At 62.3% G+C, this 56,233-nt stretch carries 55 protein-coding genes (1 of these 55 cut by a window edge); 18 read left to right on the forward strand and 37 right to left on the reverse strand.

Annotated features, from left to right (window positions below):
- Positions 1-127: 127 nt before the first annotated feature.
- The gene (gene dnaA / locus ELH03_RS00005; protein ID WP_027682010.1) at positions 128-1,678 is read left to right on the forward strand and encodes a chromosomal replication initiator protein DnaA; all 1,551 of its coding nucleotides are present in this window, start codon (positions 128-130) and stop codon (positions 1,676-1,678) included.
- 137 nt (positions 1,679-1,815) lie between these two features.
- A complete protein-coding gene (locus ELH03_RS00010; protein ID WP_003556030.1) occupies positions 1,816-2,898 on the forward strand; it encodes a saccharopine dehydrogenase family protein in 1,083 nt (360 codons plus the stop codon).
- Between the two features lie 67 nt (positions 2,899-2,965).
- On the opposite strand, the gene hemW is transcribed toward ELH03_RS00010, so the two are convergent.
- Genes hemW through rph form a run of 4 tightly spaced genes read right to left on the reverse strand, consistent with a single transcriptional unit; the run spans position 2,966 to position 5,964 of the window.
- The gene (gene hemW / locus ELH03_RS00015; protein ID WP_128400775.1) at positions 2,966-4,168 is read right to left on the reverse strand and encodes a radical SAM family heme chaperone HemW; all 1,203 of its coding nucleotides are present in this window, start codon (positions 4,166-4,168) and stop codon (positions 2,966-2,968) included.
- 9 nt (positions 4,169-4,177) lie between these two features.
- Positions 4,178-4,822 carry an RdgB/HAM1 family non-canonical purine NTP pyrophosphatase gene (gene rdgB, locus ELH03_RS00020; protein ID WP_128400776.1) on the reverse strand — a complete coding sequence of 215 codons (645 nt, stop codon included), beginning with the start codon at positions 4,820-4,822 and terminating at the stop codon, positions 4,178-4,180.
- On the reverse strand, positions 4,823-5,248 hold the full coding sequence (locus ELH03_RS00025; protein WP_128400777.1) for a VOC family protein: 426 nt from the start codon (positions 5,246-5,248) through the stop codon (positions 4,823-4,825).
- Positions 5,245-5,964 (reverse strand): ribonuclease PH, encoded by a 720-nt coding sequence (gene rph / locus ELH03_RS00030; RefSeq protein ID WP_011650181.1) that lies wholly within the window; start codon positions 5,962-5,964, stop codon positions 5,245-5,247. Before rph ends, ELH03_RS00025 begins: the two co-directional genes overlap by 4 nt.
- A 128-nt stretch (positions 5,965-6,092) precedes the next feature.
- Between rph and hrcA the strand changes: the two genes are divergently transcribed.
- Positions 6,093-7,181 carry a heat-inducible transcriptional repressor HrcA gene (hrcA, locus tag ELH03_RS00035; protein ID WP_018244487.1) on the forward strand — a complete coding sequence of 363 codons (1,089 nt, stop codon included), beginning with the start codon at positions 6,093-6,095 and terminating at the stop codon, positions 7,179-7,181.
- A gap of 110 nt (positions 7,182-7,291) precedes the next feature.
- Positions 7,292-7,924 (forward strand): nucleotide exchange factor GrpE, encoded by a 633-nt coding sequence (grpE, locus tag ELH03_RS00040; RefSeq protein WP_128400778.1) that lies wholly within the window; start codon positions 7,292-7,294, stop codon positions 7,922-7,924.
- Between the two features lie 41 nt (positions 7,925-7,965).
- Here grpE and ELH03_RS00045 read toward each other — a convergent pair whose 3' ends face one another.
- Positions 7,966-8,910, reverse strand: a complete 945-nt coding sequence (locus tag ELH03_RS00045; RefSeq protein ID WP_128400779.1) for a nucleoside hydrolase — start codon at positions 8,908-8,910, stop codon at positions 7,966-7,968.
- Between the two features lie 278 nt (positions 8,911-9,188).
- Here ELH03_RS00045 and ELH03_RS00050 point away from each other — a divergent pair, with 278 nt between their 5' ends.
- Together ELH03_RS00050 and ELH03_RS00055 are read left to right on the forward strand one after the other, a co-directional pair.
- Positions 9,189-9,614, forward strand: a complete 426-nt coding sequence (locus ELH03_RS00050; protein WP_003583826.1) for an Hsp20 family protein — start codon at positions 9,189-9,191, stop codon at positions 9,612-9,614.
- A gap of 47 nt (positions 9,615-9,661) precedes the next feature.
- Positions 9,662-9,919, forward strand: coding sequence for a BQ00720 family protein (locus ELH03_RS00055; RefSeq protein WP_003556039.1), 258 nt, complete (start codon positions 9,662-9,664; stop codon positions 9,917-9,919).
- 160 nt (positions 9,920-10,079) lie between these two features.
- Here ELH03_RS00055 and trmB read toward each other — a convergent pair whose 3' ends face one another.
- From trmB to ELH03_RS00135, 16 genes are all read right to left on the reverse strand, one after another.
- Complete coding sequence (gene trmB, locus ELH03_RS00060; protein WP_128400780.1) at positions 10,080-10,781, reverse strand: tRNA (guanine(46)-N(7))-methyltransferase TrmB; 702 nt, start codon at positions 10,779-10,781, stop codon at positions 10,080-10,082.
- 8 nt (positions 10,782-10,789) lie between these two features.
- Complete coding sequence (metK, locus tag ELH03_RS00065; RefSeq protein WP_018070053.1) at positions 10,790-12,028, reverse strand: methionine adenosyltransferase; 1,239 nt, start codon at positions 12,026-12,028, stop codon at positions 10,790-10,792.
- Between the two features lie 178 nt (positions 12,029-12,206).
- Entirely contained in the window at positions 12,207-12,623 is a 417-nt protein-coding gene (locus tag ELH03_RS00070; RefSeq protein WP_018244494.1) for a helix-turn-helix domain-containing protein, read from the reverse strand.
- A 152-nt stretch (positions 12,624-12,775) separates the two neighbouring features.
- Entirely contained in the window at positions 12,776-14,380 is a 1,605-nt protein-coding gene (gene lnt / locus ELH03_RS00075) for an apolipoprotein N-acyltransferase (RefSeq protein ID WP_128400781.1), read from the reverse strand.
- A 128-nt stretch (positions 14,381-14,508) separates the two neighbouring features.
- The gene (locus tag ELH03_RS00080) at positions 14,509-15,654 is read right to left on the reverse strand and encodes a hemolysin family protein (RefSeq protein ID WP_128400782.1); all 1,146 of its coding nucleotides are present in this window, start codon (positions 15,652-15,654) and stop codon (positions 14,509-14,511) included.
- Positions 15,651-16,166, reverse strand: coding sequence for an rRNA maturation RNase YbeY (ybeY, locus tag ELH03_RS00085; RefSeq protein WP_128400783.1), 516 nt, complete (start codon positions 16,164-16,166; stop codon positions 15,651-15,653). The genes ELH03_RS00080 and ybeY overlap by 4 nt, the downstream gene beginning before the upstream one ends.
- Positions 16,166-17,215: a PhoH family protein gene (locus ELH03_RS00090; RefSeq protein ID WP_003544862.1), complete on the reverse strand. Its 1,050-nt coding sequence runs from the start codon at positions 17,213-17,215 to the stop codon at positions 16,166-16,168. The genes ybeY and ELH03_RS00090 overlap by 1 nt, the downstream gene beginning before the upstream one ends.
- Positions 17,216-17,233: 18 nt before the next feature.
- Positions 17,234-18,679 (reverse strand): tRNA (N6-isopentenyl adenosine(37)-C2)-methylthiotransferase MiaB, encoded by a 1,446-nt coding sequence (gene miaB / locus ELH03_RS00095; protein ID WP_130765845.1) that lies wholly within the window; start codon positions 18,677-18,679, stop codon positions 17,234-17,236.
- 190 nt (positions 18,680-18,869) lie between these two features.
- Entirely contained in the window at positions 18,870-19,667 is a 798-nt protein-coding gene (olsA, locus tag ELH03_RS00100; protein WP_128400785.1) for a lyso-ornithine lipid O-acyltransferase, read from the reverse strand.
- A 27-nt stretch (positions 19,668-19,694) separates the two neighbouring features.
- The gene (locus ELH03_RS00105; RefSeq protein ID WP_003544875.1) at positions 19,695-20,123 is read right to left on the reverse strand and encodes a Fur family transcriptional regulator; all 429 of its coding nucleotides are present in this window, start codon (positions 20,121-20,123) and stop codon (positions 19,695-19,697) included.
- A gap of 82 nt (positions 20,124-20,205) precedes the next feature.
- On the reverse strand, positions 20,206-20,706 hold the full coding sequence (locus ELH03_RS00110) for a GNAT family N-acetyltransferase (protein WP_018244501.1): 501 nt from the start codon (positions 20,704-20,706) through the stop codon (positions 20,206-20,208).
- The gene (gene tsaB / locus ELH03_RS00115) at positions 20,703-21,365 is read right to left on the reverse strand and encodes a tRNA (adenosine(37)-N6)-threonylcarbamoyltransferase complex dimerization subunit type 1 TsaB (protein ID WP_128400787.1); all 663 of its coding nucleotides are present in this window, start codon (positions 21,363-21,365) and stop codon (positions 20,703-20,705) included. The genes ELH03_RS00110 and tsaB overlap by 4 nt, the downstream gene beginning before the upstream one ends.
- A gap of 88 nt (positions 21,366-21,453) precedes the next feature.
- Positions 21,454-22,020 carry a NifU family protein gene (locus ELH03_RS00120; protein WP_128400788.1) on the reverse strand — a complete coding sequence of 189 codons (567 nt, stop codon included), beginning with the start codon at positions 22,018-22,020 and terminating at the stop codon, positions 21,454-21,456.
- Between the two features lie 106 nt (positions 22,021-22,126).
- Positions 22,127-22,618: a universal stress protein gene (locus tag ELH03_RS00125; protein WP_003544884.1), complete on the reverse strand. Its 492-nt coding sequence runs from the start codon at positions 22,616-22,618 to the stop codon at positions 22,127-22,129.
- Between the two features lie 129 nt (positions 22,619-22,747).
- The gene (gene trpS, locus ELH03_RS00130) at positions 22,748-23,812 is read right to left on the reverse strand and encodes a tryptophan--tRNA ligase (RefSeq protein ID WP_130765846.1); all 1,065 of its coding nucleotides are present in this window, start codon (positions 23,810-23,812) and stop codon (positions 22,748-22,750) included.
- A 96-nt stretch (positions 23,813-23,908) separates the two neighbouring features.
- Positions 23,909-24,307 (reverse strand): VOC family protein, encoded by a 399-nt coding sequence (locus tag ELH03_RS00135; protein ID WP_128400790.1) that lies wholly within the window; start codon positions 24,305-24,307, stop codon positions 23,909-23,911.
- Between the two features lie 188 nt (positions 24,308-24,495).
- Here ELH03_RS00135 and ELH03_RS00140 point away from each other — a divergent pair, with 188 nt between their 5' ends.
- On the forward strand, positions 24,496-24,924 hold the full coding sequence (locus tag ELH03_RS00140; RefSeq protein WP_128400791.1) for a YcbK family protein: 429 nt from the start codon (positions 24,496-24,498) through the stop codon (positions 24,922-24,924).
- 25 nt (positions 24,925-24,949) lie between these two features.
- Here the strand turns inward: ELH03_RS00140 and murJ are convergent, their stop codons facing one another.
- The 4 genes from murJ to mutS all read right to left on the reverse strand — a co-directional run bounded on the left by murJ (position 24,950) and on the right by mutS (position 32,610).
- Positions 24,950-26,530: a murein biosynthesis integral membrane protein MurJ gene (gene murJ, locus ELH03_RS00145; RefSeq protein ID WP_105004735.1), complete on the reverse strand. Its 1,581-nt coding sequence runs from the start codon at positions 26,528-26,530 to the stop codon at positions 24,950-24,952.
- Positions 26,531-26,554: 24 nt separating this feature from the next.
- Positions 26,555-29,461: a [protein-PII] uridylyltransferase gene (locus tag ELH03_RS00150; RefSeq protein ID WP_130765847.1), complete on the reverse strand. Its 2,907-nt coding sequence runs from the start codon at positions 29,459-29,461 to the stop codon at positions 26,555-26,557.
- 134 nt (positions 29,462-29,595) lie between these two features.
- Positions 29,596-29,871 (reverse strand): hypothetical protein, encoded by a 276-nt coding sequence (locus ELH03_RS00155; protein WP_018244509.1) that lies wholly within the window; start codon positions 29,869-29,871, stop codon positions 29,596-29,598.
- Positions 29,872-29,883: 12 nt separating this feature from the next.
- A complete protein-coding gene (mutS, locus tag ELH03_RS00160; protein WP_128400794.1) occupies positions 29,884-32,610 on the reverse strand; it encodes a DNA mismatch repair protein MutS in 2,727 nt (908 codons plus the stop codon).
- A gap of 113 nt (positions 32,611-32,723) precedes the next feature.
- On the opposite strand from mutS, the gene ELH03_RS00165 reads away from it, so the two are divergent.
- Together ELH03_RS00165 and ELH03_RS00170 are read left to right on the forward strand one after the other, a co-directional pair.
- A complete protein-coding gene (locus ELH03_RS00165) occupies positions 32,724-35,009 on the forward strand; it encodes an NADP-dependent malic enzyme (RefSeq protein WP_130651594.1) in 2,286 nt (761 codons plus the stop codon).
- A 179-nt stretch (positions 35,010-35,188) separates the two neighbouring features.
- A complete protein-coding gene (locus ELH03_RS00170; protein WP_130766693.1) occupies positions 35,189-35,728 on the forward strand; it encodes a L,D-transpeptidase family protein in 540 nt (179 codons plus the stop codon).
- Between the two features lie 20 nt (positions 35,729-35,748).
- Here the strand turns inward: ELH03_RS00170 and olsB are convergent, their stop codons facing one another.
- The 6 genes from olsB to ELH03_RS00200 form a co-directional block, all read right to left on the reverse strand.
- Entirely contained in the window at positions 35,749-36,627 is an 879-nt protein-coding gene (olsB, locus tag ELH03_RS00175) for a l-ornithine N(alpha)-acyltransferase (protein ID WP_128400797.1), read from the reverse strand.
- A 108-nt stretch (positions 36,628-36,735) separates the two neighbouring features.
- Entirely contained in the window at positions 36,736-39,018 is a 2,283-nt protein-coding gene (locus tag ELH03_RS00180; RefSeq protein WP_130658288.1) for a hybrid sensor histidine kinase/response regulator, read from the reverse strand.
- Between the two features lie 55 nt (positions 39,019-39,073).
- On the reverse strand, positions 39,074-39,577 hold the full coding sequence (lspA, locus tag ELH03_RS00185; RefSeq protein WP_018244515.1) for a signal peptidase II: 504 nt from the start codon (positions 39,575-39,577) through the stop codon (positions 39,074-39,076).
- A complete protein-coding gene (locus ELH03_RS00190; RefSeq protein ID WP_130765848.1) occupies positions 39,574-40,434 on the reverse strand; it encodes a TrmH family RNA methyltransferase in 861 nt (286 codons plus the stop codon). The genes lspA and ELH03_RS00190 overlap by 4 nt, the downstream gene beginning before the upstream one ends.
- Positions 40,431-41,528: a class I SAM-dependent methyltransferase gene (locus ELH03_RS00195; RefSeq protein ID WP_130765849.1), complete on the reverse strand. Its 1,098-nt coding sequence runs from the start codon at positions 41,526-41,528 to the stop codon at positions 40,431-40,433. Before ELH03_RS00195 ends, ELH03_RS00190 begins: the two co-directional genes overlap by 4 nt.
- Positions 41,529-41,716: 188 nt before the next feature.
- Entirely contained in the window at positions 41,717-42,307 is a 591-nt protein-coding gene (locus ELH03_RS00200; RefSeq protein WP_128400801.1) for an NUDIX hydrolase, read from the reverse strand.
- A 121-nt stretch (positions 42,308-42,428) separates the two neighbouring features.
- Here ELH03_RS00200 and ELH03_RS00205 point away from each other — a divergent pair, with 121 nt between their 5' ends.
- Together ELH03_RS00205 and ELH03_RS00210 are read left to right on the forward strand one after the other, a co-directional pair.
- A complete protein-coding gene (locus tag ELH03_RS00205; protein WP_128400802.1) occupies positions 42,429-42,884 on the forward strand; it encodes an SRPBCC family protein in 456 nt (151 codons plus the stop codon).
- Positions 42,885-42,921: 37 nt separating this feature from the next.
- The gene (locus ELH03_RS00210; protein WP_128400803.1) at positions 42,922-43,356 is read left to right on the forward strand and encodes a GNAT family N-acetyltransferase; all 435 of its coding nucleotides are present in this window, start codon (positions 42,922-42,924) and stop codon (positions 43,354-43,356) included.
- Between the two features lie 52 nt (positions 43,357-43,408).
- Here the strand turns inward: ELH03_RS00210 and ELH03_RS00215 are convergent, their stop codons facing one another.
- The 3 genes from ELH03_RS00215 to sppA all read right to left on the reverse strand — a co-directional run bounded on the left by ELH03_RS00215 (position 43,409) and on the right by sppA (position 45,181).
- Positions 43,409-43,741 (reverse strand): LapA family protein, encoded by a 333-nt coding sequence (locus tag ELH03_RS00215; RefSeq protein ID WP_128400804.1) that lies wholly within the window; start codon positions 43,739-43,741, stop codon positions 43,409-43,411.
- A gap of 160 nt (positions 43,742-43,901) precedes the next feature.
- Entirely contained in the window at positions 43,902-44,201 is a 300-nt protein-coding gene (locus tag ELH03_RS00220; protein WP_003544934.1) for an integration host factor subunit beta, read from the reverse strand.
- 29 nt (positions 44,202-44,230) lie between these two features.
- Entirely contained in the window at positions 44,231-45,181 is a 951-nt protein-coding gene (gene sppA / locus ELH03_RS00225; protein ID WP_105008048.1) for a signal peptide peptidase SppA, read from the reverse strand.
- 224 nt (positions 45,182-45,405) lie between these two features.
- Between sppA and lptC the strand changes: the two genes are divergently transcribed.
- From lptC to ptsN, 7 genes are all read left to right on the forward strand, one after another.
- On the forward strand, positions 45,406-46,071 hold the full coding sequence (lptC, locus tag ELH03_RS00230) for an LPS export ABC transporter periplasmic protein LptC (RefSeq protein ID WP_027681978.1): 666 nt from the start codon (positions 45,406-45,408) through the stop codon (positions 46,069-46,071).
- A gap of 15 nt (positions 46,072-46,086) precedes the next feature.
- Positions 46,087-46,722 carry an LptA/OstA family protein gene (locus tag ELH03_RS00235; protein ID WP_128400805.1) on the forward strand — a complete coding sequence of 212 codons (636 nt, stop codon included), beginning with the start codon at positions 46,087-46,089 and terminating at the stop codon, positions 46,720-46,722.
- A gap of 40 nt (positions 46,723-46,762) precedes the next feature.
- Positions 46,763-47,539 carry an LPS export ABC transporter ATP-binding protein gene (gene lptB, locus ELH03_RS00240; RefSeq protein WP_130766694.1) on the forward strand — a complete coding sequence of 259 codons (777 nt, stop codon included), beginning with the start codon at positions 46,763-46,765 and terminating at the stop codon, positions 47,537-47,539.
- A 174-nt stretch (positions 47,540-47,713) separates the two neighbouring features.
- A complete protein-coding gene (rpoN, locus tag ELH03_RS00245) occupies positions 47,714-49,273 on the forward strand; it encodes an RNA polymerase factor sigma-54 (protein WP_128400806.1) in 1,560 nt (519 codons plus the stop codon).
- 128 nt (positions 49,274-49,401) lie between these two features.
- Positions 49,402-50,325 (forward strand): DMT family transporter, encoded by a 924-nt coding sequence (locus tag ELH03_RS00250; protein ID WP_128400807.1) that lies wholly within the window; start codon positions 49,402-49,404, stop codon positions 50,323-50,325.
- Positions 50,326-50,616: 291 nt separating this feature from the next.
- On the forward strand, positions 50,617-51,192 hold the full coding sequence (gene hpf / locus ELH03_RS00255) for a ribosome hibernation-promoting factor, HPF/YfiA family (protein ID WP_017958734.1): 576 nt from the start codon (positions 50,617-50,619) through the stop codon (positions 51,190-51,192).
- Between the two features lie 73 nt (positions 51,193-51,265).
- Complete coding sequence (ptsN, locus tag ELH03_RS00260) at positions 51,266-51,730, forward strand: PTS IIA-like nitrogen regulatory protein PtsN (RefSeq protein ID WP_018244527.1); 465 nt, start codon at positions 51,266-51,268, stop codon at positions 51,728-51,730.
- Positions 51,731-51,818: 88 nt separating this feature from the next.
- Here the strand turns inward: ptsN and ELH03_RS00265 are convergent, their stop codons facing one another.
- From ELH03_RS00265 to ELH03_RS00275, 3 genes are all read right to left on the reverse strand, one after another.
- On the reverse strand, positions 51,819-54,158 hold the full coding sequence (locus ELH03_RS00265) for a methyl-accepting chemotaxis protein (RefSeq protein WP_130765850.1): 2,340 nt from the start codon (positions 54,156-54,158) through the stop codon (positions 51,819-51,821).
- Between the two features lie 342 nt (positions 54,159-54,500).
- Entirely contained in the window at positions 54,501-55,400 is a 900-nt protein-coding gene (locus ELH03_RS00270) for a ribokinase (RefSeq protein ID WP_128400808.1), read from the reverse strand.
- An 80-nt stretch (positions 55,401-55,480) separates the two neighbouring features.
- Positions 55,481-56,233 carry the 3' portion of a DNA recombination protein RmuC gene (locus tag ELH03_RS00275; RefSeq protein ID WP_128400809.1) on the reverse strand. 471 nt of this gene lie beyond the right edge of the window, so only the last 753 of its 1,224 coding nucleotides appear in the window; its start codon lies off the right edge, out of view — the gene reads right to left on this strand; it ends in the stop codon at positions 55,481-55,483.

Consider the following 56,233-nt stretch of genomic DNA (forward strand, 5'->3'; position numbering starts at 1 on the left):
TTCGGGAGCAGTGTTTGAGTGAACCGGCAGGCGAGCGGCTCATGAGGATCCGTCAGCCCGCCAAAGCGGGGAATGATCGGGCGGCCGTTTTAGCGGATGCCGCCCGGTGGAATTGAAAGGCGGCATTATGCAGATGAATACGATGACGACGAGCGGGCTCGACAATGGGGATGCGGCACCGCAGGCGTTCGGCTCAATTCGCCTGGAAGCGGCGGAAGTAAAGGCGGATATGAAGCAGAACGTATTGTTTGAGCGCGTCAGTGCGCGCTTGAAGGCTCAGGTCGGTCAGGATGTCTACGCCAGCTGGTTCGCCCGGCTGAAGCTGCATTCGGTATCGAAGAGCGTCGTTCGCCTTTCGGTCCCCACGACCTTTCTGAAGTCGTGGATCAACAATCGTTATCTCGATCTCATCACCGGTCTGTTCCAGGCCGAAGATCCGGAAATTCTGAAGATCGAAGTCCTGGTGCGTACGGCGACGCGCCATGGCATGAAGCCAATCGACGAAGCGGCGGTGCCGGAACCGGCCGCCCCCGCGCAGATGCGCCGCCCGACAAGCGCCCAGCCGGCCGGTCAGGCCGTCCAGCAGGCGGTTTCGGCCGTTGCCGCTGCAAGGCCTGCAAGCTTTGGCTCGCCGCTCTTCGGTTCGCCACTCGATAGCCGCTTTACCTTCGACACCTTCGTCGAAGGCAGCTCGAACCGTGTCGCGCTTGCGGCTGCGAAGACGATCGCGGAAGCTGGTCAGGGCGCGGTGCGCTTCAACCCGCTCTTCATCCATTCGACCGTCGGTCTCGGCAAGACCCACCTGCTGCAGGCGGTCGCCAATGCGGCGGTGCAGAACCCGCGGGCGCTGCGCGTCGTCTATCTGACGGCCGAATATTTCATGTGGCGCTTCGCCACCGCGATCCGCGACAATGATGCGCTGACGCTGAAGGATTCGCTGCGCAACATCGATCTCTTGATCATCGACGACATGCAGTTCCTGCAGGGCAAGATGATCCAGCATGAATTCTGCCATCTCCTGAACATGCTGCTCGACAGCGCCAAGCAGGTCGTCGTTGCCGCCGACCGTGCGCCTTGGGAGCTGGAGTCGCTCGATCCCCGCGTTCGCTCGCGTCTGCAGGGTGGTGTCGCGATCGAACTCGACGCGCCGGATTACGAGATGCGTCTCGAAATCCTCAAGCGTCGCCTTGCTGTAGCCCGGCTCGAAGATCCGTCGCTCGAAATTCCCGCCGAACTGCTCCAGCACGTTGCTCGCAACGTCACGGCCAGCGGCCGCGAACTCGAAGGCGCCTTCAACCAGCTGGTCTTCCGCCGCTCCTTCGAGCCGAACCTGTCGATCGAACGCGTGGACGAACTGCTCGCCCATCTGGTCGGCTCCGGCGAGCCTCGCCGTGTGCGCATCGAGGATATCCAGCGCATCGTCGCAAGGCACTACAACGTCTCGCGTCAGGAACTGGTCTCGAACCGCCGCACCCGCGTCATCGTCAAGCCGCGCCAGATCGCCATGTATCTGTCGAAGACGCTGACGCCGCGCTCCTTCCCGGAGATCGGCCGCCGTTTCGGCGGGCGCGATCACACGACCGTGCTGCATGCCGTGCGCAAGATCGAGGAGCTGATTTCGGGAGACACCAAACTTTCGCACGAAGTCGAGCTTCTGAAGCGCTTGATCAACGAATAATCGACGGGTTTTCCTAAGGATTCAACGGCTGGAAGCGATTCCGGCCGTTTTCCTTTATAAGTTTTTTATTCTATACCTCCCGCGCATCAAGTGCATGTCAAAGACTGAAGCGCCAAAACGGCGCGTGGGAGGAATGAATGAGTTTTGAAAAGATCGCCGTTCTCGGCCTGGGCAAGGTCGGACGGCTGGCGGCGACGCTTTTGCATGAAGGCGGCTTCGAGGTCATCGGCGTCGACGCGCAATTGCCGCTGAGCGACGTCCCCTTCAAGTGCCGCACCGGCGATATCTCCGATCCCCAAGTGATCGGCGAACTGCTCTCGAATGTCGAGGCTGTGCTCTCCTGCCTGCCCTATCATTTGAACATCGAGCTGGCGCGCGCCGCCCATCTTGCCGGCATCCATTATTTCGATCTGACCGAAGACGTTCCCACAACCAATTTCATCATCGAGCTGTCGAAGACCGCCCGTGGCCTGATGGCGCCGCAATGCGGCCTGGCGCCGGGTTTCGTCGGCATCGTCGGCGCAAGCCTGGCCGACGGCTTCGATCGCTGCCGTTCGATCCGCATGCGCGTCGGCGCCCTGCCGCAGCATCCGACCGGACTGCTCGGCTACGCCTTCAACTGGTCGCCCGAGGGCGTCGTCAATGAATATCTGAACGACTGCGAGGTCATCGAGGGCGGTGTGCGTAAGCTCGTCTCGCCGATGGAATGGCACGAGACCGTCTATGTCGGCGGCGTCAAGCTCGAAGCCTTCACGACGTCGGGTGGCCTTGGCACCATGTGCGATACCATGCTCGGCAAGATCGATAATCTCGACTACAAGACCATGCGTTATCCCGGCCATATGGAACTGATGAACTTCTTCTTCCACGAGCTTTTGATGCGCGACAAGCGCAAGCTCGCCGGCGAGATCCTGACCAATGCCAAGCCGCCTGTTGAAGACGATGTCGTCTATGTCCACGTCGCCGCCGAAGGCACTGAGAATGGCAGCCTGCGCCGCAAGGAGTTCGTGCGCGCCTATTACCCGATCGAGATTGCCGGCGCGCGCCGCACGGCGATCGCCTGGACGACGTCAGCCTCCGTCGTCGCCGTCATCGAGATGGTCCGCGACGGCCTGCTGCCGGCGACCGGTTTCCTGCACCAGGAGCATATTCCGCTGGAGATGTTTTTGAAGACGCCGACCGGCAGCCTCTTCAAGGCCGGTGCGACCAGCCATGGCTGAGACATGCTTTTCGGCGCGGCGGCAACATCGATGCCGCCGCGCTGCAATTCCGCTCGTCGTATTGACGTCAGCAGGCGAGATCGGCGACGACGGAATCGAGGATCAGCATGCCGGACGGCGTGCAGCGCAGGCGTGAATTGCCGATCCGCTCGATGAATTTGTGTTCGAGCAGGAATTCCTCGCGTTTCGGATCGAGGTCGCGACCCGAAAGCTGCTGCCAGCGGGCAAGATCGACACCTTCCCTGAGCCGCAGCCCCATCAGCAGCAGCTCGTCGGACTGTTCCTCGAAGCCGAGCCGCTCCTCGTCGAGAATGCCGTGCCCGTCACGCTCGACCATGTCGAGCCAGGCTTCCGGCTTGCGCTCGGTCGCCGTCGCGAGCTTCTCCGGGCCACGCGTCAGCCGGCCATGGGCGCCTGGACCGATGCCGGCATAATCGCCGTAGCGCCAGTAGGTCAGGTTATGCCGGCTTTCAGCCCCCGGCCGGGCATGATTGGAAACCTCATAGGCCGGCATGCCCTCGCGCGCGGTGATCTCCTGCGTCGCCTCGTAGAGCAGCGCCGATTGCTCGCCGTCCGGTACGATCAGCTTGCCGGCCTTGTGCAGGCCGTAGAAGGGCGTGCCTTCCTCGATGGTCAGCTGATAGAGCGAAAGGTGGTCGACCGCGTAGGAGATCGCCTCTTTCAGTTCCTTTTCCCATTCCTCGACCGTCTGGTCGGGCCGGGCATAGATCAGGTCGAAGGACATGCGCGGAAAGATGTCGCGCGCCAGCCTTATCGCCTTCAGCGCGTCGGCGACATCATGCAGCCGGCCGAGAAATTTCAGATCCCGGTCATTCAGCGCCTGCACGCCGAGCGAGACGCGATTGACGCCGGCCGCGCGGTAGCCGCGGAAGCGTTCGGCCTCGACGCTCGAAGGGTTGGCCTCCATGGTGATCTCGATGCCGGCAGGCACATGCCAGTGCCGCGCAATGCCGTCGAGAATGGCCGAGACCGTTTCCGGCTTCATCAGCGAAGGGGTGCCACCGCCGAGGAAGATGCTCGTCACCGTCTTCGGCCCGCTCATGGATCGGACCGTCGCCATCTCCGTCAGGAAGGCTGATGTAAAGCGCTCCTGATCCACCGGCTGGTGGCGCACATGGCTGTTGAAGTCGCAATAGGGACACTTCGCCGCGCAGAAGGGCCAATGCACATAGACGCCGAAGCCCGGCTCGCCGGTATCGGGCAGCAGGGCCGCGTCGCGTGAGATGCTTGGCGTGTCGAAATTGACCACGGACCGACCTTATGCCTCCAGGCAGGTTTCGACAAAGAGTTTGAAGGCGCGGGCCCGGTGCGACAGTGCTTGCGGCTTGCCGACGTTCCAGCCGTGTTTTTCCTCGCCGCTCATTTCGCCGAAGGTGATGTCGTAGCCCTCGGGTTGGAAGACCGGATCGTAGCCGAAGCCCTGGGTGCCGCGCGGCGGCCAGACGACGCTGCCTTCCACCTCGCCGCGGAACAACTCCGTGTGCCCGTCCGGCCAGGCGAGGCAGAGCACGCTGATGAAACGCGCCGTGCGCTGTTCCGGCTGTGTCGCGCCCGCATGCTGCAGCGCCTTTTCCACCTTGGCCATCGCCATGTCGAAATCGCGCGTGCCGTCGGCCTTCTCCGCCCAATTGGCGGTGTAGACACCGGGATCGCCACCGAGCGCGTCGACCACCAGCCCGGAATCGTCCGAAAGCGCCGGCATGCCGGCGGCATTGGCCGAGGCGACCGCCTTGATCGTCGCATTCTCCTCGAAGCTCGTGCCGGTCTCATCCGGTTCGACGAAGTTCAGCTCGGCAGCCGATTTGGCGGTGAAGCCGAGCGGCCCGATCAATTCCTGGATCTCGCGGATCTTGCCGGCATTGTGGCTGGCGACGACGATGGTCTTCGTTTCAAGCTTGCGCATTCAGATATCCTGTTGGATGCCCCAGATTTTAGCCTCCGCGCATTCCAGGCTGTTGCCATCAGGATCGCGGAAATAGATCGAGCGGCCGCCGTTCGGCCAGCGCACCTCGGATTCGATCGTAACGCCAGCCGCCGTCAGCCGTTCGGCCATGGCATCGATATTACGGCCGGACACCCGGAAACAGGCATGGCCCTGGCCGGTCGTGCCGTGCGGCGGCACCTGCAGTGCTTCGGGCGCCGGCGGCTTCACCGTTTCCTCAGGGTTGAAGATCAAGAGAACGCCCGGCCCGCAGCGGAAGAAGACATGCCGGTTGGCGGCGCGGGCGATCTTTTCAAGTCCGAGAACGTCTTCGTAGAACGTTTCGGCCTGGTCGAGATCCCGCGCATAGAGCGCCGTTTCCAACATGCCTTCCAGCATGGGGTTCATCCTTCGACGGCTTGCTTCTGCAGCGCCACGAGTTCGCCGATGCCGTTTCTGGCAAGCTGCATCAGCGAGGTAAACTCGCCTTCGCTGAACGGCGTGCCTTCGGCCGTGCCCTGGATCTCGACGATCCCGCCGGTGCCCGTCATGACGAAGTTCGCATCGGTCTCGGCCGAGGAGTCTTCCAGGTAATCGAGATCGATCACCGGCTGGCTGGCGAAGATGCCGCAGGAGATGGCGGCGACGTGATCCTTCAGGACCCGGTCGACCTTGATCATGTTGCGGCTTTCCATCCATTTCAGGCAGTCGTAAAGCGCGATCCAGCCGCCGGTGATCGAGGCTGTCCGCGTGCCGCCATCGGCCTGGATGACGTCGCAATCGAGCGTGATCTGCCGTTCGCCGAGCGCCTGCAGGTCGACGACGGCGCGCAGCGACCGACCGATCAGCCGCTGGATTTCCTGGGTGCGGCCGCCCTGCTTGCCGGCGGCGGCCTCGCGCTTCATGCGTTCGCCGGTCGCCCGCGGCAGCATGCCGTATTCGGCCGTGACCCAGCCCTTGCCGGTATTGCGCAGCCATGGCGGCGTCTTTTCTTCGAGGCTCGCCGTGCAGAGCACATGCGTATCGCCGAACTTCACCAGGCAGGAGCCTTCCGCATGCTTGGAAAAATTGCGCTCGAACGAGACCTTGCGCATCTGGTCGATTTTTCTGCCTGAAGGCCGCATTCTTATCTCCTGGGGTTTATTTGACCGCTTCTACGATTGGCGGCGCTCATTTGCAAATTCCCTTTTGCCACGGGTGCGAGTTTGACTTACTTTTCGGGAAGTATCATCAGCGCGGGTTCGAAAGCTTCATGGGCATCAGGTCGACGTCGGTTTCGGATGCCGTAGCTGCGCTGGACGAGCGCTCCAGGGAAATTTTTCGTCGCATCGTCGAAGGTTATCTGGAAAGCGGCGAGCCGCTCGGTTCGCGCAACCTGTCCCGTCTTCTGCCGATGTCGCTGTCGCCGGCCTCGGTGCGCAACGTCATGAGCGATCTCGAAGAGCTCGGCCTGATCTATTCGCCGCATGTCAGCGCCGGCCGGCTGCCGACTCAGATCGGCCTGCGCTTCTTCGTCGATGCCTTCATGCAGGTCGGCGACCTCTCCGCCGAGGAGCGCGCCAACATCGACCGCCAGGTGCGGGCCGAAAGCGGCGGCAACCCTGTCGAATCGATGATGAACGAGGCAAGCCGCATGCTCTCCGGCATTTCGCGCGGCGCCGGCCTCGTCATCACCTCGAAAAGCGATCCGGTGCTGAAACATGTCGAGTTCATCCGGCTCGAACCGACAAAGGCGCTGGCCGTGCTCGTCGGCGATCACGATCAGGTGGAAAACCGCATCATCGAGCTGCCGGCGGGTGTCACCTCCTCGCAGCTGACGGAGGCGGCGAATTTTCTCAACGCACACATGTCCGGCCAGACCCTGCCGGAGCTTCGCAAGCAATTAAGCCGGCTGAAGGACGATGTCCGCCACGAGCTCGATGCCCTGTCGCGCGATCTCGTCGAGCGCGGCATCGCTGTCTGGTCCGGCAGCCCGGACGAGGGAAAGCCCGCTCAGTTGATCATCCGCGGCCGCGCCAACCTGCTCGAGGGCCTGGCCGGCGCCGAGGATCTCGACCGGCTGCGCCTGCTGTTCGACGATCTCGAGAAGAAGGACAGCCTGATCGAGATCCTCAATCTCGCCGAAAGCGGTTCGGGGGTGCGCATCTTCATCGGTTCGGAAAACAAGCTCTTCTCGCTGTCCGGCTCGTCGCTGATCGTCGCGCCCTATCGTGACGATGACGATCGCATCGTCGGCGCCGTCGGCGTCATCGGCCCGACACGGCTCAATTATTCCCGCATCGTGCCAATGGTGGACTATACAGCCCAGCTCGTCTCCCGCCTTTCGCGCAATCAGCTTTGATGCGCAGCTCTCAAGTGCGCGGAATTTTCGCTTCTTTGTCACGCAGACTTGATTTTTTTCGGTCAAACCTCGATATCGGGCGCATCTGAAGACACCAACCGGAGACCGTCATGACCGATGACACGACGAAAAACGGACCTGACGCAACTGCGGCCGATGCCGCAGCCGACGCTGCCGCCTACGTCGAGAACGATTCTGCGCAGGAAGAGGCCACCCAGCCGGACCCGATCGAGCTTCTGAAAGCCGAAAACGGCGAACTGCGCGACCGCTATCTGCGCCTTGCTGCCGAGATGGACAATCTGCGCCGGCGCACCGAGCGCGAGGTGAAGGATGCCAAGTCCTATTCCGTCGCGGGTTTCGCGCGCGACATGCTCGCCGTGTCCGACAATCTGCGCCGCGCGCTTGATGCCATCCCTCCGGAGACCAAGGCTGCGGCCGATGCCGGCCTTAGCACGCTGATCGAGGGTGTCGAGATGACCGAGCGCGCCATGCTGTCGGCTCTCGAGCGCCACGGCGTTCGCAAGCTGGAGCCGGTTGGCCAGAAGTTCGATCCGAATTTCCATCAGGCGATGTTCGAGGTGCCGAACCCCGACGTGCCGAACAACACGGTCGTTCAGGTCGTGCAGGCAGGCTTTACCATCGGCGAGCGCGTGCTGCGCCCGGCCATGGTCGGCGTCGCCAAGGGCGGCCCGAAGCCGGCCGAAGCCGAAACCAACTCCGTCTTCGACGAGAAGGACGCCTGATATCCTTTCCTTCTGCCTCGTGCAGAAGGAAAACCAAAGGATCAGATGCGGGCGAAGCGTTCGATCAGCAGATCGAAGAAGCCGTCCGCATCGACATAGCGCATGACCCTGGCATTGCGCTTGCGCTCGGTCACGTGCCACCAGTCGACGACCGTCATGCCGACGGTGAGTTCGGACTGGACTTCGATCTCGACATTGCAGTCCCGGCCCTGGAAGAGCTCCGGCTTCAGCAGGTAGGCGACAACGGTCGGGTCGTGCAGCGGCCCGCCGTCGGAACCGTATTTCTCGATATCGAACCGCTCGAAGAATTCCAGCATCTCGACCATGGCCTTTGCCGGTGCCGTGCCGATCTCTGCCATGCGCTTCACCCGGTCCTTGCGGGTCAGCAACTGGTGCGTCACGTCAAGCGGCATCATCACGATCGGAACGCCTGAGCGGAAGACGATGTCGGCGGCCTCGGGGTCGACATAGATGTTGAATTCGGCCGCCGGCGTGATGTTGCCGCCCTCGAAGAAGCCGCCACCCATCATCACGAGTTCGCGGATGCGGGGGACGATGTCGGGCGCCTTCTGAAAGGCCATGCCGATATTGGTGAGCGGCCCGAGCGTACACAGCGTCACCGTACCTTGCGGCTCATGGCGCAGCGTCTCGATGATGAAGTCGACGGAATGGCCGGGCTGCAGCGCCATCGTCGGCTCGCTGAGCTCAGGACCGTCGAGGCCGGTCTTGCCGTGCACATGTTCGGCGGTCACCAGCTTGCGGGCGATCGGCGCATCGGCGCCGGCAAAAACCTTCGTCTCCGTCCGGCCGCAGAGCTCGCAGACGATGCGCGCATTGCGGCTGGTGAGCGAAAGCGGCACGTTGCCGGCGACCGTGGTGATTCCCAAAACCTCCAGCTCATCGGGACTGCCGAAGGCAAGCATGATGGCGGCCGCGTCGTCCTGGCCGGGATCCGTGTCGATGATGATCTTTCTTGCGCTTGCCATTCCGATCGTTCCATCCTCGCACTGCGTGTTATCGGCATGCACCGATTTCTTCATCTCCCGTCACAAATCAGCACATTCCGCGCGGGCACGTTTTGATGCGAGGCAGCGGAGGCTTTGTCAAGGAAAGAGCCGGGCCGCCACCACCTCAAAATTGAGAGGGGGCGCCGACACGTCGCGCCCACGCCTTGCAGCGCCGGGCTCCTGTCCCCATATTAGCGGCATCCGGATGCTGCCGTTAAGGTCCGGGATGGTCGCTTGCATCAAGGACTTGAAAAGAGATGAGCCGCATTACCCCTTTCGCCAGCCCGCTGCTTCTGGGCTTCGATGCCATGGAAAAGACGCTAGAGCGCATTTCCAAGGCGAGCGACGGATATCCACCTTATAATATCGAACGCATCGGCGCCGACAGCGGCGCGCCGGAACGTCTGCGTATCACCCTTGCGGTGGCTGGCTTCAGCGAGGAGGAACTCGACGTCTCCATTGAGGAGAACCAGCTTCTGATCCGCGGCCGCCAGGTCGAACAGGGCGAGCGGGACTATCTCTATCGCGGTATCGCCGCCCGTCAGTTCCAGCGCACCTTCGTTCTTGCCGACGGCATGCAGGTGCTCGGCGCCGGCCTGAAGAACGGTCTGCTCTCCGTCGATCTAATTCGTCCGGAACCTGCGAGAATGGTCAAGAAAATTAACATTTCGGTCTCACAGTAGCACAACGGTTTGTCGAACCGTTGGTCCCTTCTCCCGGAGGAACAGGAATGTTGATGAAAGAAGCCACGTCTCACTTGACCAAATCCGAGCTTGCCCACATCGGCAACGGCGAGGTCGCCTATATCAGAAAAATGCGGACCGATGAGGTCGCCAAGTGCTTTCCCGAGGCGCCGGATATCGATCCGACCGTCGATCTCTGGGCACTCTTCGGCGCCGACGGCACGCCGATCCTGCTGACGGACAACCGCTCCAGCACCTTTTTCAAGGCTGCCGAGGACGAATTGAAGACGGTCAGCCTGCACTGACCGTCAAATAGCGTCTGTCGCGTTTCACCGCTCTTCCGGTGCGGGATCCCTTATTCGATTTCGCTGCAGTCGGGGCTGTTGCCCTGACATTGCGTCGACAGCGCTGCGCGTCTTTTCAGACGCGCAAGGACGCTGCAGCACTTTGAATGGTGCGGTAGGCTCAGATCTTCCTGAATGTCAGATAGGCCGAAGACCTGCCTTCGCGCCGCGCCTTGGCCTCGTAACGCGTGCTCGGCCAGCCCTCATAGGGGGTCAGCCAATCCGCTGCATTGTCGGCCATCCAGTCGAAACCGGCATGGTCGCGGCATTTGATCAGCGTCCAGTTCACATAGGTGTCGATGTCGGAGGCGAAGCAGAACAGGCCGCCGGGCTTCAGCACGCGATGAAAGCGGTCGAGATTGGTTTTCGAGACGAAGCGCCGTTTCCAGTGCTTCCGCTTCGGCCAGGGATCGGGATAGAGCAGATCGATCTGATCGAGTGAGCCGTCCGGCAGCCAGTCGAGCAGCTGCGTCGCATCGTCATTATAGACGCGGATATTGCGCGCGCCGGTCTCGCCGATGCGCGACAGCAGCTTCTGCATGGAATTGACGAAGGGTTCGACGCCGATGAAGCCGGTCGAAGGCGCCTCCAGCGCGCGGTGGATCAGGTGCTCGCCGCCGCCGAAACCGATTTCCAGCCGCAATCTCTCGACCGGAACCGGGAAGAGGGATGTCAGCGGCTCCGGGGGAGCCGCCGTAAGATCGATGAGGAATGCCGGCAACAGACTGTTCAGCGTCTCGGCCTGCTGTTCGCGCAGAGCCTTGCCCTTGCGGCGACCGAAGAAGGCTTCGGTCGCCCGGCCGCGGCGTTCCATATCCGTCATGCTTTATCTCAGGCCTTCACGCTTTCCTTGAGCGCCTTCACGAGGTCGGTGCGCTCCCAGGAGAACGAGCCGTCGCGGCCGGCCTTGCGGCCGAAATGGCCATAAGCAGAGGTCTTGGCATAGATCGGCTTGTTGAGGTCGAGATGGCGGCGGATACCGGTCGGCGAAAGGTCCATGTTCTTGCGGATCGCTGCCTCGATCTGATCCTCGGTGACCTTGCCGGTGCCGTGCAGGTCGACATAGATCGACAGCGGCTGGGCGACGCCGATAGCGTAGGAGATCTGGATCGTGCAACGGTCGGCAAGGCCGGCGGCAACGACGTTCTTGGCAAGATAGCGGGCGGCATAGGCGGCCGAACGGTCGACCTTCGTCGTGTCCTTGCCGGAGAATGCGCCGCCGCCATGCGGAGCGGCACCGCCGTAGGTGTCGACGATGATCTTGCGGCCGGTGAGGCCCGCATCGCCGTCCGGTCCGCCGATGACGAACTTGCCGGTCGGGTTGATGTACCACTTGCAATCATCGGCAATCTTCAGCTCGCCGAGCGCTTCGCGGATATAGGGCTCAACGACGGCGCGGACCTTATTCGAATCCCAGCTCTCGTCGAGATGCTGGGTCGAAAGCACGATCGAGGTTGCTTCCGACGGCTTGCCGTCGACGTAACGCACGGTCACCTGGCTCTTGGCATCGGGGCCGAGCTTGGCAACTTCGCCGTCGCCCTTCTTGCGGGCAATCGCGAGCAGCTGCAGGATCTTGTGGGAATAATAGATCGGGGCCGGCATCAGGTCCGGCGTTTCTCGGCAGGCGTAACCGAACATGATGCCCTGGTCGCCGGCGCCTTCGTCGCCCTGCTGGTCAGAAGCGCTGTCGACGCCCTGCGCGATGTCGGCCGACTGCGAGTGCAGCAGCACGTCGATCTTGGCCTTCTTCCAGTGGAAGCCGTCCTGCTCGTAGCCGATATCCTTGATGGCGCGGCGAGCGGCGGCCTTGAACTTCGACGGGTTGATGACGTCCTTGCCGTCCTTGTCCTTCTTCATCAGGCTCGGCGGCAGGCGAACTTCGCCGGCGATGACGACGCGGTTGGTCGTCGCCAGCGTTTCGCAGGCAATGCGCACGCCCCATGGATTGACGCCGGTCTTGGCCGCTTCGCGGTAGACCAGATCGACGATCTCGTCGGAGATGCGGTCACAGACTTTGTCCGGATGACCTTCGGCAACAGACTCGCTGGTAAAGAGATAATTCGCGCGCATTTCGGGATTCCCCTCAAAGAATAAAAGCCAGCTAGTAGGTACTCAGTTCGAGGGCCGATGACAAGCGCAGAAGGACATAAATATATCTTTATATCTGCGGCAAAGTGACAAATTTTGCCCTAAAAACGCAAAAAAGGCGGCCTTTCGACCGCCTTTCGAATTCTGCGATGGTCGTGGTTCAGTCGGCGTCGGCTTCAGCTGCCAAGGCTTTCACCAGCTCCACGACCTTGCGGCGAACCTTGGGATCGGAAATCTTGACGAAGGCGCGGTTGAGCTGCAGGCCTTCCGAGGAAGACAGGAAATCGACGACGTAATTCGAGCTGGAGGCTTCGGCCATGCCGCCGCCGGCAGAATGTTCGCCGGGCGCGTCCTCGAAGAAAAAGGACACCGGAACATTGAGGATGTTCGAGATGTTCTGCAGACGGCTTGCGCCGACGCGGTTGGTGCCCTTTTCGTATTTCTGGATCTGCTGGAAGGTGATGCCAAGGCTTTCGCCAAGCTTTTCCTGGCTCATGCCTAGCATCGTACGACGGAGGCGAATACGGCTGCCAACATGGATGTCGATCGGATTCGGCTTCTTTTTGTTTTCAATCATGGTCGTGCCCTAGCTAAGAATTTCAACCTGTTTCTAACCGGCATGCCCCTGATCCATCCCAAAACGCCACGTTGCAAGCGGTGAGGAACCCACCTTCAAACATACGTTAAGAACGCCGATTGCCATCACTATGCAATTTTAGGGGTTTTTGGTCAATTCAACCCGGAAATAAAACCTCTGCGAGAAATTAGCGCAATCAGAATCAGCAGCGCCTCGGTCAACCAGAAGTAAGTTTGCCGGGGGTATGTTGTTCCGCGTCCGTCGCCGATACTATCAAGCGTTGCATCGATAAAGCCGGTTTCTCCAAGATCGAGGCCTGCAATAATTTCCCCATGGGCGTTCACCAGCGCTGAAATGCCGCTATTGGCGTCACGAATCAGCGGCAGGCCGGTTTCCACGGCCCGTACCCGCGCCTGCTGGAAATGCTGGTAAGGGCCGGGCGTCGCGCCGAACCAGGCATCATTGGTGATATTGAGGATCGCGTTGGCGTCTTTTATGTCGCCGGTCATTTCATCGGGGAAAATGATCTCGTAACAGATCAGCGGATAGAGATTGAGCCCGCCGGGCAGCGCCAGCAGGTGCCGGCTTGCCGCGGCCGAAAACCCTCCCGGCATCTCGACGACGTTCTGGAGACCGAATCCGGTGAGCACGTCCTCGAAGGGCAGGTATTCGCCGAAAGGCACCAGATGCACCTTGTCGGAGGCGGCGATGATCTGGCCGCGGCCATCGATCACGTAGATGGAATTATAGTAGCGCACCGGGGTGCCGGGTCCCATCTCCTCGGCGCGCACGGCGCCGGCGATCAGGATCTGATTGTCGTCGAGCGTATCGGCGATCCGCGTCAGCGCATCCTGGTTGTCGGTCAGGATGAAGGGGATCGAGGTTTCCGGCCAGACGATGATATCGGGCTTGCGTCCCCCATTCTTCGGCGCTTCAGCCGAAAGTTTCAGATGCGTCTCGAAGATCGCGGCGCGGTCGACGTCGTTATCCATTTTCGCCGCCTGGTCGATGGCCGGCTGCACCAGCCGCACCACCGGCCGCTTGTCCTCAGGCAAGGCGTCCGGACGCGGCGCGAGATGGAGAGCATAAGCGCCATAACCGAGATGGGCGGCAAACAGCAGGACGGCGAGTGCGATGCCCGGTCGCGCCCCCTGCCGTGTCCCGGCAAGGGCAGGCGCGGAAAAGACGAAGACGGCAAGGGCCGTCACCCCCATCGCCCCGATCACATGTGCCGACTGCATCATCAGCGGAACCGGCATCATGCCGTAGCCGATGGCGTTCCAGGGAAAGCCGGTGAGGATCACGCTTCGAAGCCATTCCATCAGCCCGAAGCCTGCCGCAAGCGCGGCGATCCGCCCCATGCCGTCAGACCAGAAGATGCGGGCAAGGGCGGCTGCCAGCCCGTAGAAGATCGCAAGACAGGCCGGCAGCCCGAGGATTGCCAGCGGCAGCGCCCAGGCGAATTCTTCCTGATCGACCAGCAGCGCATGGCCGAGCCACCAGAGGCCGGCGACGAAATAGCCGAAGCCGAACAGCCAGCCGGTGGTGAATGCCGGCCATAACCTGCCGATCAGGCCGCTTTCAGGCGAAGCCGCCGCTCCGTCGATCAGCCAGACGAGCAGCGTGAAGGAGACGAACATCGCCGCGAAAAAGCCGATGGGCGGCAGCGCCAGAACCGCGAATGCCCCGGCGGCGATGGCCAGCAGCGACCGTTTGAAACCCCAGACGAGGATAACCCTGTCCGCAAGCCGCTCCATGCGCACTCCCATCAAACCGCGAATCAACCCATTCGCAGTCTTTCAAAAAAGTGGCTCTTTGTCCTGTTAATGCATGTCGCTCGGAAGTGTGCAGCGGTTCCGGGATAACGACATGCATGCGACGCGCTTTAGTTGGCGGTCGATTCCGCCGGCCGGTCGTCGCCCGCCTCGGAGCCGGGCGCGATGTCGCCATCCGACTTGGCGCGGCGGCGGATAGCATGGCGCTTGCGGGTGATGCGCAGCCGCTTGATGCGGCGGGGATCGGCGTCGAGAATATGGAATTCGAAGCCCGGCAGCGCCTGGACGACTTCGCCGCGCACCGGGATGCGGCCGAGTGCGGAGAAGATCAGGCCGCCCAGCGTATCGACCTCGTCGACCTGCTCGCTGATGTCGAAATCCGGCCCGATCGCTGCGGCGATCTCTTCCAGTTCGACGCGGGCGTCGGCGATGAACATGTCCTCGGCGACGCGCTTGAACATCACCTCTTCGTCGTCATGTTCGTCGTCGATGTCGCCGACCACCATCTCGACGATGTCCTCATGCGAGGCAAGCCCATCGGTGCCGCCATATTCGTCGATGACGAGCGCCATCTGCGTGCGGTTCACCTGCATGCGGCGCAACAGGTCGGACGCCAGCATCGACGGCGGCACGAACAGGATCTTGCGGATGATGCCGGCCTCGGCCAGCGTCTTTTGCAGGTCGACGCGGGCGAGATCGAAATTCGGCTTGGCCGAACGCGTGGTCTTCTGGATGTTTTCGGGCGCAACCTCGATCGCCGGCACGGCTGCGGCCGGTTTCGTCGGGCCGCGGCGCTTGTTGCGCGCCTGTTTGGCGACATAGGAGAGCAGGTCGCGGATATGGACCATGCCACGCGGATCGTCGAGCGTATCGGCATAGACAGGCATGCGCGAGCGGCCGGATTCCTCGAAGAGGATCATCAGCTCGCCGATGGTGATATTCTGGTCGACCGCCTCGATATCGGCGCGCGGCACCATCACGTCGGCGACGCGCACCTCGCGAAAGCGCAGGATGTTGTTGAGCATCGCCCGTTCGTCGGGCGAAAAGGCGTCGTCGCCAGCCGCATCGGTCATCAGCGCGTCGGCGAGATCCTCGCGCAGTCGCGAGCCCTGCTGCGGGCGAAGGATGCGCGCGGCGCGCGACCAGAAGGATTGCGATCGGCCGGATGGCCGACTACTACTGCCTGCCTCGTCCGAAGAGGAGGATGGCTCGGAGTCCTTGGCGTCTGCCGCCGGCTTCGTCGTAAAGTCGCTCATGGTTCCATTTTAAGGTCTTGACCCTCGTAGGGATCAGATAGGCCGAGCTGGGCCAAAATGCGAGTCTCCAGCCCCTCCATAATCTCGGCTTCGGCACTATTCATATGGTCGTAGCCGAGAAGATGCAAGAAACCGTGCACCAGAAGATGGGTCAGGTGGTCGTCGAAACTCTTTTCGAGCTCGGTCGCTTCCCGCTCCAGCGTCTCCCGGGCGATGATGATGTCGCCGAGCATCGGGCCGGGCATCTTGCCGGGCTGCACCGGAAAGGCCGGAAAGGAGAGCACGTTGGTTGCCTTGTCCTTGCCGCGCCATTCGGCGTTGATGTCCTGGATCGAGGCGTCGTCGGTGAAGACGAGCGAAACCTCGGGCGGCATCGTGGGGAAGGGCTGCTTCTCGCTGTCGCGGAGATAGATTGCCGCGGCACTGAGCACGCGTTCGCAAAACGACAGCAGCGTCTCCTCGCCGGGCCAGCCGATGTCCTCGACGCTGATCTGGATGTCGAGTTCGGCCATTAGCCCTGCCGGCTGACGTCTTCGGCGACGGCATAGGTGGAATCATAGGCCCTGACGATGCGCCCGACGAGCGGATGGCGGACGACGTCGGTATCCGTGAAGCGCACGATCGAGATGCCTTCGACGCCGTTCAGAAGCTGCAGGGCCTCGACGAGGCCGGATTTGACGCCGCGCGGCAGGTCGATCTGGCTCGGGTCGCCGGTGACGATCATCCGCGCATTCTCGCCGAGACGCGTCAGGAACATCTTCATCTGCATCGACGTCGTGTTCTGCGCTTCGTCGAGGATGATGGCGGCATTGGCGAGCGTGCGGCCGCGCATGAAGGCGAGCGGCGCGATTTCGATGACGCCGGCGGTGATCGCCCGGTCGACCTTGTCGGCAGGGATCATGTCGTAGAGCGCATCATAGAGCGGGCGAAGATAGGGATCGACCTTTTCCTTCATGTCCCCGGGCAGGAAGCCGAGGCGCTCGCCGGCCTCGACGGCCGGGCGCGACAGGATGATCTTTTCGACAGCGCCGCGCTCCAGCAGCTGGGCGGCATGGGCGACGGCGAGATAGGTCTTGCCGGTGCCGGCCGGGCCGACGCCGAAGACAAGCTCGGCGCGCTCCAGCGCCCTGATATAGGCGTCCTGGGTTGGCGTGCGGGCGATGATCGTCTTCTTGCGGGTGGAAACCTGCGCCATCGTCAGCTTGGCCTTGCGCTCCATGGTCGGCAGGCTGAGCTGATCGTCGGCGGCGACCGCCATGCGGATTGCACCCTCGACGTCGGATCGTTCCACGCTGCCGCCTTTCTGAAGTTTTTCATAGAGATAGTCGAGCGTGCGCCGCGCCTGATTGGTGGTCACGATATCGCCGGTGATGACGACCGAATTGCCGCGTGCCCGCGCATCGATGTTCAGCCGTTGCTCGAGCAGCTTGAGGTTTTGGTCGAATTGACCAAAGAGCTCGCTGGCGAACCGGTTGTTCTCGAACGTCAGGACGAAGTGATTGGTATCGCTCGGCGTGCGGGGGTGGCGCGGTGAAGAAGAAACCAATTCTTGTCCGTTCAAGCGGTCGGGCTCCTTGGGTTAGACCGCAGCCTCTGCGCGTTCGGCAAACAGGCTGTTTGTTCCGGTCCCTGTGATTCGCACTTTAATAATGTCACCGATTTGCGATGCTTTTGCATCAACATTCACTGATTGAAGCCAGGGAGAACGTCCGATTAGTTGTTCCGGCATGCGACCGGGCTTTTCGAGCAACAGGTCGATCTCTTTGCCGATGCAGGATTCGGCAAATTCCTGCTGCTGCTTCAGGAGAAGCATTTGCAGGCGTTCCAGCCGTTCTGCCTTGATCTCTTCCGGCACCTGGTCCTTCAGCTCCGCGCCGGGCGTACCCGGCCGTGTCGAGTATTTGAACGAGAAGGCCTGTGCATAACGGACCTCCTCCACAAGTCTCAATGTATCCTTAAAATCCTCATCTGTCTCCCCCGGAAAGCCGGTGATGAAATCGCCCGACAGTGCGATGTCCGGCCGCACCGTGCGGATGCGCTCGATCAGCGCCAGATATTCGGCCGCCGTGTGACGCCGGTTCATCGCTTTCAGGATGCGGTCCGAGCCCGATTGCACCGGCAGGTGCAGATAGGGCATGAGCGCCCTGAGGTCGCGATGGGCATTGATCAGCCGGTCGTCCATGTCGCGCGGATGGCTTGTGGTATAGCGCAGCCGCGCAAGGCCGGGGATCTCGGCCAGCCGGTAGAGCAGGTCGCCGAGGCTCCATGCCTCGCCCCGCGGCCCGGCGCCGTGCCAGGCGTTGACGTTCTGTCCGAGCAGGGTGATCTCGCGCACCCCGCCTTCGGCGAGCTTTTCGGCTTCGTCGACGATCTGGGAAACCGGTCGCGACACTTCCGAGCCGCGTGTATAGGGCACGACACAGAAGGTGCAGAACTTGTCGCAGCCCTCCTGAACCGTCAGGAAAGCGGTGACGCCGCGGGCGCGGATCTTTCGGCTTTCGGCGATCGGCAGATGCTCGAACTTGTCCTCGATCGCATATTCGGTGTCGACGACGCGCTGGCCTTGTTTGGCCCGGCGCAGCGCCTCCGGCAGGCGGTGATAGGTCTGCGGGCCGATGACGACGTCGACGGCCGGTGCGCGGCGCAGGATCTCCTCGCCTTCGGCCTGGGCGACGCAGCCGGCAACGCCGATCATCATCTCCCGGCCGTCCGCCGCCTTCTTCTTTTTCATCTCGCGCAGCCGCCCAAGCGCCGAATAGACCTTCTCGGCCGCCTTCTCGCGGATATGGCAGGTGTTGAGGAGAACGAGGTCAGCCTCTTCCATATCTTCCGTCGGCTCATAGCCGTCGCGGGCGAGGGCATCGCTCATGCGCATGGAATCGTAGACGTTCATCTGGCAGCCATAGGTCTTGATGAAGACCTTGCGGCTGTTGCTGCCGTCGCGGAGGGCCTCGTTGGGGGCATCGTGAGGGCCTTCGTGGAGGATTGCCTCCGGGGCCTGGAGAAGGGCGCTGTCCTGTGTCATGGCGCGCTATTTAGTGGTTTTTGACGCCGGAGAAAATCGAAATCTTGTCTTAGGGCCTTTCCTGGTCAGATTGCAGCATTCTGCTGGCTCAAACGGAGTCGGATGCTCGCTGTAGTCCAGCTCTAGGGCCAAGCCGGCCGGTCGAATAGGCGGCCCGTTTCAGCCAACTGCAAGCTGACCAGGAAAGGCTCTAGGAGATTTCCCGCCCACGCAGGCGGCTGTTCAGGAGGTTGCGGATGCGCAAGGCGATCGTCGCGCTCACCTCCTTGCGACTGGTCTCGGCGCGGTAATCCACCGCCTCGCCGAAAGAAACTTCGGCGTCGATGGCGCCGCAGCGCACGATATCGAGGAGGTGCGGCAGCAGCTCGATATCACCCGGCCAGGCGGCGAGCGGCCGGTGATAACGTCCCATGGCGATGCCGTGCACCCTGGTATAGGCAACCGCCACCGGCTGCACCACGACGGTTCCCGTCGGCGAATAAGGCACCGCCATCGCCGCGGCGCCGAACAGCGAGGACTTGACCTCGAGCAGCCGGTTGCCGTCCGAGGTCGTCCCTTCCGGGAAGAGCACGACGATCTCACCGTCGGCCATGCGCCCGGCAATCTCGTTTGCCTGATGGCCGGTCTTGCGCCGCTCCTCACGCACGACGAAGACACTCTTCTGCAGCTTGGCGAGCGTGCCGAAGATCGGCCAGTCGCGCACCTCGATCTTGGCAATGAAGACGACGTCGGCAACGGCCGACATCACCATGATATCCAGCCAGGAAGAATGGTTGGAACAGAGCATTAGCGGCCGGCGATCTTCCAGCTTGCCGCTCACGCGGACGCGGATGCCGAGGCAATAGCAGACGATCCGGTGCCAGACGCGCGGAAGGCTGCGGCGCAGCCGCCAGTCGAAACTGAGCGCCAGCACCTGCAGCGGCATGAGCACGATGCTGACGGCAAGGATGACGACCGCGGCGAAGGCGATGCGCAACCAGGCGATCAAATGCTGGTCTCCCGGGCTGCCATTGCTTCAGAGGTCTTCCTTCTTCAGCGGAACGCCGTAGAGCTCCAGCCGGTGGTCGACCAGCCGGAAGCCGTGCTCGCGGGCGATGCGCTCCTGCAGCGCCTCGATCTCCGGCGAGCGGAATTCGATGACCGTGCCGGTCTTCAGGTCGATGAGGTGGTCGTGATGTTCTTCCGGAACCGTTTCGTAGCGCGAGCGCCCGTCGCGGAAGTCGTGCCGGGCGATGATGCCGGCATCCTCGAACAGTTTCACCGTGCGATAGACGGTCGAGATCGAGATCTTCGCATCGACCTTCACCGAGCGGCGGTAGAGTTCTTCGACGTCGGGATGGTCTTCCGAGTCTTCCAGGATGCGCGCGATCACGCGGCGCTGCTCGGTCATGCGCATGCCGCGTTCGGTGCAAAGCTCCTCAAGGGTCTTGGCTACATCAGTCATCGCCGGCCTATAGAGATATTCGTGTTTCGACAACGCCGCACGGCATTTGCGCCAGCTTGCATGTCATCTTGCTGCCAGGGAACTACCGAAGAACGCGCTTCATGACAAGCGCCGTGGAGAGGGCGCCGTTTTCCTGTCTGTAGTAACCCTGACGTTCGCCGACCTTTTCGAAGCCGAGCTTGCGGTAGAGGCCAAGCGCTGCAGTATTGCCGTTGTCGACCTCGAGAAACATGCTCTCGCCGCCGCGCGACCGCGCTTCCCGCATCGCCGCCTGCATCAGCCGCCAGCCAAGTCCGGCACGGGCGACCTTCGCCTGCACGGCAATGGTCAAGATCTCCGCTTCGCCGGCGACATGGCGGGCGAGGATGAACCCCGGAAGCGGCTTTTTCAGGATGGCATTGGTCTGGCGCGCGACGAAGCCGAACACGGTGTCCTGCATCAGCAGGCCGTGAAATTCACCGTCGCCCCAGGGCCGGGCGAAGCGTTCGCCGTGCAGGACAGCGACATCGCGGCAATCCTCGCGCTCCATGGCGATGATCTCGAATTCCGGTTTCAGTGTCAGATAGGCTTCCAGCATCGTCATACTCGTCGCGCAATCGCGTATCCGGCCTGCGGTTTGGCATCGGGTCCGCGCAGATAAAGGGGCTTCGGCTTTCCGGCATCGGGAGAGGCGGCAGCGCCCAGGCGCGCCACGACGGAGATCGGGAACCTGTTGGTGTGATCGCCGTCGGCGTCGGCCTTCAACAGGGCCGTCGCCGAACCGGTGATCTCGCCGTCGAAGCCGGCGGCGAAAGCCTGCGCTTCTGCAATGCTGACCGCCCGTGGCGTGTCGAGCGGAGAACCGTCGGCTGCGAAGGACTGGAGATAGATCTCGTCGCGCTTGGCATCCATCGCCGCCAGCACGGCGCGATGAGGCGTCTTCTCGCGCTGGGCTGATGCCATGACTTCGAGCGTCGTGATGCCGACGGCCGGCACATTGAGGGAAAGCGCGAAACCGCGGGCTGCAGCAACGCCGACGCGGATACCGGTAAAGGAGCCAGGACCGATGGTGACGGCAAGACGGTCGACATCCGAAAGCGCCAGTCCCGCCTGATCCAGTGCGCGATCGACGATACCAATCAGATGTTCAGCATGCCCCTTGCCGATCATGTCCGATGCCTCCCCCAGCACCGTATTCCTGCCGCTGTCATAGACGGCGGCAGCGCAGTCCACACCCGCCGTGTCGAGCGCCAGAATGATCATGCCATCAATTTCCGAATAAACTAGTGTCGCCTATCGATAAATCCGTTCGGCCGAACCTGAGATGAACGGCCGGACGAACTCAAGATTTTTAGGCGGCAATCACTTCCTGCACTTCCGGAACGAAATGGCGCAGCAGGTTCTGCACGCCGTGCTTCAGCGTTGCCGTCGAAGACGGGCAGCCGGCGCAGGAACCCTTCATGTTCAGATAGACCTTGCCGTCCTTGAAGCCGCGGAAGGTGATGTCGCCGCCGTCTTGGGCAACGGCCGGGCGTACGCGGGTTTCCAGAAGCTCCTTGATGGTCAGCACGATCGATTCATCGCCTTCGTCGAAGAATTCGTCGCCGGCATCGGCGTCTTCGGAAAGGATGGAGGCATCGCCCATGACCGGCTTGCCGGACATGAAGTGCTCCATGATCGAGCCTAATATAGCCGGCTTAAGATGTTGCCAGTCGGCATTATCCTTGGAGACGGAAATGAAATCATAGCCGAAATAGACGCCGGTGACGCCTGATATTTCGAACAGCCGGGCGGCGAGCGGCGAGGCTGCGGCCTCTTCGGCGCTGCGGAACTCGGCCGTGCCGTTTTCCATCACCACCTTGCCCGGCAGGAACTTCTGCGTGGCGGGGTTCGGCGTGGCTTCGGTCTGAATGAACATCTGGTTCTCCATGCGGCCGGCCCATGGTCTCGGCCGTCTTTAGAATTCTTCAAAAGAAGATAAGCCGATTGACGGCTCTAATCAAGAGACTTGTACTCAAGAAAAGCTAGCAGAGGGCGTCAATTTCCTCGTTGGTCAGCGTATCCGGCAGCACGGTGACCGGGATCGGAAACGCCGCCGCGCGGCCGGCGACCGAGGAGACCAGCGGCCCTGGACCTTCCTTCGCAGAACCGGCGGCCAGAACCAGAATCGCCACATCGCGGTCTTCCTCGATCACGGCATTGATCTGTTCGGCAGCACCGCCCTCGCGGATGACGACCTCAGGCTCGATGCCGATGGTCTCGCGCACGATCTGGGCGATCTTGGCAACGACCGCCTCGGCCTCTTCACGCGCTTCGGCCCGCATGATTTCTTCGACGCCGAGCCATTGCTGGAAATCCCCATCCGGGATCACATAGAGCAGCACCAGCCCGCCATTGGAATTCTTCGCGCGCCGGCCGGCATAATGAACGGCGCGTTGGCATTCGGGTGTGCCGTCGATTACCGCCATGAATTTGCGGCGGTGACCTTCAAGCCGTGAGAGTCGCTTTGATACCATGGCGCGGACTCTGACACCCGAAGCGGAAAATTTGCAAGTCCAGTTTTTGCCCTGATGCCCGAGAAGAAATCCTCTTCTCCCCCGGGGAAGGTCCCCTTCTCCCACGGCGGAGAGAAGAGGAGATTTATCTCAATAGAGGAAGCCGATGACGTCGCGCACTTGGCTCATCGTCACCTCGGCACGCGCCCTTGCGCGCTCGCCGCCCTTGCGCAGGATCGCGTCGATATGGCTGGTATCGTCCATCAGCCGGCGCATCTCGCCGGTGATCGGCGCCAGCACGTTGATCGCCAAATCGACCAGCGCCGGCTTGAAGACGGAGAATTGCTGGCCGCCGAATTCGGCAAGCACGTCCGCCTTCGACTTGTCGGCGAGTGCGGCATAGATCGCCACCAGATTGTCGGCTTCCGGACGGCCCTGCAGCCCGTCGATCTCGCTCGGCAAGCCGTCCGGATCGGTCTTGGCCTTCCGGATCTTCTTCGAGATCGCGTCCTCGTCATCCATCAGGTTGATGCGCGAGAGATCGGAGGGGTCCGATTTCGACATTTTCTTGGTGCCGTCGCGCAGCGACATGACGCGCGGCGCCGGCCCGTCGATCAGCGGCTCGACCATCGGGAAATAGGCATGCACCGGCTCGTTGCCGACGGTGATGTCGACGCCGTAGCCGGTCCTGCTGATATGCTCGGCATAGTCAAGGTTGAACTTCATCGCGATGTCGCGGGCAAGCTCCAGATGCTGCTTCTGGTCCTCGCCAACCGGCACATGGGTGCCGCGATAGACGAGAATGTCGGCGGCCATCAGGCTCGGATAGGCGTAAAGGCCGAGCGAGGCCTGCTCGCGGTCCTTGCCGGCCTTGTCCTTGAACTGCGTCATCCGGTTCATCCAACCGATGCGGGCAACGCAGTTGAAGATCCAGGCGAGTTCGGCATGCTGCGGCACGGCCGACTGATTGAAGACGATATGCTTTTCCGGATCGATGCCGGCGGCGATGAAGGCAGCGGCGATCGAGCGCGTCTGGCTCGGCATGTCCTCGTGCACGAGCTGGGCGGTGAGCGCATGCATGTCGACGACGCAGTAGATGCAGTCATTGCCTTCCTGCAGTGCCACGAACCGGCGGATCGCACCGAGATAATTGCCGAGATGCAGATTGCCGGTCGGCTGCACGCCGGAGAATACGAGTTTCTTGAATTCGCTCATGTCGTCCTCAATAGGCTGGTGGAGGGCCCCAGGGCTCTGCGCCCATGTTGCTAACGCGGCGGCTTATGCACGGCCGACCGGTCGCAATCAAGGGGTTCAGGCAGCCGCGTGTTGGATCAGATCGAAAGTGTTGCCGTAGGGATCCGCAAAGACCGCCACCGTGCCGTAAACCTCATGACGTGGCTCTTCCAGAAAGCGCACACCGACTGCCAGCATCGCGGCATGGTCGCGGGCGAAATCGTCGGTCTTCAGAAAGAAGCCGACACGGCCACCCGTCTGATTGCCGATGGCCGCGCGCTGCGTCTCGTCTGCCGCTTGCGCCAGCAGAAACGCGGCTCCATCCCCACCCCTTGGCTTCACCACCACCCAGCGCTTGCCCTCCGGCTGCGGCTCGTCCTGAAGGCAAGCGAAACCGAGGCCATCGCAATAGAAGACCTTGGCGCGGTCGTAGTCGTCGACGACGAGGGTAACGAGGAAAAGAGACTGGGTCATCATGTGCTGCCTCGTGTTTGAGATGTTTATTCCAGGTTTGAGCGGCAATATCCCGGTTTTTAAGCCGAATTGATCAACCGTCTTACTCATAATTGAGTATAAAATTTCACAAAAAAGCTTTTTTTGAACTGAAAATCCACCGCCTGGCACCAGCGCCGATGGGGCTGCCACGGTCGCCGATCGGAGGGTCTATGCAGAACGCAACTTTGCTCGCCATAGCAGGCCTTTTCGCCTTACAATCAGCAACGGGTGCCATCGGTCAAGACATGAAAAGGCATGCCGTTCATCTTCCAAAACATCAGGCACGTCTCGCCTACACGGTCCAGACCGTCAGCGTTCGTGCCGGCTGCTTTCCAGGGCGCCTGCGAGCGGTCCTGTCGTATATTGCTGCAAAGACCGGCCGCCGCCCTGTGATAACCTCGGGCCACAGGCCGCATCCCCGCCGCCATGGGTCCCTGCACGGAAAATGTCTGGCGGCCGATATCAGGATGCCCGGCCTGTCGGAACGCACGATCATATCAGCCGCACGAAGCGCGCCGGGCATCGGCGGCATCGGCAGCTATTGCAACGGCATCATCCATGTCGACGTCGGACCGCAACGGCGATGGGTCGATTGCTGAAGCAATTTCCGGGAAAACTGCGACCTCACCCGTCCTTTGCCGGTGCCGGTTTGCGGTTCAGATTGCGTCGGATCATGCCGAGATTTGCCCCGCCGACCAGGAAAGCGGCGGCGAAATAGATCAGCATCGCGATCGCAATCAGCAGCCCGAGGGTGCCGATCTTGGTGATAAGCGGCGCGCCGGAGGCAAGCCAGGGCGCCCAGTGCTGCTTGAGGAAGACGATCGCAGCACCCATGACGGCCGCGGCGACGATCAGCAGGGCAGTGCGCTTTGCCAGCGCCCATTCCCATGTCAGATGGCCGCGGCGCAAAAGCGTGGTGAACAGCAGCACGGTGCTGATCCAGCCGGCCGTAGCTTCGGCAACCGCGATGCCGGGCGCGCCCATATAGGGGAAGAGCGTCAGCGCCGTGGCGCAGTTGGTCGCAACCGCGATGGCCGAAAAGCGCATCGGCGTCTTGGTGTCTTCGCGGGCATAGAAGCCGGGCTGCAACGCCTTGATCAGCACGAAGGCCGGCAGGCCGATGCCGTAAATCGCCAGGATCGACCCGACGACCGCGGTGTTTTCCTGATGGAAGGCACCGCGCTCATAGAGCACGCGGATGATCTCGTCGGACAGGATCCAGAGCGCGAAGGCGGCAGGGATCGTCAGGAACAGCACGAATTCGATCGAGCGGTTCTGCAGGTTTCCGGCCTCGCGCAGGTTGCCGCCCTTCAGCGCCCGGGCAAGTTCCGGCAGAAGCACCACGCCGACGGCGACGCCGACGACGCCGAGCGGCAGCTGATAGATGCGGTCGGCATATTGCAGCGCTGCGATCGCGCCGTCGCGGGAGGAGGCGATCGCCTGGCCGATCAGCTGGTTGATCTGGGTGATGCCGCCCGTCACCGCAGCCGGCACTGCCAGGATCAGCAGTCGCTTGACGTTCGGCGTCATCTTCGGGAAGCGGAAGCCGATGCTCATGCCGGCCGCGAGCACGCCGACATAGACGACGGCGAGCTGCAGAACGCCGGCGGCAAGAACGCCCCAGGAGAGGTACCAGGCCGTCGCTAGCGGATCGGCGCCGGTATAGAGCGCATAAAACAGCGCCCCGATCATCACCACGTTGAGGAAGACGGGCGCGATGGCGGCGGCGAAGAAATGATGCAGCGAATTCAGCATGCCGCTCATCATCGCCGTCAGCGACATGCACATCAGATAGGGAAACATCACCGCGGCCATGCGGATGGTGATCGAGAACTTGTCGGGATCATCGGCAAAGCCCGGCGCGATGACGAAGCGCACCAGCAACGGCATGGCAAGCTCCATCACGATGGTGATGAGCAGTAGCACCGAAAACAAGACGCCGAAGACTTCTTCCGAAAAACGCTTGGCGCCGTCCGTGCCGTTCGCCTCGATCTCCTTGGCAAAGAGCGGCACGAAGGCGGCGTTGAAGGCGCCCTCGGCAAACAGCCGGCGGAACAGGTTCGGAAAGCGGAAGGCGGCGTAGAAGACGTCGGCCATCGGTCCGGTGCCGAGGGCCGCAGCCATCAGCGTTTCACGGGCGAAGCCGAAGATGCGGCTGCCGAGGGTGGCACCGCCGACGGTCGCGAATTTCTTGACGAGGCTCATGCGTTTGGGCTCATGCGTGGTGGCTCATATGGGGGAACCGGCCTTCTTTTCGGCGGCAGGCGGGGTCCGGGCGGTGGCGGCGGGTGCGATGATGCCGGAAGGCATACGCTCGCGCAGCTCGTCTTCTTCCTCGGCCATGACGGCCTTCATCCGGGCGGTGATGTTGGCGCGCTTACTGTCGCCGGATATTTTCTGGCCGACCAGATCGGTGACGTAGAAGGTGTCGATCACCTTCTCGCCGAAGGTGGTGATGCGGGCCGACTGGATGTCGAGCGACAGATCGGAGAGCACGGCAGTGATCTCCGACAGCAATCCCGGCCGGTCGAGGCATTCGACCTCAATGACCGTGAACTTGTTCGACAGGCTGTTGGTGATGTTGACCGACGGCGGAATGACGAAAGCCTTGCTTTTCTTGCGGTTGCGCGAGCGCGTGGCGATGACCTCGGGCAACCGCTTGCGGCCGGACAGCACGTCCTCGATCATCCGTCCGATCGTCGCCGCCCGCCGCAGCTCGTCGGCATCGTCGGTAAATTCGCGGCTGACATGGATCGTGTCGAGCGCCCGCCCGTCCGATGTCGTGAAGATCTGGGCGTCGACGATGTTGGCCCCGGCCGCAGCACAAGCGCCGGCAATGACGGCGAGCAATCGCGGATGGTCGGGCGACAGTACGGTGATCTCGGTGATCGCGTGGAAACTGTCGGTGCGCACCGTGGTGGCGAGCGCCTGGCCCGCCTTATCAGACTGGCGGATGAAATGGGCGTGACGGATCTGGTCTTCCAGCGGCACCGAGAGCAGATAGGGCTGATAGTGCAGCTTGGTATAGGTATTGCGGTCCTTCTGGCTCCAGTCGGCGAGCGCTGAATGCAGCGCCTCGGCGGCGGCATTGGCCCGCTCCTTGCGGGAGACCTCCGAAAAGCCGCCGGCCAGCAGCAGCTCGGTTTCATAATAGAGCGTGCGCAGAAGCTGGCCCTTCCAGCCGTTCCAGACGCCCGGACCGACGGCGCGGATATCGCAGATCGTCAGGATCAAGAGCATCTTCAGCCGGTCGAGCGACTGCACGCGGTCGGCGAAATCGGTGATCGTCTTGCGGTCGGTGAGGTCGCGGGTCTGCGCCACCATCGACATCGTCAGATGTTCCTCGATCAGCCAGACGACGATCTCAGTCTGTTTCTGCGACAGGCCGAAGCGGGCGCAGAGCTTGCGGGCGACGCGGGCGCCGGCGATCGAATGATCCTCCTGGCGGCCTTTGGCGATGTCGTGGAGGAGAACGGCGACATATAGCGCCTCGCGATCCTCGATGCCGGGCATCAGCTTGTTGGCGAGCGGATGCAGGTCCTCGGCGCGCCCCTTGTCGATCTCGGAGAGAATGTCGACGGTGCGGATCAGATGTTCGTCGACCGTATAGTGGTGATACATGTTGAACTGCATCATCGCGACGATCTTGCCGAATTCGGGGATGAAGCGGCCGAGCACGCCGGCCTCGTTCATGCGGCGCAGGATGAGCGCCGGATCACGCTTCGACGTCAGGATCGACATGAACAGGCGGTTGGCCTCGTCGTTTTCCCGCAGGCTGTTGTCGATCAAAGCGAGTGAACGGGTGACGCGTTTCAGCGCGTCCGGATGGAATTCCAGCCCGTTGATGTCGGCGACGTGGAAGAGCCGGATCATGTTGACCGGATCGCGCTTGAAGACTTCGGGGTCGGCGAGCGCGATGCGGCCGCGGTCTTCGACGAATTCGACGCTGCCGGCGATCTTGCGGTTGCGATGGGTAAAGCGGCTGATGACGCCGGTGAGGCCGGGGATCGACTTCGCCTGCTGGTCTTCAAGCGCGGCGCAGAGGATGCGCGTGAGATCGCCGACATCCTTGGCGACGAGGAAATAGTGCTTCATGAAGCGCTCGACGGCCGAAAGGCCCGGGCGGGTGTGATAACCGAAGGCTTCGGCGATCTCGCGCTGGATATCGAAGGACAGGCGCTCCTCGGCCTTGCCAGTCAGGAAGTGCATATGGCAGCGCACCGCCCAGAGAAAATCGTCGGCTTTCTCAAGCAGACGGTATTCGTGCTTGGACAGCACGCCGAGCTTGACCAGCTCCGCCTGGTCGCGCACGTGGTAATAATATTTCGAGATCCAGAACAGCGTGTGCAGGTCGCGAAGTCCGCCTTTGCCTTCCTTGACATTCGGCTCGACGAGATAACGCGTGTCGCCCGCCTTGCGGTGGCGCTCATCGCGCTCGGCAAGCTTGGCGGCGATGAATTCGGGACCGGTGCCGGTGACGATTTCCTTGTCGAAGCGGGTCTCGAGCTCGGTTTCCAGCCGCTGCAGGCCGCAGATGTAGCGCATCTCCAGGATGGCGGTGCGGATGGTCATGTCGGACTTGGAAAGCGCGATGCATTCCTCCACCGTGCGGGTGGCGTGGCCGACCTTGAAGCCCATGTCCCAGAGCACGTAGAGCATGAATTCGACCGCCTTGTGCGTCTCTTCCGCCGGCCTCGGCAGGAAGAGGAACAACAGGTCGATATCCGAGCCGGGCGCCAGCGTGTCGCGGCCGTAGCCGCCGACGGCGGTCACCGCGAACTTGTCCTTCTGATGCGGAAAGATATGGGCGGTGGCGAAATTGTAGAGGACGGTGATGATCTGGTCCTGCAGCCAGGAAATCCGGTAGGCGCAATTGAGCCCGCCGCCGTCGGCCATCAGTGCGGCGCGCGCCTTCTGCCGACCTTCCGTGCTCGCCTTCTTCAGCACGGCCAGGAGATCGGCGCGCAGTACGTCGGGCCGGTTGCGGTTGGCCTCGGCAACGGCGTCACACTGCTTCTGCAAGAGCTCGACGTCGAGGATATTGGAGAAATCGAGGTCGCGCATCGCTGTCGCCGGGACGGTTTCCTGTTCATGCCGGGCTGCCGGTTCACGGCCTGCCGCTTGTTTCGTCTGCATGCGCTATAGCCCCTTTGCCCGGCGATTGACACGGGCTTTCATACTGCAAGAACCTTTAAATTTGGCGAAATGGTGTTGGTTCGCTGCAAGATGCAAGGGCGCTTTGACGCAAGGCGCCGGCTTTCCCGGAATCCTCAGCCGGCGGCCCGCGCATTCAGCAAATGCAGAACCTGCCGTGTCTCGCGCATGATCTCTTCAAGCGCCTGCCTGTCGCATTCGCGATAGCCGGCCTTGGCGATCGACGTTCCGAGTTCGCAGATCATCGCGCAACAGCGGGTGATTTTCAGCATGCCGATCGGCGAAGTCCAGCCGCGCGCATTGCGGTCCTTATCGGCGCGCCGCATCGTGTCGAGCATGGAGCAGATCAGCGAGAGGCGCTCGGTTTCGCGAACCAATTTTTCCATGAACATGGCGCGCTACTCCTATTTCAGCTTCTTCTTGAGGTCGTAAAGTGCATCCATTGCCTCGCGCGGCGTCATGTCGTCAAGGCTCATCGCTTTCAACGCCTCCTCGACCTTGGAGGTCCCGCGGGCCGTATCCTCGCGGCGCACCGCCACCTGGAAGAGCGGCAAGTCGTCGATCAGCTGGCTCGCCGGGTTCTTTCGGTCGGCATCTTCCAGACGGGTGAGCACATCGCGGGCCCGCGCCACGACCGAGGCCGGAAGCCCGGCAAGGCGCGCGACCTGAATGCCATAGGAGCGGTCCGCCGCACCCGGCCCGACCTCGTGCAGGAAAATGACGTCGCCGTCCCATTCCTTGACGCGCATCGTGGCGTTCGACAGCCGGCCAAGCTTTTCCGAAAGCACGGTCAACTCGTGGAAATGCGTGGCGAAGAGGCCGCGGCAGCGATTGGCCTCATGCAGGTGCTCGACGGCGGCCCAGGCGATCGACAGACCGTCGAACGTGGCGGTGCCGCGACCGATCTCGTCGAGGATGACGAGGGAACGGTCGCTCGCCTGGTTGAGGATCGCCGCCGTTTCGACCATCTCCACCATGAAGGTCGAGCGGCCGCGCGCCAGGTCGTCTGAGGCGCCGACACGCGAGAAAAGCCGGTCGACGATGCCGATATGGGCTGATGTCGCCGGCACGAAGGAGCCCATCTGCGCTAGAATGGCAATGAGCGCATTCTGGCGCAGGAAGGTCGACTTGCCGCCCATGTTCGGGCCGGTCAGCAGCCAGATCGCCCCGTCCCGGTCGCCGGTCTTTGGCGAGAGATCGCAATGATTGGCGACGAAGGGGCCGCCAGCCTGCCGCCGCAGCGCCTGCTCGACGACGGGATGGCGCCCACCTTCGATGGCAAACATCTTCGAGCCGTCGACCTGCGGGCGGCAATAGGCCTGCTCCTCGGCGAGAAGCGCCAGACCTGCGGCGACGTCGATGACGGCAAGCGCCCGGGCGCCTGATTTGATCGCCTCGGCTTCCGCAACGACGGCCGCCGTCATCCTGTCGAAGGCTTCGAGCTCGATCGTCAGCGCCTGGTCGGCGGCATTCGCGATGCGGCTTTCGAGATCGGCAAGTTCGGTCGTGGTGAAGCGCATCGCGTTCGCCATCGTCTGGCGGTGGATGAAGCGGGCTTTCGCGTCCGCCGTCTCCGTCATCGGTGAGGCATTGCCGGCCGTGACTTCGATGAAATAGCCAAGGACGTTGTTGTGCTTGATCTTCAGCGACCGGATGCCGGTTTCCTCGGCATATTGCAATTGCAGGCCGGCAATGACGCGACGCGACTGGTCGCGCAACGCCCGGACCTCGTCGAGCTCGGCGCTGGCTCCGTCGCGCAGGAAGCCGCCATCGCGTTTCAACAGCGGCAATTCGTCGGCAAGCGTCTCGGCAAGCAGCTTTTCCAGGGCCGCGGGAAGGGCCTGCAGCCCGGATAATGCTTGGCCGAGCTCTTCGGGCAGCATCGCCTTGCCGAGCATCGCCGCAAGTCCGCCCGCCGCTTCCAGGCCCTGGCGGATCGCCCAGAGATCGCGCGGACCGCCGCGGTCGAGCGCCAGCCGCGACAGCGCGCGCGGCATGTCGGGCACATGTTTCAGCGTGTCGCGCAGATTGCCACAGAGCAAGGGTTCGCCGATCAGGAAGCCGATCGAATCGAGCCGCGCATTGATACGGACGGGGTCGGTCAGCGGCGACATCAACCGTTCGGCGAGAAGCCTGGCACCGCCGCCGGTGACGGTGCGGTCGATCGCCTTTAGCAGCGAACCGTTGCGATCGCCCGAAAGCGTGCGGGCAAGTTCCAGATTGGCGCGGGTGGCGGGGTCGATGAACAGCGTCGAAGCGGCACTTTCCCGTTCCGGCTTTCCAAGCGGCGGCCGCTCGGCGATCTGTGTCTTCTCGACATAGGCGACGGCGGCAGCCGCGGCTGCAAGCTCGGCGCGCGAAAAGGTGCCGAAGCCGTCGAGCGTCGCGACGCCGAAATACCGCGCGATCCGGCCTTCAGCGCTGGCGCTGTCGAAGAGCACGGCCGGCTGCGGCACGGCTGTCCGGCCGAGCACGTCGAAGACCGGCTTGAGTTCGGGATCGTGGAAGATCGTGTCGGGCAGGATGAGTTCGCGCGGATCGATGCGCAGGATATCGGCAAGCAGGCGCGAGGCTTCGGTCTCGGCAAGCCGGAAGACGCCGGTGGAAATATCGATCCAGGCAAGCGCCAGCAAGGCCTCGCCGCTGCCGCGAATGCGGGTCAGCGCCATCAGATAGTTGGATTCCGAGGGCGAAAGCAGCTTTTCCTCGGTGATCGTGCCTGGAGTGACGAGGCGGACGACGTCGCGCCTGACGACGGATTTCGCGCCGCGTTTCTTTGCTTCCGCGGGATCCTCGATCTGTTCGCAGACGGCGACACGGAAGCCGAGTGAAATCAGCTTCTGCAGATAGTCGTCGGCCGCATGCACCGGAACGCCGCACATCGGGATATCCTGGCCCATGTGCTGGCCGCGCTTGGTCAGCGTGATACCGAGCGCGCGTGAGGCTTCCAGCGCATCCTCGAAGAACAGCTCGTAGAAATCGCCCATGCGATAGAACAGAAGCGAACCCGGATTGTTCGCCTTGATCTCGATAAATTGCTCCATCATCGGCGTCGCCGAGGCACGGCTTTCCGCCGTGGCGAGCTCGGCAGCCGAAAAGGCTTCATTCCCTGTATCTATTCGTGCGTTCACGGAGGTGCAGTTTTTCCCAAAAAAACAGGTGCCAACCCTATCCGCGCGCCGCTATAGATGACAACAGCATTTGAGGAAGAGCAAAGCGTCGCCCACAGGACGTTGGAGGATTTATGCCCGATATCGATAAGAAGGACCGGCCGGTGACCTCAGTTACCGACCAGGAGGCGCTCGAATTTCACGCAATGGGCCGGCCCGGCAAGCTGGAGATCAACCCGACCAAGCCGATGGCGACGCAGCGCGACCTCTCGCTTGCCTATTCGCCGGGTGTTGCCGTACCCGTCAAGGCGATCGCCGCCGATCCGCAGACGGCCTATGATTACACGGCCCGCGGCAACATGGTCGCCGTCATTTCCAACGGCACGGCGATCCTCGGCCTCGGCAATCTCGGCGCGCTGGCCTCCAAGCCCGTCATGGAAGGCAAGGCGGTGCTGTTCAAGCGCTTCGCCGATGTCGATTCCATCGACCTCGAGATCGATACGGAAAATGTCGACGAGTTCATCAACTGCGTGCGCTTTCTCGGTCCCTCCTTCGGCGGCATCAACCTTGAGGATATCAAGGCGCCGGATTGTTTCGTCATCGAAAGCCGGCTGCGCGAGCTGATGGACATTCCCGTCTTCCATGACGACCAGCACGGAACGGCGATCATCGCCGCTGCCGGCCTGATCAACGCGCTGGAGCTGACCGGCCGCGACCTGAAGACGACGAAGCTCGTCTGCAATGGTGCGGGTGCTGCGGCGATCGCCTGCGTTGAACTGATCAAGGCGATGGGTTTTGCGCCTGAGAACGTCATCCTCTGCGATACCAAGGGCGTCATCTACCAGGGCCGCACCGAGGGCATGAACCAGTGGAAATCGGCGCATGCGGCAAAGACCGACGCACGCACGCTGGAAGAGGCGATGGAGGGCGCGGACGTCGTTTTCGGCCTGTCGCAGAAGGGCGCGTTTTCGGCGGAGATGATCCGCTCGATGGCGGAGCGGCCGATCATCTTCGCCATGGCCAATCCCGATCCCGAGATCACGCCGGAAGAGGTGGCCCGCATCCGCGATGACGCGATCATGGCGACGGGCCGTTCGGACTATCCGAACCAGGTCAATAACGTCCTCGGCTTTCCCTATATCTTCCGCGGCGCTCTCGATGTGCGCGCGTCCACAATCAACGACGCGATGAAGATCGCCGCCGTCAAGGCGTTGGCAAATCTTGCCCGCGAGGACGTGCCGGATGACGTGGTCGCCGCCTATCAGGGCAACCGGCCGCGTTTCGGGTCGCAATACATCATCCCCGTTCCCTTCGATCCCAGGCTGATCTCGGCGATCCCGGTCGCGGTCGCGCAAGCGGCAATCGAAAGCGGCGTCGCCCGCAAGGTCATCACCGACATGGCCGGTTATGCCCGCGAGCTTTCGGCGCGCCGCGATCCGATCGCCTCGACGCTCGCCAGGCTCTACGAGCGTGTCCGCCGCCATCCGAAGCGGATCGTCTTTGCCGAGGCCGAGGAAGAACAGGTCCTGCGTGCGGCGATGTCCTATGCCAACCAGCAGCTCGGCACCGCCATCCTGCTCGGCCGCGAGGATCTGATCCGGGCGACGGCGGAACGCGCCGGCATCGATCTCAATCGGCCAGGCCTCGAGATCGTTAATGCCCGTATCTCGACCCGGGTCGAGGCCTATATCGACTATCTCTATGCCAGGCTGCAGCGGAAGGGTTATCTCCACCGCGATGCCCAGCGGTTGATCCATAACGACCGCAACCATTTCGCCGCCACCATGGTGGCGCTGGGCGACGCCGACGGCATGGTGACGGGCATTACCCGCAATTATTCGACGGCGCTCGAAGATGTGCGCCGCTGCATCGACCAGAAGCCCGGCCATCGCGTCATCGGCGTATCCCTGGCGCTCTGCCGCGGCCGCACCGTCTTCGTTGCCGATACCGCGGTGCACGACATGCCGACGGCCGAGGAGCTTGCCGATATCGCCGAGGAAGCCGCAGGTCTGGCGCGGCGCATGGGTTATCCACCGCGTGTCGCCCTGCTTGCCTATTCCACCTTCGGCCATCCCTCGGGCGAACGCTCCGAGCGGGTGCGCGAAGCGGTGAAAATCCTCGACAAGCGCCGCGTCGATTTCGAATATGATGGCGAAATGGCCGCCGATGTCGCCCTGAACCGCAAGGTGATGGAGCAATATCCCTTCTGCCGCCTCTCCGGCCCGGCCAACGTCCTCGTCATGCCGGCTTTCCACTCGGCCTCGATCTCGACCAAGATGCTGCAGGAACTCGGCGGCTCCACGGTTATCGGCCCGATCCTCGTCGGCGTCGACAAGCCGGTGCAGATCACCTCGATGGGCGCCAAGGACAGCGACATCGTCAATATGGCGGCGATCGCCGCCTATGGGGCGGGTTCGTAAACTCGCCTGCGTTTCGGAGACGCTTTTTGGTGCCCGGCCGACAGTGCGTCGGCCGGGCATTTATCCGGCTTTAGACTGGCGCCAAGGCGTGAAGCATGATGATCGCCAAGGCCTGCCAGCCATTGCCGGCCGGCCGATCATGTCCTGCCTCGAGCGCACCTCCTGAAGATGAGATCAAGTTGAGAAACAAGCTTGTCGTTTTAGCCACCGTGATCGCCAGCTGTTTCGCCTATACGAAATTGATGGCCAGGGTCGGCTCAGGCTCGCCGCCTCCGGACGCGCCATTGGAACAACGGGCTGACCTCATTCGCGTTTATAAATCCGAACGCCGCATGGTCCTTTTGAGAGGCGATGCTCCCATCTCTACATACCGGATTTCTCTCGGCACGGCTGCCGATGCCGGGCCAAAGCAACGAGAAGGTGACGAGAGAACACCTGAAGGACGTTATGAAATAGACTGGCGAAATCCAAAGTCCATGGCCTATCTGAGCCTGCACATCTCCTATCCAAACCCGGATGATCGGCGCAACGCTGAAGCGGGAGGTTTTCCCGCCGGGGGCGATATCATGATCCACGGGCTTCCCAATGGCTGGGGCCTCTTCGGAAACGTCCATCACCTGTGGGATTGGACGGATGGCTGTGTTGCAGTAACCAACTCGGAGATGCGGGATATCTGGGCTCGCGTCCCCAACCATACACCGATAGAGATCATGCCCTGAAGCATTGCAGGGCCTGGCGCCTAGCTCGCGAAGCGGCCGGCATCGGCGCCGTAATAATTGAGGTAGCGGTCCGAGATGCTGGAGATCGGCAGCACGATCAGCACGTCAGTCGTGTTGAAGGCATGATCGACGACCGCGCTGGAGCCGACCATCGCGCCGAGGCGCAGATAGCCCTTAATCAGCGGCGGCAGCGCCATCAGCGCCCGCTTCGGGTTGATGGCCTCGACGGGCATCAGGTCCATGTTGCGGGCGAGATCCGGCAGCGCCCCGACGGCCCATTCGTTCTTCGCCAGCACATTATGGTAGAGGAAGGACAGCGCCAGTGCGTGGCTTTCGAGATAGACGCCGGGGAACGAGGCGCAGCCGAACATGGCGCTGACGCCGTGTTTCAGCGCATAGGCCCAGTTGCCCTGCCACAGGAGTTCGACGGTGCGCTTGGTGCGGTATTCCGGCAGCACGCAGGAGCGGCCGAGCTCCATGAAGCGCTTGTCCGGATGTTTCGCGATAAGGCCCTCGATTTCGAATTCGGAAGCCGAGTAAAAACCGCCATTGGCGATGGCGACATCCTGGCGCAACAGCCGGTAGGTGCCGACGATCTGGTCTTCCGGATCGCCCTCGATCGAGCGGTCGAGAACGAGAAGATGGTCGCAGACGGCGTCATAGGCATCGACATCACGCTGGCGGCGCATGGCATCCAGCGGCAGCTGCGCCTTCATTTCGTCGACGAAGACGCGGTAGCGCACGGCCTGGGCAGCATCGATCTCGCGCGCCGTGCGGGCAAGGCGGGTCTCCAGATTGCCGATGCGGCCGAGGATATCGCCGTCCTTCTGCACCGCAGCCGTCGAGGGCCGTGCAGCCTCCGCGGTGGTGTCACGATTCAGGATGTCGATGGCGGACATGACGATTCTCCCGTTGCCGGCTTATCGACGCCATAAAACACTTCTCTGCGACAGGAAAGTGACATTTTGAATTTCAAAGCGCAAGAAGCGTGCCGGTTCCTGAGGCGCTCACCGCGCCTCTGCCCGGCGGGCGGAGAGTGCGGCGACCGCCTGAACTTCGGTCAGCAGCCGCACCGGATCGACCGGCTTTACCATGACGCGGTTGGCGCCGTTGAGCAAGACCTGACGGCGTGATTCGTCGCTCTTGTCGGCAGTCAGCACGATCACCGGCACCGAGGCGAGATCGAGCCGCCGCTCGTGGCCGCGCAGGCGTCCCAGCATGTCGATACCGTTCCCACCCGGCATCGAGAGATCGCTGATGATGATATCGGGCCGGGCATTCGCCTCGCAGAGCGCGCAGTCGAGCAGCGACTCGAAATCTTCGACATGGCGTACCTTATGCCCGCCCTTTTCCAGGACGACGCGCACCAGCATGGCATTGATCGGATCGTCCTCGCCGAGCAGGATGCTGAGCCCGCTGGCGGGAACCATCGTCTCCGCCACCGAAAGGCCGAAGCCCGGCTGGTTGTCGTTCAGCGCGTCGCGCTTCTCCATGCCGCGCATGCGCCCGCGCAGCACGTCGATCAGCGACTGTTCGCGCAGCGGCCGGATCAGCCAGGCATCGAAGAGGTCGAGCGGATGGGCGCTGCGTTCTTCCGGGTTGACGAGCAGGACCTTACGCAGGCCGAGGGCGGCGATTTCGGCGCGATCGGCAAGATGGTCGGAAAATTCCGCCGACATGCGATGGTCGATGATGATATCGGTCGGCCGCCGTCCGCCCTTTGCCAATCCGAGCAGCGTCGTGCGCGCCGTCTCGCCGTCGCCGACGAGATGGCAGAGGCCGCCGAGCGCGGTGATCGTCTCGGCGATGGCGGTGCGCGCGGCACCTGCCGGCGCCAGCAGCACGACGCTGTTGCCGGCAAGCAGCGTGTTTCGCCGGTCGGGGCGCTCGCTGCCGATATCGACCGGGAAGCGGATGGCGAATTCGCTGCCTCTGCCCTTTTCGCTGGCAACCGTCAGAGTGCCGTTGAATTCGCGCATGATGCGGGCGGAGATGGCAAGGCCGAGCCCGGTCCCGTTGCTCTTGTCGGCAACGGTCCCGCCCTGCTCGAACTCGCCGAAGACGCGCGCCTGCTCCTCCACCGTCATGCCGGGACCGCTATCGGTCACGGTGATCAGCAAGTCGCCGGCGTCGAGCGACACGCGGATGAAGACGCCGCCGACCTGGGTGAACTTCACGGCATTGCCGATGACGTTGAACAGAACCTGGCGCAACCGCGCCGGGTCGAAACTCATATTCTCAGGGACATCGGATGACACGGTGGCGCCGATCTCGATACCCTTTTCGTGCGCCCGGTGGGCGAGCATCTCGACGACACTTTCCAGAAGCTTGCGCAGCGATTCCGAGCGCGGGTGCAGCGCGAAGCGGCCGACCTCGATGGTGGAGAAGTCGAGCAGATCCTCGACGAGCTGGGTCAATGCATGGCCGGACTGGCGGATGTTCGCGAGATAGTTCTGCTGCTCCTGCGTCAGCCGCGTCTCCGCAATCAGATGCGTCATGCCGAGGATGCCGGAAAGCGGCGTGCGCACCTCGTGGCTGACGGTGGCAAGCAGCCTCGATTTGGCGGCGCTGTTATATTCGGCCTTCTGGCGGGCCTCCTCGCGGCCCTGCGCGATGAGCCGCTCGTCGGTCACGTCGCGGGCAACGCTCTGCAGCAGCAGGCGGCCGTTCGCCGGGTCGCGGGTAACGACGTCGCGCCAGAGGAAGATGCGCTGGCCTTCCGGTGTCGAGATCTCGACATCGTAGCAGTGCGATATCGGACCGGGGCGGAAGGCCAGGCCGATCTCCTCGCAGGTTCGTCCTTCCGGACGCAGGCGCCCGGTCAGGCGGCGAAAAGTGTCGTTGGCGGAGATGATGCGCCGGTCCATGGTGCGGCTGACCGTGATGTCGCCAAGCACGTCGTGCACGTCGGCAAACAGCTTTGCGCCGGCGTTCCAATCCGGCATGGATTGACCGGGACGCTGCCCGGCCTTGCGCGACCGAACCATCAGCAGGGCATAACTGGCGATGACGGCAAGACCAAGAACGACGAGACCGCCCGAAAGCAGCAGCGGATCGCCGGCATGGGCAAGCAGCATCAGGATCGTTGCGGCAAGAAGGCCGGCGCCGCCCAGCCAGTAGAACAGCAGGCGCCTTGTCGCTGCGGGCCCGCTCTGGTGGTCATCGGCTCCCCGGGGTGCCGAGGCGTTCGGTCGTGAGGAAACGGCCTCCATCCGCTTCTCATGCGGCTTAGCGGCGGGTCCACCGAAGGCGGCGGACAATCTTTCCTGCAACTGTCCCAGGTTCTGCATGCTACCTGGCTAACATGAGGCCCGTTCCGAATGCCTTCAGGATTTCGATAAGATTTTAGCGGCCGGCCTTTTTCGGCAGCAGCAGCTCGTCGAGAATGACGCAACCGGCGCCGATGGTGATGAAACTATCGGCGAGATTGAAAACCGCGAAGGACCAGCTCTCGGTGTAGAAAAGAATGTAATCGATCACATGTCCATAGGCGAAACGGTCGACGAGATTGCCGATCGCCCCGGCGATGATCAGCGCATAACCGAGATGAGCGAGCCAGCGATCCTTCGCCGTGCGGTACCATAGCCAGATGACGAAGGCGACGATGACGAGCCGCATGCCGACGATGAACCAGCCATCCATGCCGGACAGCATCGAAAAGGCGACGCCGAGATTGTAGGTGCGGTAGAGCGCCAGCATCGGAATGACCGGCACGACCTCCTGTAGCGGCAGGTAGTGATCGACGGCGATCTTGACGACCTGGTCGATGAGAACGGCGACGACGATGAAGAAGAGGATCGGTGCCGGGCGCGAAAACAGCGCGGGGCGTGCAAGCGTCTGTTCGGTCATTTGCCCTCGGCAAGTGAGAGGAGATGGCGGCGCGCCTCGAAAAGCATGACGGCGGTGGCGACAGCGAGGTTCAAGGAATCGGCGCGGCCCTGCTGCGGAATGCGGGCAAGCGCGTCGGCCTCCTTGGCCAGTTGCTCCGGCAAGCCGGATTGTTCGTTGCCCATCAGGAGCACGACAGGCTTTTTCCGGTAGTCGATCGTCCGGTAATCGACCGCGCCGGCAAGATGCGTCGCGACGACGGAAACGCCGGCCGATTTCCGCCAGGCGATGAATTCTTCAGGGGTTGCCCGCGCGACCGGAACGGCAAAGACCGAACCCATGGTGGCACGTACTGTTTCGAGCGAGAAGGGGTCGGTCGTTTCTCCGACCAGAATGATGCCGGAAGCGCCGGCCGCATCGGCCGTGCGGATGATGGTGCCGAGATTGCCGGGGTCACGCACCCGGTCGAGCGCCACCCATGTCTCGCCTTCTTTCGGCCGAATGCCCTTAAGCGGCGCCCAACGCTGCTCGAAGATGCCGACGACCATCTGCGGGTTGTCGCGGCGGGTGATCGAGGCGATCACCTTTTCGCTGACTTCGAGCACCAGCCCGCCCGAAGCGACGGTCCTGGCCGCCATCTGCTCGACCAGCGGCTTGCCTTTGGCGGCCTTGGCGTAGACCAACGTGCGGATCGCCCAGCCGAGTTCGATCGCATCGATGACGAGCTTCAGTCCCTCGGCCAGGAAAGTACCGCTTTCCTCGCGCGACTTCTTGTTCGTCAGCGCCTTGATGTCCTTGATGATCGGATTGGCGAGCGAGGTGACTTCCTTCACCTGCCCGACCCTGCGCGGTCCCTGATCGTGGAAGTCCTTGCTCATTTCGGCACCCAGCGGGAAAAGAGGGAGGTGGAAAGCGCGCGGCCCGGTGTCTTGCCGTCGGTGCCGGCTTCGCGAATCACCAGCTCGCCGGATTCCACCACGCCGCCGGCGCCCCGCATCGTCTCGCGCATCAGCTCGTGGATCGAATAGAAGCTGGCGCGGATCGAATAGGCCGTCAGCACCAGGCCCACCGCCTTCGGCGACAAGATCTCGCGGCAGACATCGAGCATCAGGGGCAGATGCTCGAAGAGATGCCAGACTTCGCCATTGGGGCCGCGGCCGAATTTCGGCGGATCAGTGAGGATGATGTCGTACTGGCTGCCACGGCGTTCTTCGCGCAGGATGAATTTCATCGCATCCTCGCAGATCCAGCGGATCGGCAGCTTCTCCATGCGCCCGAGCGCCTGGTTTTCCCGCGCCCAGCCGATCGCCTTCTTCGAGGCGTCGACATGGGTGACCTCGGCGCCGGCGGCGGCGGCAACCAGCGAGGCGACGCCGGTATAACCGAAGAGATTCAGCACCTTCAGCGGCCGGCCGGCCTTTTCGACCTGCTCTTTCATCCAGCTCCAGTGGACGATCTGCTCGGGGAAGACGCCGACATGACGGAAGGAGGTGAAGCGGCCGAGGAAATCGACGCCGAGCAGATTGAGCGGCCAGGTCTCGCCGAGCGCCTCTTTCGGGAAGCGCCAGCGGCCGGAGCCTTCCTCGTCGGTATCGCCGGTGAAGACGGCATCGACCTTTTCCCAGACATGGGCGGGCAACGAAGGCCGCCACAGCGCCTGGGCCTCGGGACGGATGATGCGATAGGGGCCGTATTGCTCCAGTTTTTCGCCGTTGCCGCTGTCGATCAGGTGGAAGTCGCCGGCTCCGAGCGATTCGAGGATGACGGGCACACGCTCGACCGGACGTTCGCCGCTACGCGTCATCAGAGGGCGCTCGGCGGCGACGGGCACAGCAGCCTCGCGCACCGTCTCGCGGGTAGCCGCAGGCCGCGCGACCGGCTTCGGCGGCCGGCCTGTCCGATCGTTCCTGCGGCTTTCACCGGAGGAACCTGATGTTTTCTTCTGGCCCGGCCGGCCTTCTCTCTGTTTCAACGTGCTCTTCCGCGTCTCTGTCGGGGTGTCTTGTCGGCTTTACGTCTGCTGCAGCGCCGCGCGTCTTTTTCAGACGCGCAAAGGACGCTGCAGCACTTTGAATATGCAGTAGCCCAGAAAAGTGTGGCGGATCAACTGCGCAGCCGCCCAAGCCCGGGCAAGAGGAGCGGGTTCTCCCGGCGCGGCGCCTATTTCAAGCCGTCGGAGGGCTGTGTGCGAAGCCAGCTTTCCGCCGCATAGAGGGCTGCAACATGCATCGACTGCATGATGACGGCGCCGGACTGCAGGTCGCCAAGGATAGCAGCAAGATCCGCAAACAGCAGCTCGACCTTCTCGCCCGGGTCGAAAGACGGTTCGCCGGCCTTGCTCAGGCCGAGCGCCAGCCAACTCGTCACCGCGTTGCTGTGGCTGGCGGCATTCGGATAGGAGGTGAGCAATTTGACGAAGGTCGAGGCTTCATAGCCGGTTTCCTCCCGGAGCTCGCGCTGTGCTGCCGCCAACGCCGCATCGCCGGTGTTGCTGTCGCTGCGTTCGACGCCGCCGGCGACGAGACCGAGCACGATCTCGCCGCGGCCGTGTCGGTATTCCCGCGTCAGCAGCACGCGCCCGTCGGGCATCACAGGGATGACGTTGATCCAGTCGGGATAATCGAGCACATGAAAGGGCGCGATGACGGTTCCATCGGCGGTGACGCAATCGTCGCTCCGGACCCGGATCCAGCGGTCCTCATAGGTGATCCGGCTTGCCGTCACGCTCCAGGGCTTCAGTTCGTCGGTCATCGGCCCATCCCTTGTGTATCAGATGTGTGTCATCGGAACCCGGCAGATAACATTCCGTCCCGCCTTGGCAAAGCGCTTTCCCGCTGGGATAAGATGAGCGAATCGAAGATGGGGCCATCGAATGGATTTCACCGGCGAAGAACGCATCGCCGCGCCGCGGGACGTCGTCTGGGCAGCACTCAACGATCCCGACATCATGCGCGGCTGCATTCCAGGCTGCCAAGGCATCGAGCGGCTGTCGCCGAGCGCCTTCGAGGCGACGATCAAAGTCAAGTTCAGCCTGCTGTCCGCCACCTTCCACGGGCTGCTGACGCTTTCCAATGTCGACGCGCCGAAGAGCTATACGCTGTCGGCCGAAGGCAAGGGCGGTCTTGCCGGCTTCGCCAGGGGCAGCGCCGATATCGTGCTTGAGGAAAGGGGTGCCGAGACCATCCTGCACTACCGCTCGAGGGCCGAACTCGGCGGCAGGCTCGCCCAGCTCGGCGCCCGCCTGCTCGATTCGACCTCGCAAAGGCTCGCCCAAGGGTTCTTTTCGGATTTCAATGCCGCCGTCGTCGCGAAGATGGCGGCCGGTTAGGCTTGGCGCGGGTTAGAGCTTCGTTTAAATCGGCGTGATGACGTGGACCATCAGGCCGCCGCGGGCGGAAGACCAGGAAATGCTCGCGGAGATTTATCTTTCCGTGCGCCGCGAAACATTCGTCTGGGTTGATCCTGGCAAGTTCCATCGCGAGGATTTCGCCGCCCATACCAATGGCGAGACGGTCTTTGTCTGCGCGCATGCGGATGGCAGCGTCGCCGGCTTCCTGTCGCTCTGGCCGGAGGACGATTTCATCCACATGCTCTACTTAAGACCGGAATTCCAGGGTCAGGGCGCCGGCACGGCGCTGTTGCATGCGCTGCCGGAATGGCCGCAACACCGGTACCGGCTGAAATGCCTGGTGAAGAACCGGCGGGCAAAGGCGTTCTACCTTTCCCATGGTTTCCATGTGACCGGCAACGGCGCGTCGCCGGAGGGCGACTATGAGGAGCTGAGCTTTTTTCCGGTTTGAAGGGCGCCGAAAGCCGAGCGCCGAAACCAAGCCAATCGAATATTGACCAGTTTTACCGCGCCGGCAGCTGCCCGGCGATTTCCTCGGCGCGGTTCTTGTGGCGGTCGGCCTCGCTTTGCCAGCGGATGGCTTCCTTGGCCTCGGTGCGGGCGCGCTTGCGGTGTTTGCCCTGGCTGAACCAGGTGGCGGCCGCGCCGATCAGCATGCCTGTGATCAGCGCGATGAACAGGAAGACGAAGAAGGGCGCGGAAACCGCAAGCACCTGGTCTTCCGGCCGGAACGGATTGAAGGCGAGCGTGACGCTCTGCCGATTGGCGACGCAGAAGACGATGAGGATGACGCCGAGCGGCAGCAGAATCAACAGGTTGACGATCTTCTTGGCCATTTGAGGTCTCCACGCGGCAGATTGCGCCGGTCTTTTTGAAGGGCGCGTTTCATGCTTACAGCACCACGCGTCTTTGTAAGACGCGCAAAGCACGATGCGTTACCAGAATAGGAAAACGGCTCTCGAGTTCAAGTGCGGTTTCGCCGCAGGCAGCGACGGCTCAATCCTCTTCGTCGGCCTGGCCGGGATTGAGCCGCTCGCGCAGCTCCTTGCCGGTCTTGAAGAAGGGCACCCACTTCTCCTCGACGAAGACGGTGTCGCCGGTCCGCGGGTTGCGGCCGGAGCGCGAAGGGCGGTTCTTGACCGAAAAGGCGCCAAAGCCGCGCAATTCGACTCGGTTACCCGCGGCCAGTGCATCCGTGATCTCGTCGAGAACCGCGTTGACGATATTCTCGACGTCGCGATGATAGAGATGCGGGTTGCGTGCCGCAACAATCTGCACCAATTCGGACTTGATCACATTCGCCCCCTTAAATTATTGATTTCTTATCAATCGCGGCCAACCTGCCAAACTGAAAGCAGCCCGTCAAGAAGCAACTTTGGGGGCAGGATTCCATTGATATCCTGGGTTTTCATGAGATCATCATAACCGAAGATCGTAATCAACCGCGAAACAGCCCCCGCGAGCAGAAAGGGCGTATTGCTCTTCTTGTCCCAGTCCACCATCGGCAGATCGCCGTCGACGCCGCGCGATGTCAGATAGGCGCGGATCTCAGCCTCGCCGCCGATTGCATCGACGAGTTTCACCTTCAGCGCCTGGCGGCCGGTATAGATCGTGCCGTCGGCCAGTTTCAGCACCTCGTCGCGCGGCAGCTTGCGCCGGTCGGCGACCAGGTCGACGAACCAGTTATAGCTGTCGACCACCATGTTGCGAATCATCGCTTTGGCTTCCTCGCTCGCCTCGTGGAAGGGCGAGGGCTCGGCCTTCAGCGGCGAAGACTTGATCTCCTGCAGCGAGACGCCGATCTTGTCGAGCAGCGGCTGGATCTGCGGATATTGGAAGATGACGCCGATCGAGCCGGTGATCGAGCTGTCGCCGGCAATGATGGTATCGCCGGCGGTGGCGATCATGTAGCCGGCGGAGGCGGCAAGCGTGCGCACGTCGGAGACAACAGGCTTCTTGGCTGATATCGCACGGATCGCCTTGAAGATTTTTTCGCCGCCATAGGTCGTGCCGCCGGGCGAGGAGATCGAAATCACTGCTGCCTTCACCTGGTCGCTGGTCTCGACCTTCTTCAGCCGCTCCAGAAGCTCGTCGTCGTCGACGATCAGCCCCGATATCGTCACATGGGCGATGTGCGGGCGCTCCGTCCCGGCATCACCTAGGGCGAAGCGGTAGAAGGCGAAACCAAGTGCCACGATGAGGGCCACTGCGATGAGGCGCCAGAAGCCGAGCTTGCGGCGCAACCGCCGGCGATCCGCGATGATCGAACTGTCCATAGAAACCTCCAGCGCTGGCACCGGCTTTGGCATGGCGCCGATCGATCCGGTGAAATAGGGTGCAGCGGCCCGTACGAATGCCACTTTTCAATGTTTTTCCGTTTTGTTGCTTGTTGCAGAAAAAATTCCATATTGGCAAGCCAATGTAATAATGCGAAACGAACTGTGATTGGCGGCCGGCTTTGTTATGAAGGCGCGGCGATCACCGCACATGGACGAGGCCTATGCTCGATACCCTGAAGAACAACGGACATGCCGCCTATTCAGGGTCGGGCAAGAATGCCTATGGCGATGCGTTGTTCCATTCCGCCCGCGTGCGGCGGCTGAAAATATTGCTGCCGGTGGCGGCCCTGGTCATCGCAGCGAGCCTCACTGCGGTGGCGTTGGTCCGCATCTATCTGCCTGAGAACATCAAGTTGGAAGGCGCCAAGATCGAGAACGGCAAGGTCGTGATGGAAAAGCCGGCGATCGCCGGCCGCAATTCCGACGGCATCAACTATTCGATGCTGGCCGAAAGGGCGCTGCAGGACATCCGCAATCCCAATCTCATCACGCTCGAAACCATCAAGGCCGCTGTGCCGATGAATGACGGCCTGATCGCCCGCGTCGTCGCCTCGACCGCCGACTACAACCGCGCCACCGACAATCTGCATATGACGGCCCCCTTCACTTTGGTGCTGAGCAGCGGCCTCAATGCGAATTTCCAGTCCGCCCAGCTCGACATCAAGGGCGGAAACATGCGAAGCGACGATCCCGTCACCATCACCAAGGACAATGCCTCCATTGTTGCGCAGACGATGGAGATAACCGATAAGGGGCGGGTGATCACATTCGAGGGGAATGTTCGCATGAATGTCGATCCATCCACCATCCATAAACAGGGCACTTAACCAGCCGGGTCATCCATGACAAAAGATTGTCGCATTTCCACTTGCAAGACAGGCATGGCATTCGTTGCCGGCGCATTTGCCCTCATTCTGACGGCCTCGGGCGCGGGTGCGCAGTCGACCACGATGTCGGGCATGAAGCTTTCCAACGACCAGCCGATCCAGATCGAAAGCGACAAGCTCGAGATCCATGACCAGGAACACACCGCGCTCTTCACCGGCAAGGTCAAGGTCGTCCAAGGCACGACGACGATGCAGTCCGGCAAGATGACCGTCTATTACAAGGACAAGGCGGCAAAGCCGGCTGCTGACGGGGCGCAACCCGCTGCCCAGCCGGAGCAGTCGGCCTCGCTTGCATCGGGAAGTGCTGATATCGACAAGATCCTGGTGACGGACAAGGTCCTCTTGACCTCGGGCACGCAGACGGCGACCGCCGATGACGGCAATTTCGACATGGCCTCGCAGACATTCATCCTCACGGCAAATGAGGGGAACAAGGTTATCCTGTCGGACGGGCCGAACGTCTTCACCGGCTGCAAACTGACGGTTCACATGCAGACTGGCCAGGCGGAGCTTGAAAGCTGCGGCGGGCGTGTCCAAATTCAGCTCGATCCGAAATCGAAGCCGAATACACCGCAGCAGAAGCAGAACTGAGAAGCCGGCCTCCCACGTGAAATTATCATCGCTATCCACCATGTTCGGCAAGCCCGGGCCACAAGCTGCGGGTGCCGCCGACAAGAGCCGTTATCAGGGAACGTTGATCGCACGCGGTCTGACGAAGACCTATGCGACGCGGCGCGTCGTCAACGGCGTCTCGCTGGTGGTGCGCCGTGGCGAGGCCGTCGGCCTGCTCGGCCCGAACGGCGCCGGCAAGACCACCTGTTTTTATATGATCACCGGCCTTGTGCCGGTGGACGAAGGCACGATCGAGATCGACGGCAACGACGTCACGACCATGCCGATGTACCGCCGCTCGCGTCTCGGCGTCGGTTACCTGCCGCAGGAAGCCTCGATCTTCCGTGGGCTGACGGTGGAAGAGAATATCCGCGCCGTCCTCGAAGTGCATGTGAAGGACAAGGTCGAGCGCGAGCAGAAGCTGAACGAGCTGCTGGAGGAGTTCCATATCCAGAAGCTGCGCAAGAGTCCCGCCGTCGCCCTTTCCGGCGGTGAGCGCCGCCGCCTCGAAATCGCGCGTGCGCTTGCGACCGACCCGACCTTCATGCTGCTCGACGAACCCTTCGCCGGCGTCGACCCGATCTCGGTCGCCGACATCCAGAATCTCGTTCACCACCTGACGGCGCGCGGCATCGGCGTTCTCATCACCGACCACAATGTACGCGAGACGCTGGGTCTGATCGACCGCGCCTACATCATCCATGCCGGTGAGGTGCTGACCCATGGCCGGGCGAACGACATCGTCAACAATCCGGAAGTGCGCCGGCTCTACCTCGGCGACAATTTCAGCCTCTGATACCGGGTTCAGCCTCTGATACCGGGCGGCCCGCAGAAATTCACCTTGTCGGCATAGTTCCGCTTGACCAAATACAATAAAAAAGCAATTTTTGGGCCAACTTGGATTTCCGTGGCCTGAAGCCTTGATCGGACGCGGTTTCCCGGAGGAATCGAGGGGAGTTTCGCGTCCGTCATGGCACTGTCCGCCAATCTTTTCCTGCGCCAGACCCAGTCCCTGGTGATGACACCGCAACTGATGCAATCCATCCAGTTGCTGCAGATGACTCATTTCGAACTCAACCAGTTCATCGCCATGGAAGTGGAGAAGAACCCGCTGCTCGAATTTCCGTCGAATGACGGCGAGGCGGTCGGAGAACGTGGCGAAAGCGAAGATGAGCAGTATGCTCATCAGCCGGAGGATGCCGGGTCCGACGATGGCTATGACAACCGCGCCGAGGCGCTCTCCAGCGACTGGTATGACAATGGCGGCAGTGCAAGCACGAGCCGGCTGAACGACGAACTCGACGCCAATTACACCAATGTCTTTCCTGATGACGGCGCCCCGCAGCGCCTCGATGCGCCTGAGCTCGTCAGCCAGTGGAAATCGATGCCGGGCAGCGGCGAGGGCGCCGACTACGATCTCGACGATTTCGTCGCCGGCCAGGTATCGCTGCGCGATCATCTCGCCCAGCAGATCCCCTTTGTCCTGCCTGACATGGCCGACCGGCTGATCGCGCAGAATTTCGTCGACCAGCTCGACGACTGCGGTTATCTGCAGGCCGATATCGTCGAGGCGGGCGAGAGGCTGGGCACGAGCCTCGCACAGGCCGAGCGCGTGCTCGCCACCCTCCAGAGCCTCGATCCGCCGGGTGTTTTCGCCCGCAGCCTTGCCGAATGCCTGGCGATCCAGCTCAGGCAGAAGGACCGATACGACCCCGCCATGCAGGTTCTGGTCGAAAACCTCGAACTGCTCGCCCGGCGCGATTTCGCCACGTTGAAGCGGCTCTGCGGCGTCGACGAGGAAGATCTTCTCGACATGCTCGGCGAGATCCGCCAGCTCAATCCGAAGCCCGGCAGCGGTTTCGAGGCAGGTGTTTCCGAAGCGATCATGCCGGATGTGGTCGTCAGAGCCTCCTCGGAGGGCGGCTGGCTGGTCGAGCTCAATCCGGATACGCTGCCGCGCGTGCTGGTCAACCAGTCCTATTTTTCCCGGGTGACAAAGAACGGCGAGGATCACGCCTTCCTCTCCGATTGCCTGCAGACCGCCAACTGGCTGACGCGCAGCCTCGATCAGCGGGCAAAAACCATCATGAAGGTGGCAAGCGAAATCGTCCGCCAGCAGGACGCCTTCCTGCTGCACGGCGTCGACTATCTGCGCCCGCTGAACCTGAAGACGGTCGCCGAGGCGATCAAGATGCATGAATCCACCGTCAGCCGCGTCACCTCGAACAAATATATGCTGACGCCGCGCGGCCTCTTTGAACTCAAATATTTCTTCACCGTCTCGATCAGCGCCGTCGCTGGCGGCGACAGTCATTCGGCTGAGGCCGTACGTCACAAGATCCGTGCGCTGATCCTGCAGGAAAGCCCGGAGGCGGTGCTTTCCGATGACGATATTGTCGACATGCTGAAGAAGGGCGGCGTCGATCTCGCCCGCCGCACGGTTGCGAAATACCGGGAGGCGATGAACATCGCCTCTTCGGTCCAGCGCCGCCGTGAGAAGCGGGCGCTCGCCAAGGTCGCTGGCTTCTGACGCTGTCATGCTTCGACCTGGATCGAAGCATTCTGCCCGCAAATCCCGTTATTCCTCTCCAGCGCCCTGCGTCTTTTCAGACGCGCAACGGCGCTGCAACCCTTTGAATTTCTTGAACGAAGATCGAAATGCCGACGATAACGCCGCAAAATCCGAACCTTGCCAGGGAGCTTTTCCTGCTGCTGGTGCTGGCGACCCTTTGGGGTTCCTCCTATAGCTTCATCAAGATCGGCGTCGAGACGATTCCACCTATAACGTTGATCGCCGCCCGCACGCTGATTGCCGGCGGCATTCTGCTGGCCGTGCTGCGCCACCGGCGTGTCCGCCTGCCGCGCGATCGTGCGACCTGGCGGCGGTTTTTCGTTCAGGCCTGTCTGAACAGCGTCGTTCCCTTCACGCTGATCGCTTGGGCGGAACAGTCCGTCGATGCCGGATTGGCGGTGATCCTGAATTCGGCAACGCCGATCTTCACTTTCCTGCTGACCGTGCTGATCAGCCGCCATGAGCAGGTGACGCTGCGACGGCTTTTCGGCGTCATGGCCGGGCTTGCCGGCATCTGCCTCGTCATCGGCTTCGAAGCGCTCGGCGGTCTCGGCGAAAGCCTGATAGCGCAGCTCGCCATCATCCTGGCGACCATCTGCTATGCAGGTGCCGCGATTTTCAGCAAGAACTTCAAGGGGCTCGATCCCGCAGTGCCAGCGGCCGGCTCGCTGATCTCAGGCGCGGTCATTCTCTTGCCGATGAGCCTCGTCGTCGATCGGCCGTGGGAGCTCGATCCCTCGGCAGCATCGATGCTGGCGCTGCTTGCCCTCTCCGCTTTTTCGACGGCGCTCGCCTTTGCGATCTATTTCCGTCTCATTCAGACGCTGGGCTCGGTCGGAACCACCTCGCAAGCCTATCTCAGAGTTCCGATCGGTGTTGCGATCGGCATCGTCTTCCTCGGCGAAAGGCTGAGCTCGACGGCCTGGATCGGACTCGTCTGCGTCATAGCAGGCGTCGCTGCCATGACGATCCCCGCAAAGGTGAGCACAACGCAAGCGCGAAACGCGTAAAGTGGTTAGGTGGTGATTGGCGGCATGCGTTGCCCCGCAAGGTGTCCGACACACGTTGTCCGAGTGCCGCTGGGGGTGATTCGTCGCCCTATTGACTTTTCGGTAACCTATGGCTAGAAGCGCGCCGCAATCGGTGCCGTGAACGGCATCTGGAGTTATCCCCATCATCCCCAAGGCACCAAGGACCTGCAGGCCTAAGCCGATCTTGCTTGAGATTGCGCGAAGTGCTTGGATGAACCTGAGGCTTGGCGTAAACTGATACCCGCAAACGACCATAAGAAGGGAAACTCCATGAGTGTGCGTGTATCCGGGAAACATATGGAAATTGGTGAATCCTTCCGTCAAAAGATCGAGGACCAAATTGGTATGGCCATCACGAAATACTTCGACGGGGGATATTCCGGCCAGGTGACCGTGGAAAAGGCGAGTTCTCGTTACTCGGCGGATTGCAAGCTGCATCTCGACAGCGGGGTGGTGTTGCATGCGGCCGGCGAGGCGACCGACCCGCAGTTGGCTTTCGACGCCGCCTCCCAGCGGATCGAAAAACGGCTGCGGCGTTACAAGCGCAAGCTGAAGGACCATCACGCCGGAAACCATCTGAATGGTTTTGCAGAGGTCTCCTACACGGTTATGGATTCCGTTCCTGATCACGATGATGAAATCGCCGACGATTTCGCTCCGGCGATCGTCGCTGAAAGCACGAAGCAGCTGAAGACCATGTCGGTCGCCACCGCCGTGATGGCGCTCGACATGACCGACGAGCCGCTTCTCCTGTTCCGCAGCCCCGGCAAGGAACATCTGAACATCGTTTACCGTCGGCACGACGGAAATATTGGCTGGATCGATTCAGCCAGTATCAAAGGCTGAGATCAGGGTGGTGAGCGGCGGTATTGCCGCCGCTCCTTGCATTATCTGATCCCGGCGACAGAAGGAAAAAGAAATGGCATTGGCAGATTTGCTCCATCAGGATGCGATCATTCCCGCCCTCAGAGTAAATTCCAAGAAACAGCTGCTTCAGGAGTTGGCCGCAAGAGCCGCCAGGATCACCGGGCTTTCCGAACGGGAGATCTTCGACGTCATCCTGCAGCGCGAGCGCCTTGGCTCGACCGGCGTCGGCAACGGCATCGCCATTCCCCACGGCAAGCTGGTCAACATCCATTCGATCGTCGGCATCTTCGCCCGGCTGGAGCAGCCGGTCGATTTCGAGGCGCTGGACGACCAGCCGGTCGATCTCGTCTTCCTGCTGCTTGCGCCGGAAGGGGCGGGCGCCGATCATCTCAAGGCTCTGTCGCGGATCGCCCGCGTGCTGCGCGATCACGATCTGGTCGCCAAGCTGCGCGCCACCGATTCCTCCCAGGCGATCTATGCCTTTCTCAACGAAGAGCAGACGTCGAACGCTGCCTGACGCACGTCGCGCGATAACGCATCGATTCTCGAATGCAAAAAGGCGTCTGATCTCTCAGGCGCCTTTCGCATTATGATGCGCTGAACGATCAGAACTCTTCCCAGCTGTCCTGCGCCACGGCCGCGGATCCACGCGACGGGGCAACGGAGCGACGGACCGCCGGGGCGCTCACCCGAGGCGAAGGGGCCGCAGCTGCCGGCGCACGCATCTTTTGCGCGACGGAGGCAAGGGCTGCGGCGTTCCTCGAACCCGAGACATTGAAGCGGGTGGCGAGCGCCTTCAGCGTCTGCGCCTCGTCGTTGAGTGCGACGCTCGCCGCGGTCGCTTCCTCCACCATGGCCGCATTCTGCTGCGTCACCTGGTCCATCTGGTTCATGGCCTGGTTGATTTCCTTCAGGCCGACAGCCTGTTCGCTGGCGGATGCCGAGATCTGCCGGATGAGGTCGTTGATGCCCATCACCTGTTCGGCGATCTTGTGCAGCGTGCCGCCGGCGCGCCCGACGAGATCGACGCCTTCCTTGACCTGGACGGCCGAGGTGTTGATCAGCGTCTTGATTTCCTTGGCGGCATTGGCCGAACGCTGCGCGAGTTCACGCACCTCCTGGGCGACGACGGCAAAACCCTTGCCGGCTTCCCCGGCACGCGCCGCCTCGACACCTGCATTCAGGGCCAGCAGGTTGGTTTGGAAGGCGATCTCGTCGATGACGCCGATGATCCGCGAAACCTCCGTCGAAGATTGTTCGATCCCTTGCATCGAGGCAATCGCCTTCTGCACCACTTCGCCAGACTTTTCGGCATCCTGGCAGGCGAGGTTGACGTTCTCGGCTGCCGTGCGCGCATTCTCGGCGCTGGAATCGACCTGCGCGGTGAGCTCGTTGAGCGCGGCCGCCGTCTCTTCCAGGCTTGCTGCCTGCTGCTCGGTGCGCTTGGCGAGGTCCGAAGCGCTGTTGCTGATTTCACCAGTGCCGGAGCCGATGTTGGTGACGCTTAGGTTCATCGTGTTGATGGTCTCTTCGAGGCTCGCGAGCGCTGCGTTGAAATCCTGTTTCAGCTTGCCGTATTCACCGGGGAATTCGTCGGTGATGCGGTGACCGAGATTGCCCTGCGACAGCTCGGAAAGGCCGGCGCCGACGATCGAGACGATATGGCGCTGCAGCGACACCGATTCCTGGCGTTCCGATTCTGAGCGGCTGCGCTCGGTCTCGGCCGCCTGCCTCTCTCTGGCGGTTTCGTCTTCGAGGCGGCGGCTGTCGGCGAGCGTGAAGCGGAAGCCTTCCAGCGCCTTGGCGACCGAACCGACTTCGTCGCTGCGGTCCTGGGCGGAGACCGGTTCGCCATATTGGCCGTCGCTCAGCGCCTTGACGCTGGCGACGAGCCCGCCGAGAGGCCGCTGCACGAAAGAGCGGACGGCGAAATAGAGCGCCAGCATGACCGCACCAAGCACGATCAGCCCGTTGATGATCATCATGTAGGTCTGGTCTTGCACCGGCGCGTTGATCGCCGTGTGCGGCACGTCGACGAGCACGACCCAGGTGGCGTTGACGCCGGGAACCGCGAACGGATAGACGACGCGATCGAAGGGATCGAGGCCGTCATAGGTGAGGTTCCTGACGAGACCGGGCTGCTTGCTGGACAGCGCCGTCTTGACGATGTCGGCGCCCTCGCCGTCATATTCCTTGGTCATCAGGTCGGGGATCGGGGCGACGATCCAGTTGCCGGCCTGCGACAGCAGCGTGACGCGGCCCGAACCGAAAGGATGCAGTGCCTGCAGCTTGTCGGTCAGCGACTTCAGCGAAATGTCGACGCCGCCGACGCCGATCATCTTACCATCAGACATGACCGGATAGGCAATCGAGGTCAGCAGCGTCGGCACGTCTGTTCCCTCAGCCATATAGGGCGTGGTGATCGCGCCCTTGCCGCTGTCTGCGGCGAGCTTCCACCATGCGGCGGTATAATCATTGTCGAAGGTCGAATATTGGATGCCGCCGTCCTTGGTCTTCGACCAGTAGGGTGTGAAGGCGCCGTTCTTGTTGGTGCCTTCGTCATTATTGTTGGCGATCTCGGTGGTCTTGCCGTCAAGCGCGCCGAGCTGCTCGCAGAACCAGCTGCCGAAGGCGAAGGCATTCTGCTCGAGATTGGCCTTGAGCACATTGATCATGCCCTTGCGATCGAGCGACTTGCCTTCATGGCCGCGGCCGATGACGCCCGACATGGTGCGCGCGGCACTGGCGAGTTCGCCGACATTGGCGGCGATTTCATTGGCGATCGATTTTGCCTCGAGGTTGGCCTGATCCATTGTCAGCGTCTGGACGCGATCACGGGTCTGGTCGATGAGGAAAAAGTTCGAAACGATGAGAACAAGTGCGATGGCGATGCCGGTGATGACGATGAGTTTCGCGGCAAGCGATTTCATACGAAAAATGAACATGGGGTCCTCGGGCAAGGATGCGCCGAACGGGCATTCTCCGGCACAGGAGCAAAGGCTCGCCCCCTCATGAGGCAGCCGCCTACAGCGCCGCGCGTCTTTTCGAGAGCCGCAAAGGAGGCTGTAGCACTTTGAATCACTGCATAATTCCTTAAATCGATTCCGATTTAAGGAATTATGCAGTCGACGTCCGGAATCCGAAAGGCGGGAGGCGCCGGCGGCCATGAGGAACATCGCCGGAAATCTCTTAAATTTGAATAAAACTCTATCGATCGGGACCAGGAAAATCGCCGGAACGCCCTGAATTACAGGGAGATCCGTTGGCCGTTTCGCAAAGAGACGCGGCTATATCCTGTCTGCGACTTCCTCGCTCAAGGGGATCGACGGTTGCGCCCCGGCCTTGAGGCAGGCGAGCGAACCGGCAACCGCCGCACGGCGCAGCGCCGAGACAAAATCGAGGCCGTCGTCGAGGCTTGCAGCGAAATAGCCGCAGAAAGTGTCTCCGGCGCCGACCGTATCGACAGGTTCGATCTTGAGACCCTGCGCCCTTGAAATCGCCCCGTCGCGGATGGCGATGACCCCATCGCCGCCGAGCGTTACGATCAGCGTCTGGCCCGTCTCCACATGCAGGCGCACAAGGGCGGCCTCACGCGCTGCGGCGTCCATGCCTTCCTGTCCGGCCAGCCGCTCGAATTCGGTCTCGTTGGCAATGACGATATCGGCGAGCCGGCCGAGACGCGGGGCATCGGGGATCAGCGGCGCGAGGTTGAGGATGCTGGTGACGCCCTTGGCGCGGGCGGCCGACAGCGCGCGCTCGACGGCAGCAGCCGGCACTTCGAGCTGCAGCATCAGGATATCGCCTTCGTTCATGCGGCCGATCGCCGTCTCGGCATCGGCAGGTGTGACCTTGCCATTGGCGCCGGGAACGACGGCAATCATGTTTTCTCCGTCGCCGCCGACAAGGATCAGCGCCGTGCCTGTGGGACCGTCGACATGTTTGATCAGAGAAAGGTCGGTACCTGCATCATCGAGCAGGGCCAGCGCCTCCGCAGCGAAAGCATCCTTGCCGACGGCACCGGCCATGTGTACGTAGCGGCCGGCGCGCCGGGCCGCCAGCGCCTGGTTGGCGCCCTTGCCGCCGGCGGCCGTGGCAAAGCCGTTGCCGGCCACCGTCTCGCCGGGCTTCGGCAGGCGCTCGGTCGTGGCGATGAGATCCATGTTGATGGACCCGAAAACTGTGATCATGAATGTGTCCCGTCTTCTGGAGCCTGCAAGTGAAATCAGGCTCCAACTGTTTCATGCGGGCGAGACACTGCCCGAAGCGGTCACTCCTCGTCAACCACCCGGAGCTTGAGAAGACCGGTGCGGCTTTCCACCGATTTGGCCGCGGCTTCGCTGTCGCGGGCGGGCTTGGCATCGCCGCCGGCCTCGAATTCCAGCGCTTCGATCTTGGCGCCGCGCCTGGTGAGTTTGTCGGCTGACGTGACCACCATGTCGATATCCTTCTGCGCCATGGCGAAATGGCCCTGCAGCTTGCGCACCCGCTCATCGAGGCGGCTGAGATCGTCCATCAGGATTGCCACCTCGCCCTGGATAAGATGTGCCTGCGCCCGCATGCGCTGGTCCTTGAGCACGGCCTGGATGACCTGGATCGACAGCATCAGCAGCGACGGCGAGACGATGACGATGCGCGCGCGGTGCGCCTTCTGCACCACCGGTTCGAAGTGCTCGTGGATCTCGGCGAAGATCGATTCGGACGGCACGAAGAGAAAGGCCGTATCCTGGGTTTCCCCCTGGATCAGATATTTCTCGGAAATGTCCCTTATATGGACCTCCATGTCGCGGCGGAATTGCTGGCCGGCGATCTTGCCGGCCTCGGGGCTGCCGGCGTCGCGGATCGCGTTCCACGCTTCGAGCGGAAATTTCGCGTCGATCACCAGCGGCGGCGCGCCGTTCGGCATGCGGATCGTGCAGTCCGGCCGCGAACCGTTGGACAGCGTCTGCTGGAAGGCATAGGCGCCCATCGGCAGGCCGTCGGCGACGATCGTTTCCATCCTGGACTGGCCGAAGGCGCCGCG

The organism is Rhizobium beringeri, assembly GCF_004306515.1.
Lineage (GTDB): Bacteria > Pseudomonadota > Alphaproteobacteria > Rhizobiales > Rhizobiaceae > Rhizobium > Rhizobium beringeri.

Excerpts from the sequence above, each read along its gene's own strand:
- rph (WP_011650181.1), bottom strand. The coding sequence starts at position 5,964 with ATGCGGCCTTCAGGCAGAAAAATCGACCAGATGCGCAAGGTCTCGTTC.
- hrcA (WP_018244487.1), top strand. The coding sequence starts at position 6,093 with ATGGGCATCAGGTCGACGTCGGTTTCGGATGCCGTAGCTGCGCTGGAC.
- ELH03_RS00215 (WP_128400804.1), bottom strand. The coding sequence starts at position 43,741 with ATGGCCAAGAAGATCGTCAACCTGTTGATTCTGCTGCCGCTCGGCGTC.
- miaB (WP_130765845.1), bottom strand. The coding sequence starts at position 18,679 with ATGACACAGGACAGCGCCCTTCTCCAGGCCCCGGAGGCAATCCTCCAC.
- ELH03_RS00055 (WP_003556039.1), top strand. The coding sequence starts at position 9,662 with ATGTTGATGAAAGAAGCCACGTCTCACTTGACCAAATCCGAGCTTGCC.
- olsB (WP_128400797.1), bottom strand. The coding sequence starts at position 36,627 with ATGTCCGCCATCGACATCCTGAATCGTGACACCACCGCGGAGGCTGCA.
- ELH03_RS00250 (WP_128400807.1), top strand. The coding sequence starts at position 49,402 with ATGCCGACGATAACGCCGCAAAATCCGAACCTTGCCAGGGAGCTTTTC.
- ELH03_RS00190 (WP_130765848.1), bottom strand. The coding sequence starts at position 40,434 with ATGAGCAAGGACTTCCACGATCAGGGACCGCGCAGGGTCGGGCAGGTG.
- ptsN (WP_018244527.1), top strand. The coding sequence starts at position 51,266 with ATGGCATTGGCAGATTTGCTCCATCAGGATGCGATCATTCCCGCCCTC.
- ELH03_RS00110 (WP_018244501.1), bottom strand. The coding sequence starts at position 20,706 with ATGACGATGCTGGAAGCCTATCTGACACTGAAACCGGAATTCGAGATC.
- trmB (WP_128400780.1), bottom strand. The coding sequence starts at position 10,781 with ATGACGGATATGGAACGCCGCGGCCGGGCGACCGAAGCCTTCTTCGGT.
- ELH03_RS00125 (WP_003544884.1), bottom strand. The coding sequence starts at position 22,618 with ATGGTATCAAAGCGACTCTCACGGCTTGAAGGTCACCGCCGCAAATTC.
- dnaA (WP_027682010.1), top strand. The coding sequence starts at position 128 with ATGCAGATGAATACGATGACGACGAGCGGGCTCGACAATGGGGATGCG.
- lptB (WP_130766694.1), top strand. The coding sequence starts at position 46,763 with ATGTTCGGCAAGCCCGGGCCACAAGCTGCGGGTGCCGCCGACAAGAGC.
- rdgB (WP_128400776.1), bottom strand. The coding sequence starts at position 4,822 with ATGCGCAAGCTTGAAACGAAGACCATCGTCGTCGCCAGCCACAATGCC.
- lspA (WP_018244515.1), bottom strand. The coding sequence starts at position 39,577 with ATGACCGAACAGACGCTTGCACGCCCCGCGCTGTTTTCGCGCCCGGCA.
- ELH03_RS00265 (WP_130765850.1), bottom strand. The coding sequence starts at position 54,158 with ATGTTCATTTTTCGTATGAAATCGCTTGCCGCGAAACTCATCGTCATC.
- ELH03_RS00150 (WP_130765847.1), bottom strand. The coding sequence starts at position 29,461 with ATGCAGACGAAACAAGCGGCAGGCCGTGAACCGGCAGCCCGGCATGAA.
- ELH03_RS00205 (WP_128400802.1), top strand. The coding sequence starts at position 42,429 with ATGGATTTCACCGGCGAAGAACGCATCGCCGCGCCGCGGGACGTCGTC.
- ELH03_RS00165 (WP_130651594.1), top strand. The coding sequence starts at position 32,724 with ATGCCCGATATCGATAAGAAGGACCGGCCGGTGACCTCAGTTACCGAC.
- ELH03_RS00140 (WP_128400791.1), top strand. The coding sequence starts at position 24,496 with ATGCAGAACGCAACTTTGCTCGCCATAGCAGGCCTTTTCGCCTTACAA.
- ELH03_RS00135 (WP_128400790.1), bottom strand. The coding sequence starts at position 24,307 with ATGATGACCCAGTCTCTTTTCCTCGTTACCCTCGTCGTCGACGACTAC.
- sppA (WP_105008048.1), bottom strand. The coding sequence starts at position 45,181 with ATGGACAGTTCGATCATCGCGGATCGCCGGCGGTTGCGCCGCAAGCTC.
- ELH03_RS00045 (WP_128400779.1), bottom strand. The coding sequence starts at position 8,910 with ATGGCAAGCGCAAGAAAGATCATCATCGACACGGATCCCGGCCAGGAC.
- trpS (WP_130765846.1), bottom strand. The coding sequence starts at position 23,812 with ATGAGCGAATTCAAGAAACTCGTATTCTCCGGCGTGCAGCCGACCGGC.
- ELH03_RS00200 (WP_128400801.1), bottom strand. The coding sequence starts at position 42,307 with ATGACCGACGAACTGAAGCCCTGGAGCGTGACGGCAAGCCGGATCACC.
- metK (WP_018070053.1), bottom strand. The coding sequence starts at position 12,028 with ATGCGCGCGAATTATCTCTTTACCAGCGAGTCTGTTGCCGAAGGTCAT.
- ELH03_RS00070 (WP_018244494.1), bottom strand. The coding sequence starts at position 12,623 with ATGATTGAAAACAAAAAGAAGCCGAATCCGATCGACATCCATGTTGGC.
- ELH03_RS00010 (WP_003556030.1), top strand. The coding sequence starts at position 1,816 with ATGAGTTTTGAAAAGATCGCCGTTCTCGGCCTGGGCAAGGTCGGACGG.
- grpE (WP_128400778.1), top strand. The coding sequence starts at position 7,292 with ATGACCGATGACACGACGAAAAACGGACCTGACGCAACTGCGGCCGAT.
- ELH03_RS00235 (WP_128400805.1), top strand. The coding sequence starts at position 46,087 with ATGACAAAAGATTGTCGCATTTCCACTTGCAAGACAGGCATGGCATTC.
- ELH03_RS00155 (WP_018244509.1), bottom strand. The coding sequence starts at position 29,871 with ATGTTCATGGAAAAATTGGTTCGCGAAACCGAGCGCCTCTCGCTGATC.
- ELH03_RS00210 (WP_128400803.1), top strand. The coding sequence starts at position 42,922 with ATGACGTGGACCATCAGGCCGCCGCGGGCGGAAGACCAGGAAATGCTC.
- murJ (WP_105004735.1), bottom strand. The coding sequence starts at position 26,530 with ATGAGCCTCGTCAAGAAATTCGCGACCGTCGGCGGTGCCACCCTCGGC.
- hpf (WP_017958734.1), top strand. The coding sequence starts at position 50,617 with ATGAGTGTGCGTGTATCCGGGAAACATATGGAAATTGGTGAATCCTTC.
- rpoN (WP_128400806.1), top strand. The coding sequence starts at position 47,714 with ATGGCACTGTCCGCCAATCTTTTCCTGCGCCAGACCCAGTCCCTGGTG.
- ELH03_RS00270 (WP_128400808.1), bottom strand. The coding sequence starts at position 55,400 with ATGATCACAGTTTTCGGGTCCATCAACATGGATCTCATCGCCACGACC.
- ELH03_RS00025 (WP_128400777.1), bottom strand. The coding sequence starts at position 5,248 with ATGAACCCCATGCTGGAAGGCATGTTGGAAACGGCGCTCTATGCGCGG.
- ELH03_RS00120 (WP_128400788.1), bottom strand. The coding sequence starts at position 22,020 with ATGTTCATTCAGACCGAAGCCACGCCGAACCCCGCCACGCAGAAGTTC.
- lnt (WP_128400781.1), bottom strand. The coding sequence starts at position 14,380 with ATGGAGCGGCTTGCGGACAGGGTTATCCTCGTCTGGGGTTTCAAACGG.
- lptC (WP_027681978.1), top strand. The coding sequence starts at position 45,406 with ATGCTCGATACCCTGAAGAACAACGGACATGCCGCCTATTCAGGGTCG.
- ELH03_RS00180 (WP_130658288.1), bottom strand. The coding sequence starts at position 39,018 with ATGCAGAACCTGGGACAGTTGCAGGAAAGATTGTCCGCCGCCTTCGGT.
- ELH03_RS00050 (WP_003583826.1), top strand. The coding sequence starts at position 9,189 with ATGAGCCGCATTACCCCTTTCGCCAGCCCGCTGCTTCTGGGCTTCGAT.
- ELH03_RS00105 (WP_003544875.1), bottom strand. The coding sequence starts at position 20,123 with ATGACTGATGTAGCCAAGACCCTTGAGGAGCTTTGCACCGAACGCGGC.
- tsaB (WP_128400787.1), bottom strand. The coding sequence starts at position 21,365 with ATGATCATTCTGGCGCTCGACACGGCGGGTGTGGACTGCGCTGCCGCC.
- ybeY (WP_128400783.1), bottom strand. The coding sequence starts at position 16,166 with ATGGCCGAACTCGACATCCAGATCAGCGTCGAGGACATCGGCTGGCCC.
- ELH03_RS00080 (WP_128400782.1), bottom strand. The coding sequence starts at position 15,654 with ATGAGCGACTTTACGACGAAGCCGGCGGCAGACGCCAAGGACTCCGAG.